Annotated in this window: 54 protein-coding genes (2 of these 54 running past the window's edge); 16 read left to right on the top strand and 38 right to left on the bottom strand. The window is 67.5% G+C overall.

Annotation, left to right across the window (positions count from 1 at the left end; all coding sequences use genetic code 11):
- From AKG07_RS02600 to dapA, 6 genes are all read right to left on the bottom strand, one after another.
- Positions 1-340 carry the 5' portion of a CinA family protein gene (locus AKG07_RS02600; protein WP_053095834.1) on the bottom strand. It extends 143 nt beyond the left edge of the window, so the window shows 340 of its 483 coding nt (coding positions 1-340); its start codon is at positions 338-340; its stop codon lies off the left edge, out of view.
- Entirely contained in the window at positions 337-912 is a 576-nt protein-coding gene (pgsA, locus tag AKG07_RS02595; RefSeq protein ID WP_053095833.1) for a CDP-diacylglycerol--glycerol-3-phosphate 3-phosphatidyltransferase, read from the bottom strand. The genes AKG07_RS02600 and pgsA overlap by 4 nt, the downstream gene beginning before the upstream one ends.
- Entirely contained in the window at positions 912-3,650 is a 2,739-nt protein-coding gene (locus AKG07_RS02590) for an FtsK/SpoIIIE family DNA translocase (RefSeq protein ID WP_053095832.1), read from the bottom strand. Before AKG07_RS02590 ends, pgsA begins: the two co-directional genes overlap by 1 nt.
- Positions 3,651-3,731: 81 nt before the next feature.
- A complete protein-coding gene (locus tag AKG07_RS02585; RefSeq protein ID WP_053095831.1) occupies positions 3,732-4,226 on the bottom strand; it encodes a GNAT family N-acetyltransferase in 495 nt (164 codons plus the stop codon).
- A gap of 73 nt (positions 4,227-4,299) precedes the next feature.
- Entirely contained in the window at positions 4,300-5,976 is a 1,677-nt protein-coding gene (locus tag AKG07_RS02580; RefSeq protein WP_053095830.1) for a ribonuclease J, read from the bottom strand.
- Positions 5,977-6,044: 68 nt separating this feature from the next.
- Entirely contained in the window at positions 6,045-7,022 is a 978-nt protein-coding gene (gene dapA, locus AKG07_RS02575) for a 4-hydroxy-tetrahydrodipicolinate synthase (protein WP_053095829.1), read from the bottom strand.
- Positions 7,023-7,134: 112 nt separating this feature from the next.
- On the opposite strand from dapA, the gene AKG07_RS02570 reads away from it, so the two are divergent.
- Complete coding sequence (locus AKG07_RS02570; protein WP_053095828.1) at positions 7,135-7,674, top strand: NUDIX domain-containing protein; 540 nt, start codon at positions 7,135-7,137, stop codon at positions 7,672-7,674.
- 60 nt (positions 7,675-7,734) lie between these two features.
- Here AKG07_RS02570 and AKG07_RS02565 read toward each other — a convergent pair whose 3' ends face one another.
- Genes AKG07_RS02565 through AKG07_RS02555 form a run of 3 tightly spaced genes read right to left on the bottom strand, consistent with a single transcriptional unit; the run spans position 7,735 to position 9,778 of the window.
- Entirely contained in the window at positions 7,735-8,496 is a 762-nt protein-coding gene (locus tag AKG07_RS02565; protein WP_053095827.1) for an SDR family NAD(P)-dependent oxidoreductase, read from the bottom strand.
- Complete coding sequence (locus AKG07_RS02560) at positions 8,496-8,972, bottom strand: dihydrofolate reductase (protein WP_053095826.1); 477 nt, start codon at positions 8,970-8,972, stop codon at positions 8,496-8,498. The genes AKG07_RS02565 and AKG07_RS02560 overlap by 1 nt, the downstream gene beginning before the upstream one ends.
- Positions 8,969-9,778: a thymidylate synthase gene (locus AKG07_RS02555; RefSeq protein WP_053095825.1), complete on the bottom strand. Its 810-nt coding sequence runs from the start codon at positions 9,776-9,778 to the stop codon at positions 8,969-8,971. Before AKG07_RS02555 ends, AKG07_RS02560 begins: the two co-directional genes overlap by 4 nt.
- 96 nt (positions 9,779-9,874) lie before the next feature.
- On the opposite strand from AKG07_RS02555, the gene AKG07_RS02550 reads away from it, so the two are divergent.
- The 3 genes from AKG07_RS02550 to AKG07_RS02540 all read left to right on the top strand — a co-directional run bounded on the left by AKG07_RS02550 (position 9,875) and on the right by AKG07_RS02540 (position 11,382).
- Positions 9,875-10,288: a thioredoxin family protein gene (locus AKG07_RS02550; RefSeq protein WP_053095824.1), complete on the top strand. Its 414-nt coding sequence runs from the start codon at positions 9,875-9,877 to the stop codon at positions 10,286-10,288.
- A gap of 16 nt (positions 10,289-10,304) precedes the next feature.
- Positions 10,305-10,871 carry a DUF4395 domain-containing protein gene (locus AKG07_RS02545; RefSeq protein ID WP_053095823.1) on the top strand — a complete coding sequence of 189 codons (567 nt, stop codon included), beginning with the start codon at positions 10,305-10,307 and terminating at the stop codon, positions 10,869-10,871.
- A gap of 85 nt (positions 10,872-10,956) precedes the next feature.
- On the top strand, positions 10,957-11,382 hold the full coding sequence (locus AKG07_RS02540; RefSeq protein ID WP_053095822.1) for an OsmC family peroxiredoxin: 426 nt from the start codon (positions 10,957-10,959) through the stop codon (positions 11,380-11,382).
- Positions 11,383-11,388: 6 nt separating this feature from the next.
- Here the strand turns inward: AKG07_RS02540 and AKG07_RS02535 are convergent, their stop codons facing one another.
- From AKG07_RS02535 to AKG07_RS02510, 6 genes are all read right to left on the bottom strand, one after another.
- Positions 11,389-11,823, bottom strand: coding sequence for a hypothetical protein (locus tag AKG07_RS02535; protein WP_082297789.1), 435 nt, complete (start codon positions 11,821-11,823; stop codon positions 11,389-11,391).
- Positions 11,823-12,563, bottom strand: a complete 741-nt coding sequence (dapB, locus tag AKG07_RS02530; RefSeq protein ID WP_053095820.1) for a 4-hydroxy-tetrahydrodipicolinate reductase — start codon at positions 12,561-12,563, stop codon at positions 11,823-11,825. The genes AKG07_RS02535 and dapB overlap by 1 nt, the downstream gene beginning before the upstream one ends.
- Positions 12,564-12,633: 70 nt before the next feature.
- Entirely contained in the window at positions 12,634-13,236 is a 603-nt protein-coding gene (locus AKG07_RS02525) for a histidine phosphatase family protein (RefSeq protein WP_053095819.1), read from the bottom strand.
- A gap of 80 nt (positions 13,237-13,316) precedes the next feature.
- Entirely contained in the window at positions 13,317-14,345 is a 1,029-nt protein-coding gene (locus AKG07_RS02520) for an aldo/keto reductase (RefSeq protein ID WP_053095818.1), read from the bottom strand.
- Positions 14,346-14,561: 216 nt separating this feature from the next.
- Positions 14,562-16,838 (bottom strand): polyribonucleotide nucleotidyltransferase, encoded by a 2,277-nt coding sequence (locus tag AKG07_RS02515; RefSeq protein ID WP_053095817.1) that lies wholly within the window; start codon positions 16,836-16,838, stop codon positions 14,562-14,564.
- A 292-nt stretch (positions 16,839-17,130) separates the two neighbouring features.
- Positions 17,131-19,056, bottom strand: coding sequence for a GDSL-type esterase/lipase family protein (locus tag AKG07_RS02510; RefSeq protein ID WP_233277309.1), 1,926 nt, complete (start codon positions 19,054-19,056; stop codon positions 17,131-17,133).
- Between the two features lie 154 nt (positions 19,057-19,210).
- On the opposite strand from AKG07_RS02510, the gene AKG07_RS02505 reads away from it, so the two are divergent.
- Positions 19,211-19,783, top strand: a complete 573-nt coding sequence (locus tag AKG07_RS02505; RefSeq protein WP_232224545.1) for a DedA family protein — start codon at positions 19,211-19,213, stop codon at positions 19,781-19,783.
- Positions 19,784-19,822: 39 nt separating this feature from the next.
- On the top strand, positions 19,823-19,999 hold the full coding sequence (locus AKG07_RS17605) for a DUF5302 domain-containing protein (RefSeq protein WP_091232420.1): 177 nt from the start codon (positions 19,823-19,825) through the stop codon (positions 19,997-19,999).
- Between the two features lie 60 nt (positions 20,000-20,059).
- Here the strand turns inward: AKG07_RS17605 and AKG07_RS02500 are convergent, their stop codons facing one another.
- Positions 20,060-21,499: a cation:dicarboxylate symporter family transporter gene (locus AKG07_RS02500; RefSeq protein WP_053099083.1), complete on the bottom strand. Its 1,440-nt coding sequence runs from the start codon at positions 21,497-21,499 to the stop codon at positions 20,060-20,062.
- 161 nt (positions 21,500-21,660) lie between these two features.
- Between AKG07_RS02500 and AKG07_RS02495 the strand changes: the two genes are divergently transcribed.
- Positions 21,661-22,932 carry a sensor histidine kinase gene (locus AKG07_RS02495; protein WP_053099082.1) on the top strand — a complete coding sequence of 424 codons (1,272 nt, stop codon included), beginning with the start codon at positions 21,661-21,663 and terminating at the stop codon, positions 22,930-22,932.
- Positions 22,929-23,627, top strand: coding sequence for a response regulator (locus tag AKG07_RS02490; protein ID WP_053095815.1), 699 nt, complete (start codon positions 22,929-22,931; stop codon positions 23,625-23,627). Before AKG07_RS02495 ends, AKG07_RS02490 begins: the two co-directional genes overlap by 4 nt.
- A gap of 84 nt (positions 23,628-23,711) precedes the next feature.
- Here AKG07_RS02490 and AKG07_RS02485 read toward each other — a convergent pair whose 3' ends face one another.
- From AKG07_RS02485 to AKG07_RS02475, 3 genes are all read right to left on the bottom strand, one after another.
- Positions 23,712-25,064 (bottom strand): FAD-binding oxidoreductase, encoded by a 1,353-nt coding sequence (locus AKG07_RS02485; protein ID WP_053095814.1) that lies wholly within the window; start codon positions 25,062-25,064, stop codon positions 23,712-23,714.
- 80 nt (positions 25,065-25,144) lie between these two features.
- Entirely contained in the window at positions 25,145-25,789 is a 645-nt protein-coding gene (locus AKG07_RS02480; RefSeq protein WP_053095813.1) for an FMN reductase, read from the bottom strand.
- 1 nt (position 25,790) lies between these two features.
- Entirely contained in the window at positions 25,791-27,014 is a 1,224-nt protein-coding gene (locus AKG07_RS02475; protein ID WP_053099081.1) for an LLM class flavin-dependent oxidoreductase, read from the bottom strand.
- 109 nt (positions 27,015-27,123) lie between these two features.
- On the opposite strand from AKG07_RS02475, the gene AKG07_RS02470 reads away from it, so the two are divergent.
- Together AKG07_RS02470 and AKG07_RS02465 are read left to right on the top strand one after the other, a co-directional pair.
- Entirely contained in the window at positions 27,124-28,281 is a 1,158-nt protein-coding gene (locus tag AKG07_RS02470; RefSeq protein ID WP_053095812.1) for an acyltransferase family protein, read from the top strand.
- Positions 28,278-29,141 carry a serine hydrolase domain-containing protein gene (locus AKG07_RS02465; RefSeq protein WP_082297788.1) on the top strand — a complete coding sequence of 288 codons (864 nt, stop codon included), beginning with the start codon at positions 28,278-28,280 and terminating at the stop codon, positions 29,139-29,141. The genes AKG07_RS02470 and AKG07_RS02465 overlap by 4 nt, the downstream gene beginning before the upstream one ends.
- 13 nt (positions 29,142-29,154) lie before the next feature.
- On the opposite strand, the gene efeB is transcribed toward AKG07_RS02465, so the two are convergent.
- Genes efeB through efeU form a run of 3 tightly spaced genes read right to left on the bottom strand, consistent with a single transcriptional unit; the run spans position 29,155 to position 32,670 of the window.
- Complete coding sequence (gene efeB / locus AKG07_RS02460) at positions 29,155-30,468, bottom strand: iron uptake transporter deferrochelatase/peroxidase subunit (RefSeq protein ID WP_053095810.1); 1,314 nt, start codon at positions 30,466-30,468, stop codon at positions 29,155-29,157.
- Positions 30,469-30,490: 22 nt separating this feature from the next.
- The gene (gene efeO, locus AKG07_RS02455) at positions 30,491-31,723 is read right to left on the bottom strand and encodes an iron uptake system protein EfeO (RefSeq protein ID WP_053095809.1); all 1,233 of its coding nucleotides are present in this window, start codon (positions 31,721-31,723) and stop codon (positions 30,491-30,493) included.
- Positions 31,720-32,670 (bottom strand): iron uptake transporter permease EfeU, encoded by a 951-nt coding sequence (efeU, locus tag AKG07_RS02450; RefSeq protein WP_082297787.1) that lies wholly within the window; start codon positions 32,668-32,670, stop codon positions 31,720-31,722. The genes efeO and efeU overlap by 4 nt, the downstream gene beginning before the upstream one ends.
- A gap of 155 nt (positions 32,671-32,825) precedes the next feature.
- Between efeU and AKG07_RS02445 the strand changes: the two genes are divergently transcribed.
- Positions 32,826-33,830 carry an isopenicillin N synthase family dioxygenase gene (locus AKG07_RS02445; RefSeq protein WP_053095807.1) on the top strand — a complete coding sequence of 335 codons (1,005 nt, stop codon included), beginning with the start codon at positions 32,826-32,828 and terminating at the stop codon, positions 33,828-33,830.
- 108 nt (positions 33,831-33,938) lie between these two features.
- On the opposite strand, the gene rpsO is transcribed toward AKG07_RS02445, so the two are convergent.
- Positions 33,939-34,208 (bottom strand): 30S ribosomal protein S15, encoded by a 270-nt coding sequence (rpsO, locus tag AKG07_RS02440; protein WP_017203073.1) that lies wholly within the window; start codon positions 34,206-34,208, stop codon positions 33,939-33,941.
- A gap of 185 nt (positions 34,209-34,393) precedes the next feature.
- Between rpsO and AKG07_RS02435 the strand changes: the two genes are divergently transcribed.
- Positions 34,394-35,686 (top strand): MFS transporter, encoded by a 1,293-nt coding sequence (locus AKG07_RS02435; RefSeq protein ID WP_053095806.1) that lies wholly within the window; start codon positions 34,394-34,396, stop codon positions 35,684-35,686.
- A 27-nt stretch (positions 35,687-35,713) separates the two neighbouring features.
- On the opposite strand, the gene AKG07_RS02430 is transcribed toward AKG07_RS02435, so the two are convergent.
- The 4 genes from AKG07_RS02430 to AKG07_RS02415 all read right to left on the bottom strand — a co-directional run bounded on the left by AKG07_RS02430 (position 35,714) and on the right by AKG07_RS02415 (position 39,065).
- A complete protein-coding gene (locus AKG07_RS02430) occupies positions 35,714-36,268 on the bottom strand; it encodes a YceI family protein (RefSeq protein ID WP_053095805.1) in 555 nt (184 codons plus the stop codon).
- Between the two features lie 181 nt (positions 36,269-36,449).
- Entirely contained in the window at positions 36,450-36,818 is a 369-nt protein-coding gene (locus tag AKG07_RS02425; RefSeq protein ID WP_053095804.1) for an FKBP-type peptidyl-prolyl cis-trans isomerase, read from the bottom strand.
- Between the two features lie 219 nt (positions 36,819-37,037).
- A complete protein-coding gene (locus tag AKG07_RS02420) occupies positions 37,038-37,733 on the bottom strand; it encodes an alpha/beta fold hydrolase (protein WP_053095803.1) in 696 nt (231 codons plus the stop codon).
- Between the two features lie 12 nt (positions 37,734-37,745).
- Complete coding sequence (locus AKG07_RS02415) at positions 37,746-39,065, bottom strand: PrsW family intramembrane metalloprotease (RefSeq protein ID WP_082297786.1); 1,320 nt, start codon at positions 39,063-39,065, stop codon at positions 37,746-37,748.
- A gap of 88 nt (positions 39,066-39,153) precedes the next feature.
- Here AKG07_RS02415 and AKG07_RS02410 point away from each other — a divergent pair, with 88 nt between their 5' ends.
- Positions 39,154-40,020 (top strand): fumarylacetoacetate hydrolase family protein, encoded by an 867-nt coding sequence (locus AKG07_RS02410; protein WP_053095802.1) that lies wholly within the window; start codon positions 39,154-39,156, stop codon positions 40,018-40,020.
- A gap of 72 nt (positions 40,021-40,092) precedes the next feature.
- Here AKG07_RS02410 and AKG07_RS02405 read toward each other — a convergent pair whose 3' ends face one another.
- Positions 40,093-41,553: an aspartate ammonia-lyase gene (locus AKG07_RS02405; RefSeq protein WP_053095801.1), complete on the bottom strand. Its 1,461-nt coding sequence runs from the start codon at positions 41,551-41,553 to the stop codon at positions 40,093-40,095.
- Between the two features lie 93 nt (positions 41,554-41,646).
- A complete protein-coding gene (locus AKG07_RS02400; RefSeq protein ID WP_053095800.1) occupies positions 41,647-42,561 on the bottom strand; it encodes a metallophosphoesterase in 915 nt (304 codons plus the stop codon).
- Positions 42,562-42,641: 80 nt separating this feature from the next.
- Between AKG07_RS02400 and AKG07_RS02395 the strand changes: the two genes are divergently transcribed.
- Positions 42,642-43,208, top strand: coding sequence for a TetR/AcrR family transcriptional regulator (locus tag AKG07_RS02395; protein WP_053095799.1), 567 nt, complete (start codon positions 42,642-42,644; stop codon positions 43,206-43,208).
- A gap of 25 nt (positions 43,209-43,233) precedes the next feature.
- Here AKG07_RS02395 and AKG07_RS02390 read toward each other — a convergent pair whose 3' ends face one another.
- Both AKG07_RS02390 and AKG07_RS02385 read right to left on the bottom strand, forming a co-directional pair.
- On the bottom strand, positions 43,234-43,569 hold the full coding sequence (locus tag AKG07_RS02390) for a peptidase (protein ID WP_053095798.1): 336 nt from the start codon (positions 43,567-43,569) through the stop codon (positions 43,234-43,236).
- Positions 43,566-44,945 carry an inorganic phosphate transporter gene (locus AKG07_RS02385; protein WP_053095797.1) on the bottom strand — a complete coding sequence of 460 codons (1,380 nt, stop codon included), beginning with the start codon at positions 44,943-44,945 and terminating at the stop codon, positions 43,566-43,568. Before AKG07_RS02385 ends, AKG07_RS02390 begins: the two co-directional genes overlap by 4 nt.
- A gap of 159 nt (positions 44,946-45,104) precedes the next feature.
- Here AKG07_RS02385 and AKG07_RS02380 point away from each other — a divergent pair, with 159 nt between their 5' ends.
- Positions 45,105-47,204, top strand: a complete 2,100-nt coding sequence (locus AKG07_RS02380) for a S9 family peptidase (RefSeq protein WP_053099079.1) — start codon at positions 45,105-45,107, stop codon at positions 47,202-47,204.
- Positions 47,205-47,277: 73 nt separating this feature from the next.
- On the opposite strand, the gene AKG07_RS02375 is transcribed toward AKG07_RS02380, so the two are convergent.
- From AKG07_RS02375 to truB, 6 genes are all read right to left on the bottom strand, one after another.
- Positions 47,278-48,306, bottom strand: coding sequence for an ATP-dependent 6-phosphofructokinase (locus AKG07_RS02375; protein WP_053095796.1), 1,029 nt, complete (start codon positions 48,304-48,306; stop codon positions 47,278-47,280).
- A gap of 222 nt (positions 48,307-48,528) precedes the next feature.
- Positions 48,529-50,673, bottom strand: coding sequence for a DEAD/DEAH box helicase (locus tag AKG07_RS02370; protein ID WP_053095795.1), 2,145 nt, complete (start codon positions 50,671-50,673; stop codon positions 48,529-48,531).
- A 209-nt stretch (positions 50,674-50,882) separates the two neighbouring features.
- Complete coding sequence (locus AKG07_RS02365; RefSeq protein ID WP_053095794.1) at positions 50,883-51,836, bottom strand: bifunctional riboflavin kinase/FAD synthetase; 954 nt, start codon at positions 51,834-51,836, stop codon at positions 50,883-50,885.
- Entirely contained in the window at positions 51,833-52,279 is a 447-nt protein-coding gene (locus tag AKG07_RS02360; RefSeq protein ID WP_233277308.1) for a hypothetical protein, read from the bottom strand. Before AKG07_RS02360 ends, AKG07_RS02365 begins: the two co-directional genes overlap by 4 nt.
- A gap of 53 nt (positions 52,280-52,332) precedes the next feature.
- A complete protein-coding gene (locus tag AKG07_RS02355) occupies positions 52,333-52,701 on the bottom strand; it encodes a hypothetical protein (RefSeq protein WP_053095792.1) in 369 nt (122 codons plus the stop codon).
- Positions 52,698-53,591, bottom strand: coding sequence for a tRNA pseudouridine(55) synthase TruB (gene truB / locus AKG07_RS02350; protein WP_053095791.1), 894 nt, complete (start codon positions 53,589-53,591; stop codon positions 52,698-52,700). Before truB ends, AKG07_RS02355 begins: the two co-directional genes overlap by 4 nt.
- Before the next feature lie 104 nt (positions 53,592-53,695).
- Here truB and AKG07_RS02345 point away from each other — a divergent pair, with 104 nt between their 5' ends.
- Positions 53,696-54,595, top strand: a complete 900-nt coding sequence (locus AKG07_RS02345) for an A/G-specific adenine glycosylase (RefSeq protein WP_053095790.1) — start codon at positions 53,696-53,698, stop codon at positions 54,593-54,595.
- A gap of 9 nt (positions 54,596-54,604) precedes the next feature.
- On the opposite strand, the gene AKG07_RS17985 is transcribed toward AKG07_RS02345, so the two are convergent.
- A protein-coding gene (locus tag AKG07_RS17985; RefSeq protein ID WP_053095789.1) for a helix-turn-helix transcriptional regulator crosses the window boundary here: on the bottom strand, positions 54,605-56,048 show its 3' portion. The gene runs 755 nt beyond the window's last position; 1,444 of the gene's 2,199 nt are visible here — the last part of the coding sequence; the start codon falls outside the window, past its right edge — the gene reads right to left on this strand; the stop codon is at positions 54,605-54,607.

The raw sequence follows: 56,048 nt of genomic DNA, 5'->3' as shown, positions 1-56,048 counted from the left end.
GCTGACCGTCAGGTGAGTCCGGCCCCGCGATACCCGTGGTCGAGACGCCGACGTCGGCAGGGGCCCCGTCGACGTTCAACGCACCGCGCACCCCCGCCGCCATCTGAAGAGCGACGTCGGGGTGGACAGGACCGTGCGCGTCGAGCAGCGCGTCGTCGACGCCCAGCAGCGTGTGCTTCACCGGAGTGGCGTACGCGACGATCGCTCCGCGGAGGGAGGCCGACGCCCCCGGCACGGAGACGAACTCGGCAGCGAGAGCACCGCCCGTCAACGACTCCGCGACACCGAGCGTCCAGCCACGCTCGACCAGCGCGGCGAGCACGGCCGACGCAGATGTCACGAGGGCTGCCGCGCGCCTCGTACCTGCGCGACGATGTAGTCGATTCCGCTCGCCACGGTGAGGATCAGCACGAGCACCATCAGGATGGCGGTCACGAGCAGCCACGGCTCCAGCCCGATCACGACGTGCAACGGAAGCAGCGCCCAGGACAGGGCCACCGCCTGCACTGCCGTCTTGATCTTGCCCATCCAGGCCGCAGCCACGACGTGCTCCTTCGCCACCATGAGACGGTGGATCGTGATGCCCCACTCCCGTATGAGGATGATGATCACCAGCCACCAGTTCAGCTCGCCGAGTATCGCGAGACCGATGAAACCGGCGCCGGTGAGCAGCTTGTCGGCGATCGGGTCCCAGAGCTTTCCGAAGTCGCTGACGATCTCGTAGCGGCGGGCCAGATAGCCATCGACCCAATCGGTCGAGATCGCGACGATGAAGAGAACGGCGGCGATCCAGCGGACAGCGATGTCGTCGAGTCCGAACGTGCCACCGATCAGCAGGAGGACGAAGAAGATCACCGCGAGCGGTATGCGCGCGACCGTGATCGCGTTGGGAAGCTGCCGTGGAATGGCCATCAGTCGCGTCCCGTCAGTCCCCAGGCGTCTTCGTCGCCATCGTCTTCAGCCTCGACCACAGGGAGTCCCTGGAACTGCGCCTCGACCGGGTCGTGCGGCGTTCCGGCAGCAGTCGCGGCCGAGGAGGGGGCAGGCGGCTTCGGCGGAGTGTCGTCGCCTCGCAGCTTCGCCATGACCTGGGGCAGCTGTTCGGCCGTCGCCAGCACATCGCGCGCTTTGGATCCTTCTGACGGGCCGACGATCTCTCGCGACTCGAGGAGGTCCATCAGGCGACCGGCCTTCGCGAATCCGACGCGGAGCTTGCGCTGCAGCATCGACGTTGACCCGAACTGCGACGACACGATGAGTTCGGCCGCGGCGAGAAGAAGCTCGAGATCGTCGCCGATGTCCTCGTCGACCTCCTTCTTCTTCGTGGGCTCCAGCGCTTCCTGGACGTCCGCGCGGTAGTCCGGACGGGCCTGACGCGTCACGTGCTTGACGACCGCGTCGATCTCCTTCTCATCGACCCACGCGCCCTGCAGTCGGAACGGCTTGGACGACCCCATGGGCGAGAACAGCGCATCGCCCTGTCCGATCAGCTTGTCGGCGCCGGGGCTGTCGAGGATCACGCGGCTGTCTGTGACGCTCGTGACGGCGAACGCGAGGCGCGAGGGGACATTCGCCTTGATCAGACCGGTCACGACATCGACGCTGGGTCGCTGCGTCGCGAGCACGAGGTGGATACCGGACGCGCGTGCGAGCTGGGTGATGCGGACGATCGAGTCCTCGACGTCGCGCGGGGCGACCATCATCAGGTCCGCCAGCTCGTCGACGACGACGAGGAGGTACGGGTACGGCTTGAGCACGCGTTCGCTTCCCACGGGAAGCTCCACCTCGCCGGCGCGGACGGCACGGTTGAAGTCGTCGATGTGACGGAACCCGAACGACGCGAGGTCGTCGTACCGCATGTCCATCTCCTTCACGACCCACTGAAGCGCTTCCGCCGCCTTCTTGGGGTTCGTGATGATGGGTGTGATCAGGTGCGGCACCCCGGCGTAGCTCGTCAGCTCCACGCGCTTGGGGTCGATCAGGACCATCCGCACATCCGTGGGTCGGGCGCGCATGAGCAGACTCGTGATCATCGAGTTGACGAAGCTCGACTTTCCGGAGCCGGTGGAACCGGCGACAAGCAGGTGAGGCATCTTCGCGAGGTTGGCGATGACGATGTTCCCACCGACGTCCTTTCCGACGCCGATCGTCATCGGGTGGGTGCTCTTGTGCGCTGCCGGAGACCTGAGCACATCGCCGAGCGCGACCATCTCTTTGTCGGCGTTCGGGATCTCGATTCCGATCGCGCTCTTTCCGGGGATCGGCGAGAGGATCCGCACATCGTTCGATGCGACCGCATACGCGAAGTTGTTGCTCAGCTGGAGGATCTTCTCGACCTTGACGCCGTGCCCCACCTCGACTTCGTACTGGGTGACCGTGGGGCCACGCGAGAAACCAGTGACCTTCGCGTCGACCTTGAACTGCGTCAGCACGCTCGTGATCTGCTCGATCACCTTGTCGGTCGCCTCGGAGCGCGCGACCGGTGGAGGCCCTTCGACCAGAAGACCTGGCGACGGCAGCACGTACGGGGCGACGGGGGCCTGGGGGCCTCGCTCCCCCGGCCCTGCCGTGCCGAAGCCGTCGAGACCCGGAAGCTCCGGCATCTCTCCTGTGTCGGACTCGTCGTCGAGCAGTGCGGTGGTCTGCTGCCCTGCCAAGGATTCCGTCACGGACCGCACGTCCGTCAGCACCTCCGTCGCCGCGTCGTACGGATCTTCCACGACGACGGCCTGATCGTAAGCCGGAGTCGGCTCGGAGGTCGTCAGCAGCGCGGTGATGTCGTCGGAGCCCAGCGTCCCCTCGTCGGGGTCTTCCTCACGGCCGGTCTTGTTCCGCCGCCACCAGGGAAGGACGTCGGGGTCGTCGACCTTGTCGGACTCGTCGATCGCCGCGGCTTCCTTCGCAGGCTTCTCGGTGCGCTCAGCGTCGAACATCCACGCGTAGAGGTCGCCCAGGCGCTGCCCGATACGGTTCGGCGGAGTCTTGGTCAGGATCAGGATGCTGAGTCCCGCCAGCAGGGCCAGGACGATATAGGCACCCACCGGAGTGAGATACGAGAGCGGCTCACCGATCATCCAGCCGAAGAGACCGCCCGCTTCGCTGAGCGCAGGCATGCCGTCCCGGGGCTGCGCACGAACGAGCAGTCCGGCGGAGTCGACTCGACCCGCTGCGATGTGGCAGAAGCCTGCCAGGGTGAGCACGAAGAGTCCGAAGCCGATGCCGATGCGCCCGTTGTCGTGGACGGACGAGGGATGGCGGAACAGCCACCCTGCCAGCAGCAGCAGCAGCACGGGCATGACGAAAGCCACGCGCCCGACCAGAAGCCCCACCGAGTAGGCGCTGATGTTCGACGCGACCTCGTTGCCGATGAAGAACCATTCGTTGACCGCTCCGGCGATCGCCAGAAGCACCAGCAGGAAGGGGAATCCGTCGCGCCGGTCATCCTTGTCGAGCGTCTCCGGGCCGAATGCCCGGAACAGACCACCGACGCCGTGGGCGAGCCCGTTCCACGCTCGTACCGCCACCGGAGGCTTGTCGATCTCGTCGATGTACTTCTTCGGCGCAGCCTGGGCCTTCGGCGCAGCCTGCCGCTTCGGGCGAGGCGTGGCGCTCTCGGACGCGCGCGCGGACTTCGTGGTACTCCTGGCCATGCTCTCACGTTACGGCCAGAGGCCGACATTCACCCGTAATGACGCGGCATTCCGACCGGTTCCCGGGCCCGCGAAGGGAGATCAGGACGTGCGATGGACCATCGTGTCGCGGAGATCCCCCGCGTCGGTGACCACGAAACCCTCCGACCGATACAGGCCGTGCGCGAAGTTGTCCCGTTCGACGCTGAGGCTGATCCGAGGGTGCCCCTGCTCGCGCGCGTGGGTGACGAGGCGTCGAAGCAGGGTCCGTCCGACTCCGTGCGCCCGCCAGATCGGCTGCACTCCGATGATGAGCTCGGGCACCGCGGTTCCGACGAAACCGAAGCCTGCGTCGTCCGGCGCGAGCATCCGATACCACGCCGCACCGATGGGTCGCAGATCGGAGTCGAGCGCGATGAAACCGGCATCCGCCGGCCGCATCCACCCCGCGATGTAGCGCCGGTGCTCGACGGCGCTGAGAATCTCATGCCGAGCGCGTGCCCCGCCGGAGCGCCAGTTCGCCGCCTCGACGACCATGTCGCCGAGGAAGCTCCCGTCCGCCTGGTCGGCGGGTCGAATCGAGAAGACGTCCGGCATGGAGTGAGCCTAGGCCGTTCGCGTTACAGCCGAGTGTCGGTCGACTGGGAACCCGCGAACCACCGGGCTCCGATCACGCTTCGATGACCAGCGGGACGATCATCGGACGACGACGGAGCTTCTGGTTGACCCAGCGCCCGATGGTCCGACGGATGACCTGCGAGAGCGCATGCGTGTCGCGCACGCCGTTGCCGGAGGCCTCCTTGAGGGCGGCGATGATCTTCGGGGTGACGTCATCGAAGACGGAATCGTCTTCGGCGATGCCGCGCGCGTGGATCTCCGGACCGGAGATGATGCGACCTGTGGCGGCATCGACCACGACGATCACGGAGACGAAGCCCTCTTCAGCCAGGATCCGACGATCCTTGAGGTCTGCGTCCGTGATCGCGCCGACGGTCGAGCCGTCGACGTACACGAAACCGAGATCGAGCTGGCCGACCACTCGGGCGTCGCCGCCCTTCAGGTCGATGACCGTGCCGTTCGAGGCGATGATCGTGCGCTCGGCCTCGATGCCCGTGTCCTGCGCCAGCTTGGCGTTGGCGATCAGATGGCGGTACTCGCCGTGCACGGGCAGCACGTTCTTGGGTCGCAGGATGTTGTAGCAGTAGATGAGCTCACCCGCTGCAGCATGGCCCGAGACGTGCACCTTGGCGTTCGCCTTGTGCACCACGTTCGCGCCGAGCTTGGTCAGACCGTCGATCACGCGGTACACGGCATTCTCGTTGCCGGGGATGAGGCTCGAGGCCAGGATGACGGTGTCACCCGGTCCGGGCTCGATCGCGTGGTCGAGGTTGGCCATGCGACTCAGAACGGCCATGGGCTCGCCCTGCGAGCCGGTGGACATGTAGACGATCTTGTCGTCCGGAAGGTCGCGGGCCTTCTTGTAGTCGATGAGAAGACCGCTCGGCACCTTCAGGTATCCGAGGTCCTCGGCGATCGTCATGTTGCGCAGCATGCTGCGTCCGAGCAGCGCGACCCGTCGGCCGTGCGCATGCGCGGCGTCGAGAACCTGCTGCACGCGGTGCACGTGACTCGAGAAGCTCGCGACGATGACCCGGCGAGGCGCCTTGCCGATGACCTGATCGAGCACGGGGCCGATCGAGCGCTCCGTGGGAGTGAACCCGGGCACGTCGGCGTTCGTCGAGTCGACGAGGAACAGGTCGACCCCTTCCTCGCCGAGGCGGGCGAACGCGCGGAGGTCGGTGATGCGTCCGTCGAGCGGAAGCTGGTCCATCTTGAAGTCGCCGGTCGCCAGCACGAGGCCCGCGGGAGTGCGGATCGCCACGGCGAGTGCGTCCGGGATCGAGTGGTTGACCGCGACGAACTCGAGGTCGAACGGTCCGACCTGCTCCCGCTGGCCCTCCTTCACCGTCAGGGTGTAGGCCTTGATGCGGTGCTCCTTGAGCTTCGCCTCGACCAGCGCGAGCGTGAGGCCCGATCCGATCACGGGGATGTCGCTCTTCAGGCGCAGCAGGTAGGGAACGGCACCGATGTGGTCCTCGTGCCCGTGGGTGAGGACGACTCCGACGATGTCGTCGAGGCGGCTCTTGATCGGCTCGAAGTCCGGCAGGATCAGGTCGACTCCGGGCTGGTGCTCCTCCGGGAAGAGCACTCCGCAGTCGACGATCAGGATCTTGCCGTCGAACTCGAAGATGGTCATGTTGCGACCGATCTCACCGAGTCCGCCGAGCGGAGTGACCCGCAGCGTCCCCTCGTCGAGAGCTGCGGGTTCTGCGAGCGGGATGGACATGCTGTCTCCTCAGTCGGACACTCCACGCGTCCGTTCGTTCATGGTGACGCGCCTCGGCGCGTGCGTTCTCAGCGGGTCGTGCCGTGCACCTTCGGCAGGGCGCCGCCCGCGGCCGCGTTGCGGTCGGGGCGGAAGTTGGAGAAGTCTGCTCCCGGAACGTCCCTCACGAGATCGAGCTCGTCCTCGATGAGCGCGGCCTCCCACTCTTCGGGACCCACCAGGGGCAGACGCACGCGGGGGCTGGAGATCCGGCCCAGGCCGTGCAGGATGTACTTCGCGGCGACGGTTCCCGGGACATGCGTCATGACCGCGCGCACGAGCGGCTCGAGCCTCTTGTGCTCTGCCGTGGCCGTCGTCAGATCGCCTCGGTTGACGGCGTCGATGATGGTGCGGTACGGAGCCGCCGCGACGTTGGCGGTCACGCCGATCAGGCCGGTCGCGCCGATGGCGAGATGCGGCAGAACATTCGCGTCGTCTCCCGAAAAGTACATGAGGTCGGTCTGGTTCAGGACGCGGCTCACCTCGGAGAAGTCGCCCTTGGCGTCCTTCACGGCGAGGATGTTCGGGTGCTTGGCGAGGCGCAGGATGGTCTCGTACTTGATCGGCACGCCGGTGCGACCGGGGATGTCGTAGAGGATCACCGGCAGGTCGGTGGCGTCGGCCACCAGGCGGAAATGCGTGAGGATCCCGGCCTGGGTCGGCTTGTTGTAGTACGGCGTGACGATCATGATGGCGTCTGCGCCGGCCTTCTCGCTCGCCTTGTAGAGCTCGATCGCGTGCGCGGTCTCGTTGGATCCACCGCCGGTGATGATCTTGGCGCGTCCGGCCGAGACCGACTTTCCGACCTCGACGAGCTTGAGCTTCTCAGGGTCCGTCAGGGTCGAGGTCTCGCCGGTCGTTCCCGTCACGACGATTCCGTCAGCACCGGCGGTGATGACGTCATCGATGTGCTTCTCGACGGCGGGCCAATCGACTTCGCCGTCGGCCGTCATCGGAGTGACGAGCGCGACGAGAACCTGTCCGAAGGGGTTGCCCGAGTGCGTCATGCCCCCAGCGTATCGGTTCGAATGCCGCTCACCCAGACGAGGGACGGCGGATGACATCTCCCCGGACGATCGCGACCATCATCTTGATTGGGATCCACATAGGCTCGACTCCATGGCATGGGTCACACGCGAATCGTCGACGGTGTACGAGAACCGGTGGATCGAGGTTCGGGAGGACCAGGTCACGGGGCCCGGGGGCGATGGCATCTACGGCGTGGTGACCATGCGGCATCCGGCAGTCTTCGTCGTCGCACTCGATGACGAGGACCGCGTCTGCCTCATCACTCTCGAGCGCTACACGACCGGAGTCTCGATCGAGATTCCTGCCGGAGGAAGCGACGGCGAAGAACCGCTCGCGGCAGCGCAGCGCGAGCTGCTCGAGGAGACGGGCTTCGTCGCCGAGGACTGGACGGAACTCGGAACGATGAACGCCCTGAACGGGATCGCCCACGCCCCCGAGCACGTGTTCCTCGCTCGGGGTCTGACTCCGTCCGACGACTCCACTCGCACGCAGGCGGAGGAGGGCATCGACGCCGTCACCTGGGTACCGTTCTCCGACGTCCTCGGCATGATCTCCGATGGCCGCATCACCGATGGAGAGACCATGGCGGCGATCGGATACGCCGGTATCCGTCTGGGCAGATTCCGCTGATCTCCTAGCGCCCTCATTCGCGCACGGCGCGCCCGCAGCGGGACGCGGTCGACGTTCAGATCAGACGCGGCCGCGACGTGCGATGCCGGAGGTCAGCGCGCTCGGAAGCAGGGACGCGACAGCGACGATCGCCTTGTAACGCAGCGACGGGATCGAGACGGCCCTTCCGCGCGCCGCGTCACGGAGCGCCTCGCGGACCACATTCCGCGCGTCGAGCCACATGAAGCCGGGAACGCCCTCGTGCCCCGGTTCGAGTCCCATCCGCTCGTGGAAGGTCGTGTGCGTGAAACCCGGGCAGACGGCGGTGACCGTCACTCCGTCGGGTGCGTACTCGACATTCGCCCAGCGGCTGAATCCGATCAACCAGCTCTTGCACGCGGAATACGTGGAGCGCGAGATGAACCCTGCGACGGACGCGACGTTGATGATCCGGCCCCCACGGCCGCGCATCGTCTGAAGCGCCGCGTGCATGAGCCGCATCGACGCCTCGACGTGAACGCGCAGATGGCGCACCTCGTCGTCGATGTCGTTGTCGGCGAACTGCAGCGGGAGGCCGAAGCCTGCATTGTTGATGAGAAGGTCGACCGGATCGGAGGCATCACGGAGACGGTCGGCCACGCGCTCGACATCCTCGTCGATCGACAGGTCGGCGGGAAGCACCTCGACCGCGACACCGTGCTCGCTGCGCAACTCGGCCGCCACGACCTCGAGATCGCCGGCGGAACGTGCGACGAGGATCAGATCGGCTCGGCGCCGGGCCAACTGGCGCGCGAACTCTGCGCCGAGGCCGGCGCTCGCTCCGGTGATCAGTGCGGTGGGCATCAGCGCTCGTATCCCAGGAAGCGGAACCGGATGCCGGAGCGCGACGTCTGCCACTCCCCCTCGTTCACGAGCCGCCACCCGGCTTTGGACGGCGCATACGCGTCGCCGGAGACCTCGATGTCGAGCTCGGTGACTTCGAGGCGGTCGGCGTCGGCGATCACCAGGCGGAAGATCTCGGCGCCGCCGATGATCCATACCTTCTCGTGGCCCCGCACCGCGTCCGTGACGGTCGCGGCACGACGGGCGCCGTCCGCGGACCAGTCCTGCTGGCGGGTGATGACGATGTTCTCTCGCCCTGGAAGCGGGCGGAAGCGCTCAGGGAGCGAGTCCCACGTCTTGCGACCCATGATCACGGGAGCGCCGAGGGTGACTTCCTTGAAGTGAGCGAGATCCTCGGGGACGTTCCAGGGCATGCCGCCCTCTGCTCCGATGACGCCGCCGTGCGCCTCTGCCCAGATCAGCCCGACCCAGGTCATACCGCGACCGCCGCCCTGATCGAAGCGTGGTGCTGGTAATCCTCGACCACGAAGTCCTCGTAGTCGTAGTCGAGGATCGACTCGGGCTTCCGGGCGAACCTCAGCGTCGGGTATGGATACGGTTCGCGCGTGAGCTGTTCGTTCACCTGGTCGAGGTGATTGTCGTAGATGTGGCAGTCACCCCCGGTCCAGACGAAGTCACCCGGCTCGAGTCCCACCTGCTGGGCGACCATCAACGTCAGCAGGGCGTAGGACGCGATGTTGAACGGGACGCCGAGGAACAGGTCGGCGCTGCGCTGATAGAGCTGGCAGGAGAGCTTGCCGTCCGCCACGTAGAACTGGAACAGGGCGTGACAGGGAGCAAGCGCCATGTCGGGGATGTCCGCCGGGTTCCAGGCAGACACGATGAGTCGCCGGGAGTCGGGCGTCTGCCGGATCTGCTCGATCACCTGAGCGAGCTGATCGATGCTCTCACCCTCCGGCGTCGGCCAGCTGCGCCACTGCACTCCGTAGACCGGACCCAGATCGCCGTCGGCATCCGCCCATTCGTCCCAGATGGTGACGCCATGCTCCTGCAGCCACTTCACATTCGAGTCGCCCCTGAGGAACCAGAGGAGCTCGTAGGCGATCGACTTGAAGTGCACCCGCTTCGTGGTGATGAGCGGGAAGCCCTCGGAGAGATCGAAGCGGATCTGCCGCCCGAAGACGCTGGTGGTGCCGGTTCCTGTTCGATCGGACTTGTGAGTGCCGGACTCCAGCACGTCTCGGAGAAGGTCTTCGTACGGCGTCGGGACGGCTGCGCTCATGTGTGCCAGACTACCCGCCCTGGGGGCTGTCGAGTCGGATCGTCACGATGCGACATATCGGCCCGGGCGGTGCCGGATCGCCCGTATTCTCGACGCATGTCACCCGCCGTCGCCCTTCTCCTCGCCGCAGCGCTGCTCGTGCTCGCCGGCACGATCGGTGTCGTGCTGAGACTTCTCGACGGACGGCGTCGCGGAGGCGGCCATCTGCGCTTCGATCCGAACGACGCGGGCGTGTCGCGCCTGGGCGCGAGAGCGACAGTCGTGCAGTTCAGCACCGAGATGTGCACCCGCTGCCCCCAGGTACGACGCATGCTCAGCAGCTACGTCGCAGAATCGGAGGGCCTGGACCACGTGGAGGTCGACCTGACGCATCGACCGGATCTGTCGGCTCGATACAAGGTCATGCAGACACCGACGACCTTCATCGTCGACGGATCAGGAGCCGTCCGCGCACGCTTCCATGGCGTGCCCCATCGACACGCGCTGAACGACGCGCTGGCAACCGTATGACGAGGACGGAAAGCACATGACGACACCGGCCGGCATCGATCCCCGCGGCCCGCGATTCGCAGCGACGGTCACGACAGTGCTGCTGCTCGTCGCGACATATCTGGCGCTGGTCGGCATCTCGACCGCACGGACCTTCGGCTGGTTCGCCTATCAGCCGCTCGACTCGGCCGACATCGGCTCGGCCACGTGGGCCGTGACGTCGGCGACCCTTGCACAGCGCGCGCTGGACCCGGGGTTCCTCCTCACGATCGTGATCGCCCTGCTGTTCCTGTGGGGCGTCCTGTCACCCGCGACTGCACCATGGGGCGTCGTGTTCCGCAGGGTCATCCGTCCGAGACTGGCCGCTCCGACCGAGCTCGAGGATCCGCGTCCACCGCGGTTCGCCCAGGGTGTCGGTCTCGTCGTCGTCACGATCGGTCTCGTGCTGCACCTCGCCGGGGTCCCGTGGGCGCTGCCCATCGCGACCGCCGCCGCTTTCATCGCCGCCTTCCTCAATGCGGCGTTCTCCTTCTGCCTCGGATGCCAGATCTATCTGCTGCTGCAGCGAGCAGGCATCCTCGGTCGCGCGGCGTCGACCGCCTGAGCGCTGTTCCGCCGCACGCCCACGCTCGATAGGCTGGCCGCACACGCGACCCGCATCGAGCAGCGCGCGATACAACGGAGGAATCATGCCCGTCACCAGCGAAGCCACCACCACCTGGACCGGATCCCTCACCGAGGGCTCGGGCACAGTCGCGTTCTCCTCGTCGAAGCTCGGGACCTCCCCGATCAACTGGAAGGCCCGCAGCGAGGGCAGCGACACCACCACCACGCCTGAAGAGCTGATCGCCGCAGCCCACGCGTCGTGTTTCAGCATGGCGCTGTCTCACGCGCTGTCCGAGAACGGCACTCCGCCGGAGCGCGTCAACACGAGCGCGTCCGTCACCTTCAAGCCCGGTGTCGGAATCAGCGGAAGCCACCTCAACGTGAACGCGGTCGTCCCCGGGCTCAGCCCTGAGGAGTTCCAGTCGATCGCTGCCGAGGCGAAGGTCGGCTGCCCCGTATCGCAGGCGCTCGCCGGCATCGAGATCACGCTCGAGGCCACGCTCGCCTGACGTCGGTCATCCGCGAGCGATGCGAATCGCCTCGCGGATGCTGGCGCGAGCGTCCTTGCGGCGGCCAGCGGCATCCTGGACGACGCCGAGTCGGTAGCGCGCGCGCCAGTCCGTCGGCACCGCATCCGCCTCCCCCGCGTATCTCGCGATGAGCGGGTCTGCGTCGGCACGAGCGATTCGGCCACTCGGCGTCAGCTCGGACTCCGCCGCGGGCATACCGCCCTCGGCATCGAGCTCACGCCCGAGCCGGTCGGCAGCGAACCCGAACTGCATCTCTCGGACGAGCGCCCATGCCCCGATCGGGGCGAGAACGATCAGCGCGATGCCCATGCCGATGGACACCGGTGTGCCGACAGCGAAGAACATCACGGCCAACCAGATGGCGACGGCGAGGTAGACCAGCAGTGCGGCGGCCATCAGGCCGACGCCGATCCGCGACATCACGAGCGGATGCCGATGTCGATCATGCTCTCGAGCCCGACGAAGACGCCGATCGCCTGGGCCGCGAACGGCACCGCGAGACGGATGCCCGGGGCGTAGGCGAGTGCGGGGTCGACCGTGTCATGCGTGAACGTGAGGGACTCACCGGGGCCGGACAGGACGACCTCCTGCTTGGCGATGACGCCGGGACGCCGGAGCGAGTGGATCGGCACGCTGCCGACCTGCTGTCCGCGCGCTCGCTGGTCGGCGTGCGGTGCGCTGACGGGGCCCTGTTCGGCGCGTGCGGCGGCGATGAGCTCGGCCGTGCGCACCGCAGTGCCGCTCGGCGAATCCACCTTCGCCTCATGGTGTGCCTCGACGATCTCCGCCGATCCGAAGAACGGCGCGGCTGCTGCGGCCAGAGCCGAACCGAGCACCGATCCCAGCGAGAAGTTCGGGATGAAGACAGCCCCGGTTCCGGCGTTCTCCACCAGAGGACGCACGAGTGCGATCCGCTCGGTGGACCATCCCGACGTGGCGACGAGAATGTTGATCTCACGCTCGACCGCAGCGCGCACGACGTCGACACTGACCTGAGGCGTGGTGGCGTCGATCACCAGATCCGCACCGTCGAGTTCGGCGAGGTCGCTACGAGACGTCAGCACGCGCGTCACCTCGAAGCCCTCGAGCTCGTCGATCACCGCACCGATGATCGATCCGAGCTTCCCGGTTCCGCCGACGAGTGCTACCTGGGTGGTCATGCGTTCAGTCTATTTCGCGACGTCGATCCGCCCGGCGCGGCGGGCCGGAACTCAGGGAATCAACGGGGAATCAGACGGGCATCGCATCGGGGATGCCGGTGCGCAGCTCGACCGGGAGGTGCCCGGTGTCGTTGTGAGTGAGGAGCGTCCAGGGCCGGCCCTGTTTCTGGGCGATCACCGTGAGGCCGCAGTGCGCCTGGTTCAAGGTCATCCATCGCCACTCGGGGGCACCGAGGACCTCACGCACGAACCACGAGATCACGAAGTTGTGCGTGATGAGAACCTCGTGCACGTCACCCGGTTTGCGCACCAGGAACTCGTTGACCGCGTCGAACATCTGAGCACGCCCGGCATCGAGCTCCGCCTCGGTCACCGAGCCGAAGAACGGTTCGTAGGCGGCCGGGGTCTCGTCGGTCATCCCCGTGGGCACGCAGTCGAACAGCAGTGCGGTCGGCTCTGGATCGACCGACGGGAGCCGCTCGGCGATCGCACGGGCCGTCTCGTTGGCGCGCAGGAGCGGAGAGTGCCAGACGGCGTCGAGCGGGAGTCCCGAGAGCCGATCTGCGATGAGTTCGGCCTGACGCTGGCCACGCGGCGACAGGGGTCCGTCGGCGAGACCGTGCTCGGCGTCCTGATGTTCACCATGTCTGACCAGATATATGTAATGCGTCACAAACTCGCTCGCTTCATCGACAGCGTCCGCCGGGATTCACTCCACCCTATGCCAGGTCTGTGACAGAGGCGTTACGACGCTCAGTTGCCGGCGCGAGTGAGCTCGGTGACCTGTGCGCGCGACAGCGTGACGCCGGCGCCCTGCATCAGCTCGTCGACGTGCTCGGTCGCGAAGGTGTTGACGATGGGCGCCGCAATGGTCCGCTGCGCGAGCAGCCACGCGATGGACACGGCGGCCACGGGAACCTCGAGTTCGGTCGCGACCTGGTCGAGAGCCCGCAGGATCTTCGTGCCACGCCTGTTGAGATGCCCCCGCAGCTGCTCCCCGCGTACGCCCCGCGAGGTCAGTGCCTTGCTGCGGTGGCGACCGGAGAGGAAACCGTGCTCGAGAGCGTGCGACGGCGTGACCGCGAGGCTCTGCGCACCCGCCACCAGACGCAGGTCCCCTTCGAACGGCTGACGGCGGACGAGGTTGTACGGCGAATCGATGACCTCGATGCGTGGGTACCCGGCCGAGGCGAGGATGCGCGCCTCCACGAGCCGCTCGGGTGCGAAGCCGAATGCGCCGAGTGCGCCGATCTTGCCCGCGTCGACCATCCACTCGACCGTCGCGAGGGTGTCCTCGAGATTCGTCGTGCGGTCGAGCGTCGCGTCGAGGTACAGCACGTCGATGCGCTCGACGCCGAGCCGCGTGAGCGACCCCTCGACAGCGCGGACGAGGTTCACCGAACCGAGACCCGGATTGTCTGCGTGAGCACCGATCCGCACACTCAGCAGGGCGCGGTCGCGTCGCCCTCTGGACTGCAGCCATTGGCCGATGATGTGCTCGCTGCGACCGCCGGAGAATCCGTCGGCGGTGTGGATGGCGTTGCCACCGAATTCCACGTAGCGATCGAGGATCCCATGGCTCGTCTCGAGGTCGACGTTCCAGCCGAACTCCGCCGCACCGAGCATGAGCGGAAAGGTCTCGAGTCCGGTCTCTCCGAGAGGGACGCGGATGGTCTCCCCTATTCCGGGTCCGACGATCGGGATGGGAGCGGACGGGTGCTCTGCGGCGCCCTGCTGCGCGCGATCGGCCGGCGCTCCTGCGCCTACACTGAACAACCGCATATCCTCACCCCCGCGTCAATCGGTGCGTACCGACCTGCGTCACTGCCTGAAATGCACCCCCCGGTGCGTACTTCGAGAGTAGGCGAGATCTGCGAACTCCCCGACCAATACGGGGAACGGCGCAAGAACTTCCCATAACGGTTTGATCACATCGGATACGACGAAGCCCGGACCGTCCGTGAGGACAGCCCGGGCCTCGTGTCGAAGCGCTGGCGATTACTCGGCAGCAGCCTCGTCAGCAGGAGCTGCGTCCGCTGCGGGGGCGTCGTCGAGCACGGGCTCGAGCGACAGCTTGCCGCGGTCGTCGATCTTCGTGATCTTCACGAGGATCTTCTGCCCGACGGACAGGACGTCGTCGACGTTCTCGACGCGCTTGCCACCGGCGAGCTTGCGCACCTCGGTGACGTGCAGCAGGCCGTCCTTGCCGGGCAGCAGCGAGACGAACGCACCGAACGTCGCGATCTTCACGACGGTTCCGAGGAACTGCTCTCCCACCTCCGGGTTGGTCGGGTTCGCGATCGCGTTGACCTGAGCACGGGCAGCCTCGGCCGAGGGGCCGTCGGTCGCGCCGATGTAGACGGTGCCGTCCTCCTCGATGGAGATCTGCGCGCCGGTCTCGTCCTGGATCGCGTTGATCGTCTTGCCCTTCGGGCCGATCAGCTCACCGATCTTGTCGACCGGGATCTGCACGCTGATGACGCGCGGCGCGGTCGGCGCCATCTCGTCGGGAGCGTCGATCGCGGCGTTCAGCACGTTGAGGATGGTCAGACGGGCGTCGCGAGCCTGGGTCAGCGCGCCGGCGAGCACCGACGACGGGATGCCGTCGAGCTTCGTGTCGAGCTGGATGGCCGTGACGAACTCGCTGGTACCGGCGACCTTGAAGTCCATGTCGCCCAGTGCGTCCTCTGCGCCGAGGATGTCGGTGAGGGCCGCGTAGCGCGTCTCTCCGTCGACCTCATCGGAGACGAGTCCCATCGCGATGCCGGCGACGGCTGCGCGCAGAGGCACACCCGCGTTCAGCAGCGACAGGGTCGACGCGCAGACGGAACCCATCGACGTCGAGCCGTTGGAGCTCAGCGCCTCGGAGACCTGACGGATCGCGTAGGGGAACTCCTCGCGGCTGGGCAGCACCGGCACGAGCGCGCGCTCGGCGAGGAAGCCGTGCCCGATCTCGCGACGCTTCGGCGAACCGACCCGGCCGGTCTCACCGGTCGAGTAGGGCGGGAAGTTGTAGTGGTGCATGTAGCGCTTGCTCGTGGTCGGCGACAGCGAGTCGATCTGCTGCTCCATCTTGAGCATGTTCAGCGTGGTGATTCCCATGATCTGGGTCTCGCCGCGCTGGAAGATCGCGGAGCCGTGAACGCGCGGGATGACCTGGACCTCGGCGTCGAGCGGACGGATGTCGGCCAGGCCGCGGCCGTCCATGCGCACGCTCTCGGTGAGGATGCGGCCGCGGACGATCTTCTTCGTGACGGACTTGTACGCTGCGGAGAACTCGATCGGGGCTCCAGCGGGCAGGTTGCCTGCTTCGACCGCTTCGATGAGCTGCGCCCTGACGCGGTCCTTGACCTCGTCGTCCTTGCCCTGACGCTCCTGCTTGTCGGCGATCTGGTAGACGTTCACCAGGTCGTCGTAGGAGCGCTCGGCCACGAAGTCGTAGACCTCGCTGGAGTACGGCGGGAAGACCGGGTACACACCCGGCTCCTTCGACGCGCTGGCGGCGAGCTCGGCCTGAGCCTTGACGAGCTGAGCGATGAAGGGCTTCGATGCCTCGAGGCCCTGCGCGACGACAGCCTCGTCGGGCTTGGTGGCGCCGGCCTTGATGAGGTTCCAGCTGCCCTCGGTGGCCTCAGCCTCGACCATCATGATCGCGACATCTTCGGTGCCGTCGGACTTGGTGACGACGCGACCGGCGACGATCAGGTCGAACACGGCCTCGCTGACCTGCTCAGCCGTCGGGAACGCGACCCACTGGTCCGCGTGCTCGCCGTGGCCGGGGATGAACGCGAGGCGCACACCGGCGACGGGACCCGAGAACGGGAGACCCGAGATCTGCGTCGACGCGGAAGCCGCGTTGATCGCGAGGGCGTCATAGAACTCGCCCGGGGCGATCGACAGGACGGTGATGACGATCTGGACCTCGTTGCGCAGGCCGTCGACGAACGACGGACGCAGCGGACGGTCGATCAGACGGCAGACGAGGATCGCCTCGGTCGAGGGACGTCCCTCACGACGGAAGAACGAGCCGGGGATCTTGCCTGCTGCGTACGAACGCTCTTCGACGTCGACCGTCAGCGGGAAGAAGTCGAAGCCCTCGCGCGGGTGCTTGCCTGCGCTGGTGGCCGAGAGGAGCATGGTCTCGCCGTCGAGGTACGCGGCGACTGCGCCCTGAGCCTGCTGCGCGAGGCGGCCGGTCTCGAAGCGGATGGTGCGGGTGCCGAAGCGGCCGTTGTCGAGAACGGCCTCGGTGGCGGTGATTTCAGGACCTTCCAAGAGGTCTCTCCTTCTTTGTTTAGACTCGCGAGTCCGTGTGACGCGCGAGCGCATTCATGAAGGAGCGGATTCAGCCGGATACGGGCGCGCGGGCATCCCCGCGAATCTCACCTGCGCTGGCCACCAGTAGAAAGCCACCCGACGTCGCGCCGAGGAACCCACCACAGGGGACCAGCTCTCCGCCGATCGCTCCATGAGTCGATATGAAATTGTGCGGTCGACACACGTCGACCTCCTCCAGCCTATCAGCGCGCCCTTGGATGTCCTCCGTTTCCGTCCGCGGCGGGTTCGTTCAGTGGACCTTGACGTCCTGCGGAGCGCTCGATCGTCCGAGATAGACGTAGTCGTCGTGCTTCGCGACCCGGCCGTCGCCGGCCGCCCGACCGTGCAGTCGTCGCCACACCCAGGGCAGCGCATGGCGGCGCCACCACAGTCCCGCGCCGATCTGCTCGTTCTCATGCAGCGCGGCATCGAGCACCCCCAGTGCGTCGGCGTGCGGCACCGAGAGGACCTCGCCCGCGCGATATGCGAGGAATCTGTGACCACGACTGCTGAGGTGGACGAGGTCCTCCCCCCAGTTCGGGCGATCCGGAAGCGACGGGTACAGGTCGCTGTCGATCAGGATCGCGCCCGTCCGCGCCGCGATGCCGGACAGTGCCGTGGCAAATGCCGCGAACCTCCTGGTGTAGATCCCGGCCGCTCTCCGTCGGGGCAGGAACGGCGTGACGAGCAGCACGTCGGCCCCGATGTCGCGGAGCCGGGTGACCGCGCCCTCGAGCTCCGCGGCGAGCGCGGGCACGTCGACCGTCGACTTAACCAGATCGTTGGCGCCGATCAGGATGGACACGAGGTCCGGCTGCAGTTCGAGCGCTCGATCGAGCTGGGTGCCGCACACATCACGCACACGCTTCGACCGGACGGCGAGGTTCGCATACCGGAGACCTCCGCGTGCGGCGAGCAGCAGGGCGAGCCGGTCGGCCCATCCACGGAGCGCACCATCCGGTGCCGGATCGCACAGGCCTTCCGTGAGCGAGTCCCCCAGCGCCACGTAACGCCGCCAGGTGCGCGCTTGCACCGGGGCGGTGGGCTCCGGCCGCGTCAGGCGGCGAGCGCGCGCTCCCTCATCGATCATCCTGAGCTCTCGGGCCTCCTCGTAATGCCCCATCAGCTGAGAACAGACGTTCTCCCAGCTGCGACCCTGCACGGCCTCGCGTCCTGCTGCGCCGAACGCCCGGCGTTTGCGGCCGTCGCCGGTGAGGTCGACCACGCGCATCCGCAGGTCGCCGAGATCGCCGGGACGGTAGAGCCATCCGTCGATTCCCATCCGGACGAGGCCGAGGGGGCCGCCGCGACCGGTGGCGACGACGGGCACCCCGCTGGCGTGGGCCTCCTGGAGGGTCTGTCCGAAGGTCTCGCTCTCTCCCGGGTGGACGAACACGTCGAAGGATGCCATGGCTGCTGCGAGCGCGTCGCCTTCGAGGTGCCCGAGGAAGCACGCACCGGGCATCAGGGACTCGAGTCGAGGCCTGCTCGGTCCGTCCCCCACGATCACGAGGCGCGCACCGGGGATCGTCTGCAGCACTGCCAGGTCTTCCACCTGCTTCTCGGGTGCGAGCCTGCCCACGTAGCCGATCACGACCTCGCTCGCCCACTCCGCGCGCAGTGTCGCGCTCCGGCGGGCCGGCTGGAACCGCTCGGCATCCACGCCTCTCCCCCACAGACGGATGCGATCCACACCGAGCTCCGCGAGCTGCTGCGCCGAGTCGGGCGACGGCGCGAGCGTGATGGTCGCGCGCCGATGGAGCCGCGCGATGTGCGATTCGGCGACACCGGTCGCCACAGGGATGCGATACCTCTGCGTGTATGCCGCGACATCGGTCTGGTACGCGGCGACGGCGGCGACGCCGATGTGCTCTGCGGCGAGCGCGCCTCGCCATCCGAGGGCGAAGGGCGAAGCCAGGTGGATGACATCGGGGCGGAAGCGTCGCAGCGATGCCGCGACCTGACGTGCAGGCGGGGTTCCCACGCGCACACTGCGGTACCCCGGCAGCGCGAGGCTGGGGACCGCTTCCACAGCGGCTCCGTGCACCTCCCCGGGGATGCCGGTCCCATCGGGCGCGATCACATGCGCATCATGGCCAGCACGTTCGAGGTGACTGAGGATCTGCAGGACGGATCCGGTGACACCGTTCATGTGCGGAAGGAAGGACTCTGTCACGATCGCGACTCTCACGTCCTCAGGATGCAGCCCTCGACTCCCACCCGAGGCGCGAATCGGGTCGGAGCACCAGAAGTTCACCGGATGCTGGACGGCTCTTCACCGGCTATCCCGGCGTTGGTTCCCGTTCACCTCCGACGACCACGGTGGGAACGTGTCCACTGAACTGCTCGACGGCCCCTGGGCTCTGGTGGTCATGAGCCTGCTCGTGCTGGGCGACTCGTTCTTCGTGGTGGTCCCGGGAGAGATCGCGGTGACCGCGCTCGGCGCCGTCGCATCGACGACCGGCGATCCTCCCCTGTGGTGTGTGATCCTGTGGGCGGGCATCGCCGCGGTCGCCGGAGACGTCACCTGCTATCTCGTGGGTCGCAGCGTGGGCATCGACAGGTGGCGCTGGATGCGCACGCCCCGAGTGCGCCGAGCGCTCACCTGGGCGCGGCTGCGTCTGGAAGGCGGAACCGCCACCGTGCTCTTCACCGCGCGCTTCGTCCCTTTCGCTCGATTGGCGATCAACCTCATGGCAGGGGCCTCGCGGATCCCGCCGGCTCGGTATCTGCCGCTCGTGACGATCGCCGCGTTCGGGTGGTCCGCCTACCAGGCATCCGTGGGCGCCATCGTCGCCGTGCTGCTTCCGGGAGGCCCTCTAGTCGCTGTCCTCGTGTCCGTCATCGTCGCCGTCGGGCTCGGCGCCGCGATCGATGTCGTGTCGCGCCGAGCACGGAACTGATCCACCCATGCCTCAGATGCGTGCCCTAGGCTGGCGAGCATGAGCACCGAAGAAGGCGCCTCCTCCAGCGAGGAGATGAAGCGCAAGTTCAAGGAAGCGCTCGAGAAGAAGAACGCGCACCACCGGCAGGGCGAGGCCCACCTGGATGGCGACTCCGCCGTCCACGGCGCGCCCGCCCCGCAGACGCGGCGCGAGTTCCGACGCAAGAGCGGTTGACCACACGGATGCGGGAGCCGACTGCCGTCGACTCCCGCATCCCTCTTCTCAGCAGGCAGCTCAGCTTCGCGCCGCGCGCGCCCGTGCCCGCTCCTCCTTCGCCGCCATCTCGTCGAGCGCGGATTCCTTGAGGCCCTGGATGTCCACGGCCGTGCTCTCGTCCGCCATGCCGTGGTCATCCACGCCGTCGAGCGAGGACTCCTCGAACGGCAGCGCGCCGCTCAGCACCTGCTGCACGCGTTCGCGATCGATCTGGCGCGTCCAGGTGCCGATGAGCAGCGTCGCCACCGCGTTGCCGGTGAAGTTCGTCAGGGCCCGTCCCTCCGACATGAACCGGTCGATGCCCACGATCACGCCGACGCCGTCGACCAGGTCGGGACGGTAAGCCTGCAGCCCGCCGGCGAGAGTGGCGAGTCCGGCTCCGGTGACACCGGCGGCCCCCTTGCTGGCGATGATCATGAAGACGAGCAAGCCGATCTGCTCACCGATCGTCATCGGCTGCCCCATGCCGGTCGCGATGAAGAGCGACGCCATCGTGAGGTAGATCGCCGTGCCGTCGAGGTTGAACGAGTACCCGGTGGGGACCGTGATGCCGACGACGGGCTTGGATACCCCGATGTGCTCCATCTTCGCGATCAGACGCGGAAGGGCGGACTCAGATGACGAGGTGCCGACGATCAGCAGGTACTCGCGGGCGAGGTACTTCACCAGGCTGAAGATGTTGACCCGGGTGACGGCGAAGAGCAGGGTTCCGAGCACGACCACGATGAACAGGATGCAGGTGATGTAGAACGCGACCATCAGCACGCCGAGGCTCCAGATCGCGGCGATGCCCGTCTTGCCGACGACCGCGGCGATGGCTCCGAACGCGCCGAGCGGTGCAAGCCACAAGATCATGCCCAGGATGCGGAAGACCAGCTTCTGGAGGTTCTTGACCGCATCCATGATCGGGGCGCCCTTTTCGCCGAGTCCCTGGAGCGCGAACCCGACGAGCAGCGCGATGAACAGAACCTGCAGCACGCTCTCGCCCGTGAAGGCGGAGAAGAACGTCGTCGGGATGATGCCCAGGATGAACTCCGTGGTGGTCTTCGCCTCGGTCGCTGTCGCGTCATAGCTGGAGTTCGCCATATCGAGGCCCGCACCGGGGTGGATGATGTTGCCGACCACCAGGCCGATCGCCAGCGCGAACGTCGACATGACCATGAAGTAGAGCAGCGCGAGTCCGCCGATCTTGCCGACGGTCGCTGCCTTGGCGATCGAGCCGACGCCCACCACGATCGTGCAGAAGATGATCGGCGCGATCATCATCTTGATGAGAGAGACGAAGCCCTTGCCGATCGGTTCGAGGCTCTGTCCGACCTCGGGCCAGATGAGGCCGACCGCGGCTCCGAGCACGACGGCGATGATCACCGACACGTACAGCCACGTGTGCCTGTCCCATGCCTGCTTGCCGCGCCGCCAATGGAATCCGGGAAGCGAGAACCCTGTCGTGATGGCCATGTTTTCCTCCTTGATCATGAACGTCTTCGTCTCATGCCCTCGGGCGCCCTCGCCTTCGGTAAGCTCACCGTCGCGGACATCACTCGGCAAAGCCATTTGTGGTCGTATTGGTCATTACCGATATGCCGGACTCCGCGATCACCGTCGATCGGAAGGACGCGATGAGACCTGCCCGCAGCATCGCCTCACGGGTGTTCGCCGTGCTCCTCGTCGCCGCGCTCGTCGTGGGAGCTCTGGTCGCCGTCTTCCTCGTGATCGATGCGCAACGCGCCACGCATGCCGAGGCCGAGCGCGTCACGGCGGCGACAGCAGTGACTCTCGCCGTGTCACCGCTCGTGATCGACACCCTCGAGGCCGGCGATGCCGCAACGGCCACGCAGACCCTCGAGCCCTATGCGCTCGATGTGATCTCGGACGCGGATCTCGACTTCGTGACGATCATGACGCCTGACGGCACCCGCGTGACCCACCCTGACATCGAGCAGATCGGGGCGAGATACCTCGGCACCATCCCCGACACGCCTCGAACCTTCACCGAGGTGTTCACCGGCACTCTCGGGCCCTCGGTGCGAACCATCGTTCCGGTACTCGCCTCCGATGGCGAACCGGTGGGCTGGGTCTCGGCCGGCGTGACGACCGAGACCATCTCCGACACCCTGATCCGTCGTCTCCCCCTGTCACTCGGCATCACCGTCGGCCTCATCGCTCTCGGTGCGCTCGGCGCGTGGATCGCTCGCCGGTTCACGCGCGGTATCGCAGGAGACCTGCCGCCGGGTCAGGTGAGGGACGCCGTGTCGTCATACGAATCCCTGCGCACTCTGGGCGACGCGCTGCGCGCTCAGACGCACGAGCACGGCAATCGCATGCACACGGCGGTCGCGCTTCTCGAGCTCGGCCGTAGCGAGGAGGCGATCGACATCCTGACCGAGACCTCGCGCCAGAGTCAGTCGCTCGTCGATCAGGTCACCGCACGACAGGCCGGCGATCCCGCCGTCGGTGCCCTGCTTCTCGGCAAGGCGTCGCAGGCCAGGGAGCGCGGGATCGACTGGCGGGTGAGCATCGACCCGGACACTCCCGCCTCCCCGCTCTCCCCTGTCGACAGCGTCGCCGTGCTCGGCAACCTGATCGACAACGCCATGGATGCCGCCGCCGCCGGCGCCGAGCGCTGGGTGGGGGTCTCGCTGCGCCCCTCGAAGAACGGCGGAATCGTCCTCGAGGTCTCCGACGGCGGTGACGGCATACCCTCCGACCTGCGCGAGCGCGTCTTCACCCAGGGCTTCTCGACCAAGCCTGCAAACAACCACGGGCGCGGAGTCGGGCTCGCTCTCGTCCGCGCGGTGGCGGCCGGGGTGGGCGGCACTGTGGAGCTCTCCGCTCATCCGACCACGTTCACCGTCACCCTCCCGCCGACGAGAGGACGCAGGAGCCCATGATCCGCACGCTGATCGTCGATGACGACGCTCTGACACTCGAGCTCCACCGCTCGTACCTCGAGAGGATCGACGGCTTCATCGTGGGCGGCGAGTGCACCGGCGCCAGGGCCGCATTGACCGCCGTGCTCGATCAGCCGCACGACGAGCCGTTCGACCTGGTCCTTCTCGACATCACGATGCCCGACGGCTCCGGCATCGATGTGCTCCGAGGGCTGCGTTCCCGACACGCTGCCGTCGATGTGATCGCGATCACCGGCGTGCGCGATGCGGACACCGTCCGGCAGATGGCAGCTCTCGGCGTCTACCAGTACCTCGTCAAGCCGTTCCCCTTCGCGGTGTTCCACGAGCGTCTCACCGCGTATCGCATCCATCGGGAGCAGGCACGGTCGACGGCCGGAGAGGCGACCCAGGCGGAGATCGATGCGCTTCTCGGGCGCACGACGGGGACGATCCCGATTCCCAAAGGGCTGTCGACCGCGACGCTGCAGAAGGTGACGACAGAGCTGCGCTCCTCCAGCGCCGCGGTCTCGGCGAGCGAGGCCGCCGCGCGACTCGGGATGTCACGCGTGTCCGTGCGGAGGTACCTGGAGCATCTCACCGATTCGGGCATCATCACGCGCAGCGCTCGCTACGGCGCACGTGGACGCCCGGAGACGGAGTACCGCTGGACGAGACGCGTCGACGGAGACGAATGATGCCGGCGCGGCACCCCCGCCCATCCCGATCGTTCGAACGACGCGGATCCTTTCCGCTGGATGCGGCCCGGTCTCAGCCCGGTGTCAGCGCGGGAGCCGCCCCTCGTGGATCAGCGAGTCGGGGTCGGCGGCGGCCCTGATGGTGCGAAGACGATCGATCGCCGTCGGGTCACCGCAGCGCTCGAGGGTCTCATCCGGACCCAGGAACGTCGGGATCGTGCACGGGGCGATCGCGTGCGCCAGCACCTCACGGAAGCCCGCCATGCTCGCCTCCCCCGGTTCGCTCGGCACCCCGGGGAAGACGGGCACCAGGGCGTGGAGCAGCCAGCCGACGCCCTGAAGTGTCGCGAATCCGGCGCGTCGAGGATCGTTCAGCGCGCCACCGAGCATCCGGATGTCGATGCCCATGATCGGCCACTGATCCGGCAGCTCGCGGAACCGCAAGAGATCGTCGATCGTCGCGTCGTCGAGCGACGAGAGCGCAGCAGACACGCCTTTGCCCGGCGTCGGTTCGCTGGGTTCGCCGCTCGACGCCGCGACGGTCTTCGGCGATGTGGCCCCCGACATCTCACGACGGACCGTGCCTGCTCGCCGCACCCGCTCGAACAGCTCATCGGCGGATCCGACCGTGGACAGCGCCCGCACGCTGAGGAAGCTGCGTCCGCGGATCTCCTCGGGAAGCTGCGGAGCGTCGGGCATACGCATCGAATTCACGAACACGTTGAGCGATGCCGGGGCCTCTGCGGACAGATCGCGGACGGCCCGCAGCACCGACCCGGCGTCTGCGGCGTCGAAAGTGAGTTCGGTTCCCCACAGCGACGGCGCGGGAACCAGGTCGATCTCGAGGGCCGTCACGATTCCGACGACGCCGCCCGCTCCGCGAAGCGCCCACATCATCTCCGGGTCGCTCTCGTCGTCGACCCGATCATGGGTCCCGTCGCTCCGCAGCACCCACGCGGCCCTGAGGTTGTCCGACCCGAGTCCTGCTGTGCGACTGAACCAGGAATGGCCGCCGCCCAGGGTGTACCCCGCGACGGCGACGACCGGGCTCGTGCCGGCAGGAGCCACCCAGCCCGTTCCTTCGAGCGCCTCGACGACGGCGCCCCAGCGGACTCCGCTGCCGACGCGGACCACCCCCGAACCGAGGTCGATCGACAGCTCGTCGAAGGCCGCCATTCGGACGATGACGGCGTCGGCCAGGTCTCCGCCGGCGCCGTGCCCGGTGGGCTGGACCGCGAGCGTCACGCCCGCGTCGCCAGCGGCGTCGAGAAGAGCGCGCAGATCGCGCAGATCGGCCGGTGCGGCCACGCCCGCCGGATGCTGTTCGATCGCCAGGTTCCACGGACGACGCGCCGCGTCGAAGGATTCGTCGCCCGGGAGGACGAGAGCGCCGCGCAGGGCATGCCGCGCGGATTCGAGGACAGAGCGAAGGGCCATGAGGTCACCGTACGACTCCCTTCGGACATCGTCTACGGCCTCATGGCCCTGCGCTCATTCCCGGTCGTGCCGGGGATGGATCACTCGCCGGCGAGACCGCCGAGCATGTGGCCGAACGAACGGCCCTCTCCGAGATACGTCGCCGGGTCGTACGGGTCGGCGGCCGCAGCCACCTCGCGCTTCGCGATCGCCTCAGCCAGCTCGCGAGCGCCCTTCTCGACGCGCTTGGCCAGAGGCGCGACGTCGTCGCCGCCCCCGCCCCAGTCGCTCGACGCCGCGAACACACCGGTCGAGACGGCGTCGGCATGCAGGTAGGCGAAGAGCGGACGGATGGCGTAGTCGATGGCGAGCGAGTGCCGAGCCGTGCCGGCGTTCGCTCCGATCAGCACCGGCTTGCCCGTGAGCGCGTCGGGATCGAGCACGTCGATGAACGACTTGAAGAGCCCGTTGTAGCTCGTCGAGAAGATCGGCGTGACGGCGATGAGCGCGTCCGCCGACACCACTGTGTTGATCGCGGTCTCGAGCGCGGGCGGTGCGAATCCGGTGAGCAGGTTGTTCGTGATGTCGTGGGCGTAGTCGCGCAGCTCGATCACGTCGACGCTCGCCTCGATGTCGTGCCCCGCGAGGGCCTTCACGGTCTCGGCCGCGAGGCGATCCGCGAGCATGCGCGTGGAAGACGGGTTCGAGAGCCCGGCAGACACGACGGCGATACGACGAGTGGTCATCTCAGGCCCCCTTCCGGCTGAGTCCGAACGCGGCTCCCGCCGGAGCGGGAGAGTCCTGATAGGGCGAATCCCCCGTCAGGTTGTCACCGCGGTTCGCACCCGGACGAGCCTGACGCGTCGGTCCGTCGCCGAACTCGGCCCTCACCCGTGCGGCATGGGTCGGAGCATCCGGCACGCCGGCCGGACGATCCTTCGCCAGCTCCTTGCGCAGCACGGGCACGACCTCGGAACCGAGGATGTCCAGCTGCTCGAGGACGGTCTTCAGCGGAAGGCCCGCGTGGTCGATCAGGAACAGCTGACGCTGGTAGTCGCCGTAGTGCTCGCGCATGGCGGCATAGCGGTCGATGACCTGCTGAGGCGAGCCCACCGTCAGCGGGGTCATCTCGGTGAAGTCCTCCATGCTCGGTCCGTGACCGTACACAGGGGCATTGTCGAAGTAGGGGCGGAACTGATTCACGGCATCCTGCGACTTCGCCGCCATGAACACCTGGCCACCGAGGCCGACGATCGCCTGTTCGGGTGTCCCGTGTCCGTAGTGCGCGTAGCGCTGGCGGTACAGCTCGATCAGGCGCTGGTAGTGCTCCTTGGGCCAGAAGATGTTGTTCGCGAAGAAGCCGTCGCCGTAGTACGCGGCCTGCTCGGCGATCTCCGGGGTGCGGATCGATCCGTGCCACACGAACGGCGCGACTCCGTCGAGCGGACGAGGCGTCGAGGTGAAGCCCTGCAGCGGGGTGCGGAACTTGCCCTCCCAGTTCACGACGTCCTCACGCCACAGCTTGTGCAGCAGGGCGTAGTTCTCGATCGCGAGCGGAAGCCCCTGACGGATGTCCTGACCGAACCAGGGGTACACCGGACCCGTGTTGCCGCGGCCGAGCATGAGGTCCATGCGTCCGTCCGAGACGTGCTGCAGCATCGCGTATTCCTCGGCGATGCGCACCGGGTCGTTGGTCGTGATCAGGGTGGTCGACGTCGAGACGATCAGACGCTCGGTCTGAGCCGCGAGGGCGGCGAGGAACGTCGTGGGGCTCGAGGACCAGAACGGAGGGTTGTGGTGCTCGCCGATCGCGAAGACGTCGAGGCCGACCTCCTCGCTGTGCTTGGCGATCGCGAGGGTCCCCTTGATCCGCTCCTGCTCACTCGGCGTCTCGCCGGTGGTCGGGTCGCGGGTGATGTCGCTGACCGACATGATGCCGAACTGCACCGGGACGCCTGCCTGCTCACTCATGATTGCTCCGTCTTCTCCGAATCGGGTGCCCTGCATCCGGTTCTATTCATTTGAATGTATCTGAGTCAACGCGATGCGAGCAACTTTATTCCCCGAGTAGCCTCAGAGCATGCACAGCGACGGATCCGCCCTGACGAGCCCCGCCACCGGCCCCGTCCAGAAGCCCCGCAAGCGCGTGCCATTTTGGGACAACGCGCGATATGCGTGCATCGTCCTCGTGGTGCTCGGCCACGCGATCCAGCGCCTCACCTACGACTCCGACATCGCGCTCGCGGCGTATCTCGCCCTCTACGCCTTCCACATGCCGGCGTTCGCGATCATCTCGGGCTACTTCTCGAAGTCCGGTTCCCCGACGCGTGTGCAGATGGCCAGGGTGATCACCGACATCCTGCTGCCCTACGTGATCTTCGAGTTCCTGTGGACCCTCACGAAATGGCTGGTCGAGGGTCAGGCCGACCCGAACTTCACCAAACCGTCCTGGACCCTCTGGTTCCTCCTGGCGCTCGGCATCTTCCGCCTCGTCCTCCCCTACCTCGCGCTGCTGCGGTGGCCGCTGCTGTGGACCGTCATCATCTCGATCGGCGTGGGCTATCTGCCCAACGTCGACAGCACGTTCTCGCTCTCGCGGACCCTGGGCCTTCTGCCCTTCTTCGCACTCGGCTGGTGGCTGCGCGAACGCGACGTCGTCACTCGCTTCCGCCTCCTCGAGATCCGCCCGTGGTGGATCCGCGTCGTCAGCGTCGTACTCCTCGCCGCGGCAGGGTTCTCGGCCTGGCGGTGGATCGATGTCTGGAAGGAGCTCGATCTGCGCCACTGGCTGTTCTACGAGGACGCGTACGCGGACCTCGGCGGAGAGCAGTGGTGGGCCGGCGGTGTGCGCGTCGCACTCATGCTGATGGCAGTGATCCTGAGCGCCGCCTTCTTCGCTCTGATCCCCCGCGGAACCTACTGGTGGACGAAGTTCGGCCAGTACACGATGTACGTGTTCCTGCTCCACTCGTTCGTGCTGTACCCCTTCCGCGAGACCGGGGTGCTGCGCGACCTCGACCCGACGTGGCTGTGGCTGCCGCTCGTGACGCTGCTGTCGGTGGTGCTGGCTCTCGCGCTCGCCACCAAGCCCGTGCGCTGGCTCTTCCGCCCGCTGGTGGAGCCCCGCCCGTCCTGGCTCTTCCGAGACCCCGAGCTGGCTCGACGCGAGGGCCACCGCAGCGACCCGACCGGCTCTCGTCGGCCCCGTCAGGGCGCAGCGGCTAGCCTGAAGGAGTGACGAGAGCCGAGATGATCCGCGACCGCCTCGTGGACCATGCGGACTCGTCGGGGTTCGGGGCTCACGGGCTCCACGTGCTCGTGGGTGACGACGTCGCCGAGCACCGGTGGACTGCCGACGTCCGCGAGGAGATCCACTCGGTTGCGAAGGGCGTGTGCGTCCTCGCGGCCGGAATCGCTGCCGCCGACGATCTCATCTCGCTCGATGCCCCGATCGCAGAGTACGTGCCGGACCTCACCTTCGGAGACGGCGTCGAGCACCTCACGCTGCGACGACTGCTCTCGATGTCGAGCGGAGTCGATCTCGCCTGGTCGGAGACCATGATGACGGACTGGCCCGATCTCGCACGAGAGTTCCTCTCGCGCCCGTCTCGCGGTCACGTCTTCCAGTACTCCAACGCCAGCACGTACGCGGCGATGATGATCCTGGCCACGCGGACCGGTGACGTCGTCGAGTATCTGCGCCCCCGGCTGCTCGCGCCTCTGGGCTTCGACGACCTCGAGTGGGAGCGGTGCCCGCAGGGACGCATCGTCGCGGGAGGCGGCATCGCACTGCGCACGGAGGAGATGGCGCGCCTCGGTCGGCTGATCCGCGACCGTGGCGAATGGCAGGGCCGACGACTCGTGCCGACCGAGATCATCGACGCGATGCACTCCGACTGGGTGGTCGCCGGTGAGAATGCCGGTTACGAGCGCTATGCGCTCGCGGGGTGGGACGGCCCGGGCCAGGTGTGGCGCCTGCACGGGGCATACGGACAGCTGCTGATATTCGGTGAGGATGCCGTCGTCACGATCACAGCCGACGACCATTTCGGCGCGGATGCCTACGCGACGTTCGTCGCGGAGACGCTGCGCTCCTGACCCTCGACCGGCATCAGGCGAAGAGGTCGGCGCCGACGAACGAGCCCGGCTTCGAGCCTCCGGGGACCGCCCAGATCCCTGACCCGACATGCGTGACGTACTCGTTCATCCGATCCGTCGACAGCCGGCGCTGCAGCGAGACGAACTGTGCGGGATCCCGCTGGTACGACAGGAAGAAGAGCCCCGCGTCCAGCCGTCCGAGATCGTTGTTGCCGTTGACGTAGTTGAATCCTCGCCGCAGGATCCGGATGCCGTCGTTCTGGTCCGGATGCGCGAGACGCACGTGCGCGTTCTGATCGATGGCCGACGTACCGAAATCCGGCGCCGCGAACTCGTCGCCGCCGGAGAGCGGAGCGCCCTCGCCCTTGTCGCGCCCGATGATGGTGTTCTGCTCGGAGAGCCGCACGCGGTCCCAGGTCTCGATCCGCATCGCGATCTTGCGCGCCACGAGGTACGACCCGCCGACCATCCACTCGGGCCTGTCATCGGGGCCGAGCCACACGTTCTCGTCGAGGGCGACGGAGTCATCGGCGAGGATGTTCGCGGTCCCGTCCTTGAAGCCGAACAGGTTGCGGGGCGTCGCCTGCGCCGACGTCGTGCGGGACGTCTTGCCGAACCCGAGCTGGGACCAGCGCAGCTTGGCACGACCGAAGGCGATGCGGCTCAGGTTGCGGATCGCGTGCACGGCGACCTGGGGGTCGTCGGCGCACGCCTGGATGCAGAGATCGCCGTGCGAGGTCTGCGGGTCGAGATCGTCGCCGAGGAAGGCGGGAAGCCTCTCGAGCCGCTCGGGACGCAGGGAGGCGATGCCGTACCGGTCGCCCTCGTCGTTCTCGAACAGGGTCGGGCCGAAGCCGAACGTGATCGTGAGGCCGGCTGCCGTCAGCCCGAGAGCCTCGCCCGTGTCATCCGGCGGCACCTCCGCATCGCCCCCGACAGCGCCGGTGGCACTCACCTCGAGCCCCTGCGTCATCCGCGAGGCGGCATAAGTCCAATCCTGCAGCAGCGAGACCAGGTCTTCGCGGTCGGTGCGAGGCATCATGTCGAAGGAGGCGAAATGCAGATGCTCCTGCACGGGCGTCGTGATTCCCGCCTGATGGGCGCCGAAGAAGTCGTACGCACGCTGGGCGTCCGCTTCTGCTCTCGCGCGTCCGAGCGCGACTCCCCCCGACAGTCCGGCGCCGACTCCGACGGCGAGGGACGCGACGCCGCCGCCGAGTGCCAGTCCGAGGAGTCCGCGCCGGCTGAGACCCGTGGCCGAGGATGCCGCGGCCGCCGACTCCGGGAGGGAGTCGGCAGCTGCAGCGTCCTTCGCGCTGTCGTTCATGTGCGAGACCGTGTCCGTCGGATCAGTCGAGGACGGTGCCGGTGAGCTGCGAGAGCGGCTCTGCGAGGGCGTTGATGAGATCGGTGAACTCGCGCTTGTCCGCATCGGTGAGCTCGGCGTAGCCGACGAAGCCGTCGGAGAGCGAGCCGTGCGCCGCGAGGGATTCCTCGAGAGCGGAGTATCCGCCTTCGATCTCGGTCACGAGCTCCGCGCCTTCATCCCCCTGTGCCGTGGCGAAATCCTGAACGAGCGAGAACGCCATCTTCGACCCCTCGACGTTCGCGGCGAAGTCGTACAGGTCGGTGCCGGACCACCAGTCCTCCTCGCCGGAGATCTTGCCCGTCGCCACTTCGTCGAGCAGCGCGATCGCGCCGTTCGAGATGCCGCCGATCCCCTGGTCGTCGAGAGCCGCGGTGAAGTCGTCCGAGTGCACGTAGTCGTAGAGCTCCTGCACGTCGGCGATCAGCTGGTCGCCGTACTCGGCGCGCTCCTCCGTCGTCGACGGTGCCCAGTCCTGCCATGCGGGCGTCTCGCCGTCGGCGTTGAGGGCGTCCTGCGCCGGCACCCAGAGGTCCTTCTCGATGCGGTGGAAGCCCGTCCAGTCGAGGCCCTCCGCCACAGCGTCGACCTCGCGGTAGTCGATGCGGGGGTCGAGCGTCCCGAGCGCTTCGGCGACGGGCTCGATGCGCTCGTAGAACGCGCGCGTCTGGGGGAACAGCGCTCGCGCGGCCTCATCATCGCCGGACTCATAGGCGGTGACGAACTCGTCGACCGACGTAACCAGCTGACCGACCTGGTCCTTGACGAAGGCGGCGTAGAGGTCGACGGCCTGCTGCTTCTGATCGGCATCCTCGCCGTCGACCGCGACCCGGTCGCCGGTCACGGTGAACGCGGACTTGCCGACCCCCTCGCCGATCATGCCCGGCTTGCACAGCGTGAAGTACTCCCCCGGCTGAGCCACCACCGTGAGGGTCCGCGACGCTGAGGGCGCGATGTTCTCGACCTCGCCGACGATGCGGAGGCCGTCTTCTGCGAGCAGATAGAACTCCGAGGTCTGCGCGCTGTCGTTCTTCACATCGAACGTGAGTGTGCCGCTCTTGGCGGTCGCAGCCGAGACGGCGCACGCCGAGTCGGTCGACGAGACGTCGAAGGATGCACCCGCGGCGACATCGCTCTTGGCGACGCACCCGCTGAGGACGAGTGCTGCCGCGCCTGCTGCGGCGACGGCACCGAGGATTCGGCGAGAGGTGGTCATGCTGCTCCTTGCTGGGTGAGAGTGGATGCCGACGTGTCCCGGCCAGGGGACGTCTGCACATGTGGGGAGGCGGACCGGCGTGACCGGAGCCCCCGGATGAAGAAGAGCCCGACGACGACGATGTACACGGTCCAAGCCGTGACCTGGAGCCACGTCATCCGTGGCATGAAGCCGACGGTCGCCTGCAGGATGGTCGCCCAGGCACTGTCGGGCGCGATCACGTTCGTGACATCGAAGGCCCAGCCGAAGGGGAATGCCACCCAGCCGAGAGCGACCGCCCCGGTGGCCGCGTCGATCGGTGCCGCCGCGGTGAACGGTCCCGGCAACGCGCCGGCCTCCTGGAGGTCCATGATCGCGTAGGCGAGCACCCCGGCTGCGACGATGACGAGGAACCCACTGGTCCAGGTGAAGAACCGGCGAAGGTCGAGCCGGACGGCGCCGCGGGCGAGCGCCCAGCCGATCACCACGGCGGCGAGAAGCCCGAGCACCGCGCCGAGCAGCGCCGACGGAGCATCGCCGAAGGACTGCACCATCGACCACAGCAGAAGAGTCGTCTCGATCCCCTCGCGTGCCACCGAAACGAAGCCGATCGCGATCAGCGCCCAGACGCCGCCCTGTGTGAGCGCGCGGTCGAGTCCGCCCTCGAGGGTCGCCTTCATCGTGCGCCCGGCCTTCTGCATCCAGAAGATCATCCAGGTCACCATGCCCACCGCGAGCAGCGACAGCAGTCCGCCGATCAGCTCCTGAGCCTCGAAGGTCAGCGAGTACGCACCGAAGGTCAGGACGGCCCCGATGCCGAGTGCGAGGGCGATTGCCAGGCCGACCCCCGCCCAGAGCCTGGGCAACGCGTCACCGCGACCGAGCCTGCGCAGGTAGGCGACGAGGATGCCGACGACAATCGCGGCTTCGAGGCCTTCACGAAGACCGATGAGAAAAGTGGCGAGCACGGAGGGAACTCTCTGGGAAAGACTGAGGTAAGGCATCCCTTACTTCAGAGACATTAGCACCCCTTCCGCTCGGGCCTCGCACGCACGCGATCGCCTCTCGGTAATTCGGCGCAACACTGAACCGCACTCGCCCAGACCCGATCTACGCTCGGTGAATGGCTGATCTCTCGCTTCCCATCCTCGACCTGTCCCAGCTCGATGCCGGTCCCGAAGCCGCTGCTCGGTTCCGCGACGACCTTCGCGCGGCCACGCACGACGTGGGCTTCTTCTATCTCACCGGCACAGGCGTCTCCCCCGAGCTGGAGGCGAGGTTGCACCGCGCGGCGCTCGATTTCTTCGCGCTGCCCGACGACGAGAAGCTCGCGATCGAGAACGTCAAGAGTCCTCATTTCCGCGGGTACACGCGGGTCGGCGGCGAGCGGACGCAGGGCAAGGTCGATTGGCGCGAGCAGATCGACATCGGCCCCGAGCGCGAGCCTGTCGAGGGCGGTCCGGCCTTCAATCGACTCGTCGGCCCGAACCTGTGGCCCGCCGCACAGCCCGAGCTCAAAGCGGTGATCACCGAGTGGCACGACACGCTGACAGAGGTCGCCCGCAAGCTCCTGCGCGCCTGGGCCGTCACGCTCGGGGCGGACGAGTCGTACTTCGACGAGCCCTTCCGTGATCCGTCGACGCTGATCAAGATCGTCCGCTACCCCGGCACCCACGAACCCGAGCCGCAGCAGGGCGTCGGAGCGCACAAGGACTCCGGAGTGCTGACCCTGCTCTGGGTCGAGCCCGGCAAGGGCGGCCTGCAGGTCGAACGAGACGGCGAGTGGGTGTCAGCCCCGTCCGTCCCGGGCGCGTTCGTCGTCAACATCGGCGAGCTGCTGGAGTACGCGACCGGCGGCTACCTCAAGGCGACCAACCACCGCGTCATCTCCCCTCGGGCACCCGAAGAGCGCATCTCCATCCCGTTCTTCTTCAACCCCGCGCTCGATCAGCAGCTGCCGCTTCTCGAGCTTCCCGCAGATCTCGCCGCGGCGGCGACCGGCATCACGGAGGACCCGAGCAACCCCATCCATGCCACCTATGGCGAGAACGCCATGAAGTCGCGACTGCGTGCGCACCCCGACGTGGCTGCGATCCACCACCCCGACCTGGTCGGCACGAACGCCTGACCCGGGGAGGCGCCGCACGCCTCCCCCCGAACATGACGAAGGCCGCCCCACACCTGGGGCGGCCTTCTCAAGAATGTTCTGCGCGATTGTACGCTGGCTCGCTCCGCGTTATCGGCGGAGACCCAGGCGTGCGATCAGCGAGCGGTAACGCTCGATGTCGACGCTCTGGAGGTAGCCGAGCAGACGACGGCGCTGACCCACGAGCAGGAACAGGCCACGACGCGAGTGGTGGTCGTGCTTGTGCTCCTTCAGGTGCTCCGTGAGGTCCTTGATGCGCTGCGTCAGCATCGCGGCCTGCACCTCGGGGGATCCGGTGTCACCGGGGTGCGTCGCGTACTCTTCGATGATCGCCTTCTTGACGTCTGCTTCCAGTGCCATAGATTCGATCCCCTCTCTGCTTGTTGCGCGGTGCCCGACGCCTGATGCGTGAGCTCTCTTTATCCGCGGCCGATCAAACGGCAACCTGAAGAGTCTACCAGGACTCGATGCCGCTGGGTGACCGTGCCCACGCCCGCCCGACGGCACCTCGGATACTCTCGAATCATGCATGACGGATACGCGGCGTGAGCGCTGCACGCAGCCATCTGATCGATCTCAGCCCCCTGCGGGCCAGCCCTGCATTCGCACGCATGTGGATCGGCTCGGTGCTCGCGGGGATCGGCGGGCAGCTGACGATCGTCACGGTGATGCTGCACGTCTTCGCGCTCACCGGAAGCACCTTCGCGGTATCGATGATCGCGGTCGCCGGACTCGTCCCCATGATCCTCGCCGGCCTCTACGGCGGGATGCTCGCGGACGCGTTCGACCGCCGCCGCGTGGCGTTGGTCGCGGCCACGGTGACCTTCGCCTCGACCGCGTTGCTCGCCGCGCTCACCTGGACCGGTGCGGAGACGATCTGGTGGCTCTATGTGCTGAGCATCGTCAACTCCGCCGCGAACTCGGTCGGCATGGCCACCCGGACCGCGATCGTGCCACGGCTCATCCCCCGCGACAAGCTGGCCGCCGCGTCCGCGCTCAACGGAGTGGCGTTCGGCCTCACCGTGATGGCCGGCCCCGCGATAGCCGGCATACTCGTCGCGCTGACAGGCTACGGGTGGACTTACACACTCGACGTCATCCTGATGCTGTCGATGTTCCTCGGCCTGTGGAGTCTCCCTCCGCTGCGGCCGGAAGGGGACATCGTGCGGCCGGGGTTCGCATCACTCGTGGACGGGTGGAGGTTCCTGCGCCGCGCGAACAACATCCGAATGCAATACGTGGTCGACATCATCGCCATGACATTCGGGCAGCCCCTCGTGCTCTTCCCCGCACTCGGCACCCTTCTGCTGGGCGGCGGAGCGGTGACCACCGGCATCCTCACCGCAGCCGTCGCCGCGGGCACATTCGCATCGAGCCTCTTCTCCGGTCGGGTCGTGCAGTACCGCTGGCACGGACGCGGCATCGAGCGCGCGGTCGAGGCCTATGGCGCGTCCATCCTGCTCTTCGGCGTGGTCCTGGTCATCGGAGCCGTCTCTGCCGGGGCGACCGAGGCGACGCCGGACGTCGGGCTGATCATCGCCTCGTGCATCGCGCTCGCGCTCTCCGGCGCATCCGACAACATCAGCTCGATCTATCGCAACACGATGATGCAGGCGGCCGTGCCCGACACCATGCGCGGTCGACTGCAGGGGGTCTTCATCATCGTGGTCGCCGGCGGCCCCCGGATCGGCGCCCTCTACGCGGGCACGCTCGCGACCTTCACGACCCTGTGGTTCCCGCCGCTGCTGGGCGGATTGCTGGTGATCACCCTGGTCGCCCTGCTCGCACGGCGCAGCCCGGGATTCCGCGGCTACGACGCAGAGAACCCCGAGCCCTGAGGGCCCGGGGTTCTCGAGATCAGGTGATCAGTCCTGCTGCAGAGCGCCCTGCAGGTCGAGGCTGATCGTGACGTCCTTGCCCACGAGCACGCCGCCGGTCTCGAGCGCGGCGTTCCACGTCAGGCCGAAGTCCTCGCGGTTGATGACCGTCTTGGCCGATGCGCCGGCCTTGTAGTTGCCCCACGGGTCGGAGCCGAAGCCACCGAAGTCGAGCTCGAAGCTGACGGGCTTGGTGATGCCGCGGATCGTCAGGTCGCCGTCGACGAAGAGCTCGCCGTCCTCGGCGCGCGCACCCGTCGACACGAACTCCATCGTGGGGAAGTTCTCGGTGTCGAAGAAGTCGCCGGAGCGCAGGTGCGTGTCGCGCCCCTCGTCCTTGGTGTCGATCGAGGTGACGTCGACGCTCGCCTCGACGCGGGCCTCGAGCGGGTTCTCGGGAGCGATCAGCGTCGCGCTCTTGACGCCGAACGTGCCGCGCACCTTCGAGATCATCATGTGGCGCACGCTGAACGTGACCTCGCTGTGCGACGGGTCGAGCACCCAGGTGCCGGGACGGTAGCCGGGAATGTCGATGCTGGTCATGGTTTCTCCTCTGGAGACATCAGCCGCATGTGTGCGGCAACGGATGAGGGGCCGTGTTCACGGCGTCACGCGTAACAACTTACATGCACATGCATGTATTCCCCTGAATGCGGATATTTCCTCGGGCGACGAAAAGGCGCCGAGCCCGCAGTGGGCCCGGCGCCTTCCGGCGTCAATCGGGTCAGCCGACGGCGACGAGATCGATGATGAAGATGAGGGTCTTGCCCGAGAGGAAGTGGCCTCCTCCGACCGGGCCGTATGCGAGGTGCGGCGGGATGACGAGCTCGCGCCGTCCGCCTTCCTTCATGCCCGGGATGCCGTCCTGCCACCCCTGGATCAGGCCGCGAAGCGGGAACTGGATGGTCTCGCCGCGACCCCACGACGAGTCGAACTCCTCGCCCGATTCGAACTCGACACCGGCGTAGTGCACGGTGACCGTGTCGCCGGGCTTGGCCTCGGCTCCGTCTCCCTCGATGATGTCGCGGATCACGAGCTCCGCGGGGGCGGGTCCGGTGGGGGCGTCGAACTCAGGCTTTGTGCGATCAGTCATGTCCTCCATCAAACCCGAGTCGCACGGCGCGGGTCAACGCGATCGCTCCGCTGAGGGCGAAACGGCGATGCCGCCCGTCGACTGCCCCAAAGCCCTTGACACCCGCGCACACCGGGTGCACCCTGTTTACAGATCAACTCAGCGCCCGGTAGACATGCAGGCATCGCCGCAGCACCGGGCGCTGAGTCTTGGTACGGAACCCGCTTGACGGCTCGAGCATCATGACGCTTGCTGCTCCTGCGCGTAGGCGATCAGCATCGATGCGAGCCCTTCGGGACGGCTGAGGGCGACACAGTGACTCCCCTCGATCTCGTCGGCGACGATGCCCAGGCGCTTCCGGGCGATGTCGCGAAGGAATGCGGGCGGGAAGAATCTGTCCTCCGTGCAGACGACGAACCGAGTGGGAACAGAGGGCCAGGCCGTGAGCGGCCACGGGACGGCCATTGATGCGACCGACGGATGTGCTCTCTCCCGACCGATCGCCTCGTCGGCGAGCGCTCGCGGCACGTCGTGATAGAAGCCGATGTGCGGATCGTCGTTGCCGGTGAGGCCTCCGTCGCGGGCTGCCTGCGCCGCCACGGCATCCTCGAATCCGGTGTTGGACCACCACTCGTCCGGACGCTCCCCCGGGTCGGGAATCATCGCCGCCAGCATCACGAGCACGTCCGCCGCCAATCTCTCAGCGACGATCGGTGCGGTGAATCCCCCGAACGAATGGCCGACCACGACACCGCCCCGTCTCGCGTCTGCCGCGGCCACGACGGCATCCGCGTAGTCGGTGAGAGTGAGGGACTCGTCATCGCCCGGCAGGTCGGGTGCGATCACCTCATGTCCGCGCTCCCGCAGGACGGCGGCGAGCCGATGCCATGACCACCCCGTGTCTCCTGCTCCGTGCACGAGGATGAAGAGGGCCATGATCAGCGGGTCTCAGTAGGCCAGCAGAGCAGCCCGAGTGGCGCGGGTTCGGGCGAGCAGCGCCTGCTCGTCCGCCGGTGCCATAGGGTCGCGCCCCGTTATCGCGCGCTGACGGACGGATGCCAGCATGGTGGCGTCCTTGATGAACTCGCGCATCAGCGGACGCCGATCGCCCCGAAGCTGCGACGCCCATGCCAGGCCGGTCTTGCGCCCGGCGGGAGTCGCGAGCATCGTGACCTCCTCGGGGGTGAACCACCCGGCGGCCGCGTAATCGCCCAGACGCGCCTTCGTGAGGCGAGACTCCTCGCGCCTCAACGCGATGATCCCCACGATGAACCCCACGAACAGCGGCACCTGGAGGACGAAGTAGAGGAGGAAGAAGTTCGCGAAGGACGATCCGTTCCACAGGCCGTGGAGCACCATCGCCCCCAGCATCCCGAGCAGACCGAACCCGAGTGCGGCCCCTGTCGACGCGTGCCGTCGAGCGGCCAGGCCGATGGCGAGACCCGTCAGCGATGTGAACATCGCGTGGGCGAAGGGCGACATGATCGCCCGAAGGATGAACGTCACCGTCAGCTGCTCGCCGCCGCCCTCGATGAGGCTGATCGCGAAGTACTGGATGTTCTCGGTGAACGCGAAGCCGGCACCGACCAGCGCCCCGTAGACGACCCCGTCGACCGGACCGTCGAACGAGCGACGCGCGATGAGGAAGATCAGGAAGACTCCGAAACCCTTCCAGAACTCCTCGACGATCGGCGCCTGGATGACGGCGCCCGCCACTTCTCCCCGGAACCCCAGCAGCGCGGTCAACCCGAGGTCGACGAGGAGCGTGAGTCCCACGGCGGCGATCGCACCCCAGGCGATCGCGAAGAACACCAGCGACTTGGGCTCGGGTTCCCACCGGTCGATCATACGGACGACGAAGAACACGATGGCGAGCGGGACGAGCGCGAGGACGAGGCCGATGATCGATGCGAGCGGACCCAGGAACAGACCGAAGTAGGCGATGAGCCCGAGCATCAGCAGACCGAGGAAGCCGAACAGCGCGAACAGCGCGACGCGTCCGCCTCGGCGTGGCGCCGGCAGGGCAGGAAGACCGGGGGCAGGCGAGGGTGCGGCCGGAGCGGGAGGCGAATACGGGGTCGGCTGCGCGAGGACCGAGGCGTACTGAGGACGCTGGGAGAACTGCGGCGGGGCGTAGTTCGACTGCGCGTACTGCTGCGCCGAATACTGCGGGGGCTGCGCAGCATACTGCTGGGGATACGTCGGCGGCTGCTGCTGCGCGGGCGGCGGCGTGTACGGCGATGGCTGGGACGGTCCTCCGGAACTCATAGCCAAAGCATATGGCGAACAACCAACTTCGCCCGGGTCTGGCGACTTCCTCCAGGCAATCGAGCCGAGCAGCGGATAGCGTAGGAGCATGCGGTTCGCTCATCTGCGTCGTGCCGACTCTCCCGCTGCGCATCTCGCAGTGGTGGAGGGTGCCGATGCCATCCTCGTCTCCGATCTCCTTCCCGACCCCCCTGCGACGCTTCAGCAGCTGATCGAAGGGGGCGAGCAGACGCTCACCGCTCTTCGCTCGGCCCTCGACGGCGATGCCCCGCGGCACCCGCTCGACGGGTGGAGCTTCGCCTCAGCGGTCATCGCTCCCCCGGCGGTCCTCGCGGTCGGCCTCAACTACGCGGCTCACTCGAGCGAGCTCGGTCTGAAGACCGACGCCGCTCCGACCGTGTTCACCCTGTGGCCGAACTCGCTGACAGGCCACGAGCAGACGACATCGTGGCCGCGTTCGCTGAGCGAGGCTGTGGACTACGAGGCGGAGCTCGGTGTGCTGATCGGCACCCCGGCGAAGGATGTCGCAGAGGCCGACGCGCTCTCGCACGTCTGGGGCTACACCGTCGTGAACGACATCACCGCGCGGAACGTCCAGTTCTCTGAAGCGCAGTGGTCACGGTGCAAGTCGTTCGACGGCTTCACCCCGACCGGTCCCTTCGCCGTCACGGCCGACGAGGTCGCCGACCCGCAGGACCTGCACATCTGGGCGATCGTCGACGGCCAGACCGTCCAGGACGCGAGCACGGATCAGATGGTGCGGTCGGTCGCGAAGCTCATCGCGCATCTCTCGCAGTCCCTGACGCTGCTTCCCGGCACTCTGATCTCCACCGGGAGCCCCGGCGGTGCCGGATACTCTCGAGACCCCCAGATCTTCCTCCGGGATCGTTCGACGGTGACCGTCGGCATCGACGGCATCGGCGAGCTCACCACCCACTGTCGCGTGCTGGACTGATCACCCCCTCACTCTGTGACACGCGGAAGGGCCCCGGCGAGGTGTCGCCGGGGCCCTTCCGTGTGCTCGGAGTCAGATCTCGATGAGGTCCTCGGACCCGATCACCGGGATCGCGGCCGTGATGGCCTCGAGTCCCGACAGACGCGCGGGCGACAACTGCTTGATGACCTCTTCGCGAGACATCAGTCCGGCTTCGACGACCAGGTCGGCGACGTTCCTGTTCGTCAGCAGCGCGGTCTTGGCCAGTGCGGCCGCGGCGGCGTATCCGATGAAGGGCGTGAGTGCTGTGATGACGCCGACCGAGGCGCCGACCATGGCGCCGAGGCGGTCTCGGTTCGCCGTGATGCCATCGACGCAGTTGACGCGCAGCGTCCACATCGCCTGACGCATCCAGGTGATGGACTGGAAGATCGAGTGGGCGATCACGGGCTCGAACGCGTTGAGCTGGAGCTGCCCGGCCTCGGCCGCCATCGTCACCGTCATGTCGGCGCCGGCGACCGCGAACGCCACCTGATTGACGACCTCCGGGATCACCGGGTTCACCTTGCCCGGCATGATGCTGGAACCGGCCTGCATCGCCGGCAGGTTGATCTCGCCGAAGCCCGCCTGCGGACCCGACGACAGCAGTCGCAGGTCGTTGCAGATCTTCGACAGCTTCATGGCGTTGCGCTTCAGGGTCGACGAGAACGACATGAACGAGCCGGTGTCGCTGGTCGCCTCGACGAGGTCGCCGGCCGTCACCAGGTCGAGTCCGGTGATCTCGCGCAGATGCTTCAGCACAGCGGGTGCGTAGTCGACGTGCGTGGTGATGCCGGTGCCGATGGCGGTCGCACCCATGTTGATCTCGAACATCAGCGAGGCGTTCTCGGTGAGGCGCGTGTGATCGTAGCCGAGGGTCGAAGCGAAGCCGTGGAACTCCTGACCCAGAGTCATGGGCACGGCGTCCTGCAGCTGCGTGCGTCCGACCTTGAGCACATCGTGGAACTCGTGCGACTTGTGCAGGAACGAGATGCGCAGCAGATCGAGCTCTTCGAGCAGCGAGCGGAGTGTCAGAGAGAGACCGATCTTGACCGCCGTCGGGTAGACGTCGTTGGTCGACTGACTGCGGTTCGTGTGATCGATCGGCGAGAGGAACGCGTAGTCGCCCTTCTCGCGTCCGGCGAGCTCGAGGGCGATGTTGGTGATGACCTCGTTGGCGTTCATGTTCGTCGACGTGCCGGCACCGCCCTGGATCACACCGACGGTGAACTGATCGTGGAACTCTCCGTCGATGACACGCTGGGCGGCCCGATCGATCAGGTCCGCACGCTCGGGGTCGAGGACGCCGATCTCGCGGTTCGCTCTGGCGCTGGCCTGCTTGACCATCGCGAGTGCGACGACGAGGTCCGGATAGACCGAGATCGGACGCTTGGTGATCGGGAAGTTCGCATCGGCGCGGGCGGTGTGGATCCCCCAGTACGCGTCGGCGGGAATCTCCATGCTCCCGAGCGAATCGGTCTCGGTGCGGGTGGGGGCAGGCGCGGCAGAAGCCATGTCACATCCTTGTGGGTAGTGGCGAGTGTGTGGTGCGGGGGATGCATCCAGTCTACGCCTGCGTGCATGCACGGCCAGGGATACGACGGCGGGTCAGCGTTTGCGAGAGAAAGCCTCGAGACGCTCTGCCGGGCTGAGACGGGCCATTCTCTCCAGCCACGCCATCGAGAAGTGATCGCCGGTCGGCGCGTCGGTCACGGGCACCACGGTGTGGGTGATCGTCTCGGGTCGTACATGCACGATCTGGAACGCCTGCGCCGCATCCATGCCGTTCACATCGGCGGCCGGACGAGCGACATTCATCGTGTAGCAGGTCGCCGAGGACACGCTGACAGGCACGCCCGCGAAGGTGCCGTGCGACGAGTAATGCAGGTGGCCGGCGAGGATACCGCGCACGTCCGTGTCACGAATGACCTCCGCGAGTTCGTCCTGGTGCCGCAGCTCGAGTATGTCGAAGAGCGGAAGGTGGCTCGGGAGCGGCGGGTGGTGCATCGCGAGCAGCGTGCCGTGCGGCGCCGGTTGCTTCAGGATCTCCGCCAGCCATGAGAGCTGGCCGGGGTCCAGGTCGCCGTGATGCCATCCGGGCACACTCGTGTCGAGGGCGATCAGGCGCAGACCGTCGAGGTCCCATTCGCCCGTCACGGGCTCCTCCGTCGCGGGCAGGTCGAGCAGCCCCTCGCGCAGCGCCGGCCGCTCGTCGTGGTTGCCGGCAACCCAGACGACGGTCGTCCCCAGCTCCTGCGCCACGGGCTGGACGGCGCGGCGGAGACGGCGATACGCATCCGGCTCCCCCAGGTCGGCCAGGTCGCCGGTGATGACGATCGCCGACGGGTGCGGGTGCACGGCCCTGATCGCCTCAAGGGTGCGAGCGAAGTTCGACTCGACGTCGTATCGTCCGCCGAGCCGCGCTCCACCCGCGAGGAAGTGCGGGTCGCTCACATGGATGATGACGTGCGAGGCTGGATCATGGCGACCGAAGACGAAGCCGCTGTCGGAAGGCGCTGACATGGTCTCAGCCTAGGCCGCGGCGCGACACCGGACGGGCGACGACTCCACGGCAGCTGTAGTAGTCGCGATAGAGTGCTCGGATGGCGAAGAACGAGACACGGCGACGGATCATCGCGGATGCAGGGCTGACCGTTCTGGCGACCGATGGCTCTCGCGGTCTCACCCACCGAGCCGTGGACATCGTCGCGGGCGTGCCGGTGGGCACCACCTCGAACTACTTCCGCAGCCGAGAGGCGCTCATCGCGGGCCTCGTCGATCGGATCGGCGAGCGTCTCGCCCCCAGCGACGACGACCTCGCACGGCGGTCATCGGAGGAGCCGAGCAGGGAGCTCTTCGCCGAGTACATCCGCGACATCGTGCGTCGCCTCACCGATGACCGCGACGTCACGCTCGCACTGTTCGAGCTGCGGCTCGAGAGCAGCCGCCGCCCCGATGTCGGCGCCCTTCTCGGCGCGTGGCAGCGAGCGGGGTTCGACGCGGACGTCGCTTTCAACGCGGGAGCGGGTCTTCCGGGCGGTCGCCGAGAGATCGCGCTCTTCCACTATGCGATCGACGGCCTGCTGCTCGATCGGCTCACGACCCCGATCGATCCGGACACCACCACCGACGAGATCGTCGACGACCTCGTCGCGGGTCTCCTCCGCTGACGCCCTCCTGGGCAGGACTCCTCGGTCAGTGCCCGACGACGATGATCAGGATGCCTGCCACGACGGCAGCCGCGCAGAGCGCGAAGCATCCGTACGCGCCGAACAGTGCGATCCGTCGCTGCCCCTCGGTGAGCGGACTCTTCTTCGCCGCCTTGGCCGCCTGCTTGGCAGCCCGCTTGAGCTCCTTCTCGGAGATCACGGTGATGGCGTCGGTGAACTCCGCCGGGCTCACGACCGGCGCATGTCCGCTGCGAACAAGGAGCCGAAGACCTAACGCATAGAACGTCACGACCGCGCAGGCTCCGATCAGAGCCGCAAGGAACACCTGGACGAATGCGCCCCAGTCGATGCCGACACTCACTTCGACTCCTCGCTCTTCGCCGTCTCCGGACTGTCGACCCCGGGGCCGTCGACCCGCGTCGAGGCTCCCGTCTTCGGGGCCTTCTTCGCGGCCTTGGCCGCTGCCTTCGCCTTGGCGTCCGCCTTGGCCTGAGCCTTGACCTTCTCGCGCGCCTCCGCACGAGCCTTGGCCTCGGCCTTGGCCTCGATGATCCGCTGCTGTCGACGCGTGGGCGGGGGCGTGTCGGGGTGCTCGATCGCGAGCCCCGACTCGGCCACATCGCTCATGGCGTTCGCGGAGGTCACTGCATCCTTGCGGGAGCGAAGGAACAGGCCGATGATCACGGCCAGCGCAAGGACCGCGTCGATCGCGATGCCCCAGAGGCCGAGCCAGGTGATGAGCAGGGCCGCGAGGGCACCGACTGCACCTGCAGCCGGAAGTGTGAGGAGCCAGCCGATGGCGATTCGACCGGCGGTCCGCCAGCGGACCGTGGAGCCGCGGCGGCCGAGGCCGGAGCCGATGACCGAGCCCGAAGCGACCTGCGTCGTCGAGAGCGCGAAGCCGAAAGCGCTGGAGGCGAGGATCGTCGCTGCCGTCGAACTCTCGGCCGAGAAGCCCTGCGCGGGCTTGACCTCGGTCAGCCCCTTGCCCAGCGTGCGGATGATGCGCCACCCGCCGAGATAGGTGCCGAGGGCGATCGTCACCGCACAGGCGATGATGACCCAGAGGTACGGATCGGCCTGCTCGCTGCTCTGCCACCCGACAGTGATCAGCGCGAGGGTGATCACGCCCATCGTCTTCTGAGCGTCGTTCGTGCCGTGCGCGAGTGCGACCAGTGACGACGTGAAGATCTGTCCCCAGCGGAAGCCGTCGCGCCCGTCGGGCTTGCCGTCGTAGCGTCGCGTGATCGAGTACGCGAGCTTGGTCGCCGCGAAGGCGATGATGCCGGCCGTCAGCGGGGCGATGAGCGCCGGGAGGATGATCTTCGAGAGCACCATCCCGAAGTCGATGCCGTTGACTCCGACGCCGACCAGGGTGGCTCCGATGAGGCCGCCGAACAGCGCGTGGGACGAGCTCGAGGGCAGACCCAGCAGCCAGGTCAGCATGTTCCAGGTGATCGCGCCGATGAGACCGGCGAAGATCATCGGCAGGAACACGTCGCCTTGGATCGTGTCCTCGCGGATGATCCCGTGCGACACGGTCTTGGAGACCTCCGTCGACAGGAATGCTCCGACGAGGTTGAGGACTGCTGCGAGAAGGACAGCGGTCTTGGGCTTCAGCGCGCCTGTCGCGATGGGCGTGGCCATCGCGTTGGCGGTGTCGTGAAACCCGTTGGTGAAGTCGAAGAAGAGTGCCAGCAGGATAACCAGCACGACGATGAGGGCTGCGGTTTCCACCGTTCGCTTTCGGTCGTTGAGGAAGAAAGGAGAGGTGTCGACGGGATCGACGTGACGAACGAAGAGTTCACCGTGGGTTTTACTTCCGTTAACCGGCCCCGGTAGATCCTCCCACCCTCCCGGGTGCCGGTCAACTTGACCTGGGATAGCGTGGGAGGCGTGACTGATGCCCCGATCGCAGACCGCCGCTCGACCCTTCGCACGCACCACGGTGACACCTTCGATGATCCATACGAATGGCTTCGGGAGAAGGAATCCGGCGAGGTCATCGCACACCTCGAAGCCGAGAACGCGCACACTGAGGCCGAGCTCTCCCATCTGACCGACCTCCGCGAGACTCTGTTCCAGGAGATCAAGGGCCGTGTGCAGGAGACGGATCTGTCCGTGCCCACGCGGCGCGGGGCCTGGTGGTATTACAGCCGCACCGAAGAGGGCGCGCAGTACGGCATCCACTGCCGTACTGCCGCTGCCGAGGACGACTGGACTCCCCCGGTGCTGGAGCCGGGCGTGGCGGTGCCGGGCGAGATCGTGCTGCTCGACGGCAACGTCGAGGCCGAGGGGCATGAGTTCTTCTCCCTCGGAGCATTCGACACCTCGGACGACGCGACGAAGCTGCTCTGGGCGACGGACTTCGAGGGCGACGAGCTCTACACGGTGCACGTGCGCGACCTCGTGACCGGCGAGACGCTCCCCGACGAGATCCCCGACACGGGTGGCGCGTTCTTCACACCGGATGGCACCGGGATCCTCTACACGACACGCGACGAGGCATGGCGGCCCGACACTCTCTGGCTGCATCGTCTCGGCACTCCCGTCTCGGACGACGTGAAGCTCTTCCACGAGCCCGATGAGAAGTACTGGCTCGGCGCCGGCATCACCCGCAGCCGCAAGTACCTGGTGATCGCCGTCGGATCGAGCATCACCAGCGAGGAGTACCTCGTCGATCTCGCCGGAGACCTCACCGCAGCTCCTCGAATCGTCTGGCCGCGCCGCGAAGGCGTCGAGTACTCGCTCGAGCACGCCGTGGTGGACGGCGAGGACCGCCTCTACATCCTGCACAACGATGAGGCCCTGGACTTCGAGCTCGTCTCCGTGCCCGCCTCCGACCCACAGAGTGAGCGCCGCATCGTCCTCGCGCACGAGCCGGGTCGTCGACTGCTCGGGATGGACGCGTTCCGCGACTTCGCGACGGTGGAGTACCGCCGTGAAGGCCTGGAACGGGTCGGCATCCTGGACTACACGACGGACTCGGTCGACGACATCGCCTTCGACGAGCCCCTGTACTCGGCAGGCGTCAGCGGCAATCCGGAATGGCACTCGCCGTTCCTCCGGCTCGGCTACACGTCGTTCGTGACGCCGGGAACCGTCTACGAGATGGATCTCGCCACCCGCGAGCTGCATCTGCGCAAGCAGGTCGCCGTTCTCGGCGGGTATGAACCCCGGGAGTACGGCCAGAAGCGCGACTGGGCCACGGCGTCGGACGGTACCCGCGTGCCGATCTCCCTCGTGTGGAAGCGATCGTTCGGAGAGCCTGGCGCCGACCCGCGCCCCGTGCATCTCTACGGCTATGGCTCGTACGAGCACTCGATCGACCCCGGCTTCTCGGTCGCGCGGCTCTCGGAACTCGACCGCGGCATCGTCTTCGCCGTCGCTCATGTCCGCGGCGGTGGCGAGATGGGTCGGCAGTGGTACGAGGACGGCAAGCTGCTGAACAAGCGCAACACCTTCACCGACTTCGTCGCGTGCGCCGAGCACCTCGTGGAGCAGGGAGTCACGTCGCCCGAGCGCCTGGTCGCCGAGGGAGGAAGCGCGGGAGGACTCCTCATGGGCGCGGTGACGAACCTCGCTCCCGAGCTGTTCGCCGGCGTGCTCGCGGCAGTGCCGTTCGTCGACGCGCTCACCACGATCCTCGACCCCTCCCTCCCCCTGACGGTGATCGAGTGGGATGAATGGGGCGACCCGCTGCACGGAGCCGAGGTGTACGAGTACATGAAGTCGTACTCGCCGTATGAGAACGTCCGCGACGGCGTGCGCTACCCGCGCATCCTGGCCGTGACCTCGCTCAATGACACACGCGTCCTCTACGTCGAGCCTGCGAAGTGGATCGCTGCCCTGCGCGTCGCCGGTGCGACCGACGCCCTGCTCAAGTGCGAGATGGTCGCCGGTCACGGCGGTGTCAGCGGACGCTACAACTCGTGGAAGGAGCGGGCGTTCGAGCTCGCCTGGATCCTCGACACGGTCGGCCTCGCATCGCGCTGACCTCTCGAAGAACGCAGAGAACGGGCCGATCCGCAGGGATCGGCCCGTTCTCTGTGGTGCACGCGATCGAGACTCAGCCGAAGAGCGCTGCTGCCTCGTCGTAGCGGCTGCGCGGAACGGTGTTCAGCTCGCCCAGAGCCTCGGCGAACGGCACGCGCACGATGTCCGTGCCCTGCATCGCGACCATCTGGCCCCATGCCTTGTCGATGATCGCGTCGGCCGCGTGGAGTCCGAGGCGCGTCGCGAGCACGCGGTCGAAGGCCGACGGCGATCCGCCGCGCTGGATGTGGCCGAGGATCGTCGCGCGGGTCTCGATGCCCGTGATGCGCTCGATCGCCGGAGCGAGCTGGTCGCCGATGCCGCCGAGTCGAGGACGGTTGAATGCGTCCAGGCCCTTGTCGCTGTAGGCCTCATCCATACCGAGCAGCTTGAACCCCTCGGAGACGACGACGAGCGGTGCGCGACCGCGATCGTGCGCGCTCGAGACGAGCTCGGTGATGTCGTCGATCGACATGGGGACTTCGGGGATGCAGATGGCGTGAGCGCCCGCTGCCATGCCCGCGTGAAGGGCGATCCAACCGACGTGGCGCCCCATGACCTCGGCGACCATGCAGCGCTGGTGGGAGTCGCCCGTGGTGCGCAGACGATCCATCGCGTCCGTGGCGATGTTGACCGCCGTGTCGAACCCGAACGAGTAGTCCGTGGCGCGCAGGTCGTTGTCGATCGTCTTCGGCACGCCGATGACGTTGATGCCGTCCTTGGCGAGGCGGTCGGCTGCTGCGAGGGTCCCCTCGCCGCCGATCGCGATGATGCCGTCGATCTTGTGTCCGTACAGCGTCTTGGCGATGTTCTCGGCGCCGCCGCGCTCACCCTCGTACGGGTTCGTGCGACTGGTGCCCAGGATCGTGCCGCCGACCTTCGACAGGCCCTTCACCTCGTGTCTGGTGAGCGGGAAGAAGTCCCCGTCGACCACGCCGCGCCAGCCGTCGCGGATGCCGACGAACTCGAGGTCGTAGGTGGTGGTGCCCTTGAGCACGATGCCGCGGATGACCGCGTTGAGTCCGGGGCAGTCGCCGCCGCTCGTCAGAATGCCGATCTTCATGCTTGCCTCAGACGGGTTCAGGGAAGGGGGAACAGGCGACGTTGCCTGCGATCGACACTAGCGCTCCGGGCGGACCGGGCGCCATTCGAGACGATGAAAACCGAGGATCTTGCCGCCGTTGCGCGACGATTCGCCAGAAATGCGCGATACGTCCGCCCGACATGAGAAATCGGCGCCAAGAAACAGAGTTCTTAACGCCGATTTCTGTCGACTCGAGAAGGCTCAGACGACGCCGAGCGTCTCCCGCAGAAGATGCATGAGAGCGCCCAGCTGCACAGGCTCGGCCGCCGCCTCGTCGAGGGCCTCGCCGTCCAGGGCACGGGCCGCGAGGCCCTGCTTCTGATCGATGAGCTCCGCGATCTTGGCGTCGATCGTGTGCGCGGCGATGATCCGCCACGCCGTCACCGGCTCGTCCTGACCGATACGGTGCACGCGGTCGATCGCCTGAGTCTGCTCCGCGGCCGTCCAGGACAGTTCCGCCAGGACCACGTTGGATGCGGCCTGCAGGTTCAGGCCGACACCGGCAGCGGTCAGCGAACACACCGCGATGCCGACCTCGGGGTCGCTGTTGAAGTCGTCGATCGACTGCTGCCGCACGGTCGAGGTCTGGTCGCCGCGGATCGAGACCGAACGGATGCCGGCCGACGCGAAGTGCGCCTCCGCCTGGTCCATCACGTCGATGTGCTTCGCGAAGAACACGACCTTGCCCACCGATCGCTGCAGCTGGGCCGCGTAGTCGGCTGCCAGGTGCGCCTTCGCCTGTCCGATGCGCCGCACCATCGTGAAGACGTTGTCTCCCCCGGTGCCAGCGGCCTTCGACTCCTCGAGCTCGTTCTGGGCGACCAGACGCACGATGTCGTCGTCGATCTCGCCGGGTGCCAGTCCGCGATCCCCTCGCGCCTCGATGATCCGCCGGTAGCGGGCGGCGAGCCGCTCGCCCAACTCTCGCTCGGCCTGACGGATGCCGCGGCCGAACTCGTCGTCCAGCTGCACGGGAAGGTCGGCGATGAGCTTGTCGGGAAGGTCGGCGGCGACGTCCTTCTTCTTGCGCCGCACGATACCCATCGAGATCACGGCTTCGCGAGCCTCGGGGTAGAACGCCTTGTCTGCGGGGGTGAAGCCGGTCGCGTCGAGCTTCTCCATCAACTCCGGCCCGGGCTTCTCACCCGTCGTCCACCCGAGGAAGCGCCAGATCGCGTCGAAGTCCTCGACGTCGTTGATCAGTGGGGTTCCCGTGAGCGCGAGCATCAGCGGGTTGCCGCCGGGGGTGCGCTCGCGAACGCGATTCGCGAGCGACAGCACGTTCTGCGACCGCTGGGAGCTGAGGTTCTTGATGAAGTGGGCCTCGTCGACGACCATGCCCCTGAGGCCGATGGATGCGAGCCACGACATGTGGCGATCGAGGATCTCGTAGTTCACGATGAACACATCCGCGAAGGCGTCGATGTCATCGCCATCGCCCTGGATCACCGTGGCCCTGCGCTGAGGGGTCCAGCGCTCGACCTCTCGCGCCCAGTTCATCTTGACCACGTTGGGCACGACCACGAGCAGCGGGTAGGCCCCGGCCACGGACGCCGCGAGCACCGACTGCGCCGTCTTGCCCAGACCGGGCTCGTCGGCGAGGAGGAAGCTCCTGTGCCCCTCTCGCACCGCTTCGAGGAAGCGGGACTGATGCACCATGACCTCGAGGCCCTTGGGCGAGAGGTGGTCGTACTCGGGCGCCGGAGGCAGGTCCATACTGGCTGCTCCTCCCCCGGCTCCGGTCTCGAAAGCCTTGTAGAGCGGGCCCATGAGCTCCCAGCCGTCGAGACGTCGACGCGGAGTCGTGGTGGCGCGCGGGGTGAGATCGGGCGCGAGGAACGGGTTCGCCAGCTGACGCGCCTCGACAGAGGGCGGGGTCACCTGCCGCTCGGCGATCGCCGCAGACACCACGGGTGCCTGAACGGGCGCGATGTCGGCGATGATCAGCTCTTCCGGAGCCAGCTCGGCCCCCGACTCGAGCAGCCAGTCGCGTCGCATGCGCTTCGCCACCGGCGAGGTCGCCTGATCGGCTTCGAGAAGTTGGATCAGCGACGTGTCGCGCGCCGCCGTCTTCGCCAGGATCGTGGCGACGCCGTCGAGTCGCTTGAGAAGCTCTGCGCGGGCGGCATCGGCGATGTCGGCATCCGCCTTGACCCTGGCGCGCTCTTCACGCACCAGGAAGGCGATGACCTGGAACTTGACCCGGTTGGTGGGTCCGAGCTTTCCTCGCTGCGACTTCGCCTCGATCTCACGCACCTTGCGGGCGAGGATCGGGATGAGGGGTGCCTCATCGTCGCGACGGGACGTCTTCTTGCGCCGTGTTGCGGCGGTTGCCGTGGTCGGCATGCTCCTCCTGAGCGTGAAGGCCGGAACACCCTGAGGATGCATCGGCCGTTCTCGGTGTCCGCGTGTGGCGTGAGCCAGGACCGTACGAACAGTATTTCCGGCGGTCGTCGACGAGCGAAGGACGCGCGAGGATCAGGGACCACCGAGGCCCATTCTATGCCATGCCGCCTGAGCCACGCAGATCAGGACACGCAGAGTTCAGGGCGAGTTCAGCGGGCGTCGCGCGACAGGACGGTCTCGGCATCCGTCACGTCAGCGGCCATCTGGGATTTCAGCTTCTCGATCCCCTCGAACGCGACCATTCCGCGCAGACGCTCGACGAACTCGACGGTGACGTCGTGACCGTACAGATCGAGATCGGTCTCTCCGATCACGTGCGCCTCGACCTGACGTTCGAGCACGTCGTCGAAGGTGGGGTTGGTGCCGACCGAGATGGCAGCCCGGTGGCGGAGGCCGGTCTCGTGGTCGACGAGCCAGCCCGCGTAGACTCCGTCGGCCGGCACGAACGAGTCGACGGACGCCGAGAGGTTCGCCGTGGGGAAGCCGAGCTCGCGTCCGCGCTTGAGTCCGTGCACCACCTCCCCGCGCACGTCGACGTTGCGGTCGAGCACACGCGCGGCGGCGGTGACATCTCCGGCCATCAGCAGTTCCCTGATCCAGGTGGACGAGACCCGACGGTCGGAGCCGTCGAGGAAGACGTCGTCGACCACCTCTACGGTGAAGCCGTACTTCGGTCCGAGCTGTCGGAGGAGATCGGGGTTGCCCGCTCCGCCGCGGCCGAACCGGAAGTCCTCACCCACGAGAACGGTGGACACGTGCAGGGCACTGGTCAGGATGCCGGCGACGAAGTCCTCCGCGCTGCGCGCTGCGAGCTCCTCGTCGAAAGTCAGAAGCAGCGTGGCGTCGAGCTCGAGCTCGCTCAGCAGCTCGATCTTCCGCTCGACCGTGACCACGTTCTCCGGGCAGCGGTCGGGCCGCAGCACGGCGAGCGGATTGCGGTCGAACGTGACGGCTACGGCGCGGATCCCCGACTCGGCAGCGATCTCCTTGAGGCGCCCGATCACCGCTCTGTGCCCCGCGTGGACGCCGTCGAACTTGCCGATCGCCACGGCGGAGGGACCGAAACCGGGGGGAACCTCGCTCGGGTCTCGGAAGACGATCATGCGCTCGCCTCGACACGGAGAGCGGACGCGACCGCACGGGCCGGCCTATGCGTGCGCAGCCACCAGATACCGAAGATCGGCAGCACGAGCGGGATGAACAGATACCCGCGCCCGAACATCGACCAGACCGTGTCGTGCGGAAAAAGCTCGGGGAAGAAGATGCTGAGCGAGCCGACCACGAGGACGCCAGCGAGCTCGAAGACGATCGCCACCCAGGCCACCGCGTACCAGCCGCGTCGATTCGCGAGAACGAGTGCCAACGTCGCCAGGATGTACACGACGGCAGCGAGCGCCGAGAGCGAGTACGCGAGAGGGGCTTCACCGAACTGGCGGAAGATCTGCACGAAGCTTCGCCCGGTCGCCGCCAGCGCCATCACGGCGTAGACGATCACGAGGACACGACCGATGCCGGTCATGCGGGAGGTGGGAACGGTGGTGCTCATAGCGTCCTCCATTCTAGATCCGGGCGGGAAGCCCCGGATGCCTCGCCGACCGGTCAGGCCACCTGGATGGTCCAGATCACGTGCATGCGCCAGATCATGATCGCGACGGCCAGCGCCGCCACCCCGAGGATCACCGTGCTCCAACGGCTCCTCTCCATCAGTGCCCACAGCACGGCACCGATGGGGAGCAGCACCGCGGAGACGAGATAGACCCAGTACTCGAGCAGGTCGCCCGTCGGCGGGTTCCCCACCAGCGGCGCCACGATGGCGACGATCACCTGCACGACGAGGAGCAGCTCGACGAGCGCGAGCGCACCGACGGAGTAGTCGCTCGGACGTCGTCCGGCCAGGCCGAGTGACACGCAGAACAGTCCGGCCAGGGTCGCGACCGCCACCTGGGCGATCGTCAGCCAGAGGATCATCGAGCCGCCTCCGGCATGTTCATGGCGCTCTTGAGATCGGCACCGCGCCTCTCGACGACGCCGACCAGGACGCCGTCCTCGTCGATCGCAGCCGCGAGGGAGCCGGTCAGCCGATCCGCCTGGCCGACCAGCCGCTTGCCGTGACGCAGATCTCTCGCTTCCTCTGCCGACACCGGCATCACGTCCAGGACCCTCGCGGCCGCGGCGGCCGGAGTCAGCAGCGCTGTCTCGACGACGCCGTCGACCGTCACGGCATCCGCGACGTCGAAGTCGCCGACTCGCGAGCGCCGAAGGGCCGTGAGATGCCCACCGACCCCGAGCGCTGCCCCGAGGTCACGAGCGAGGGAACGGATGTACGTGCCGGAGGAGCAGTCGACGACGACGTCGAGATCCAGGAACCCGTCACCGGAACGCTCCGCCAGAACCTCGAACCGCGACACTGTGACGTCACGAGCGGCCAACACGACCTCTTCGCCGGCCCGCACACGATCGTACGCACGACGTCCGTCGACCTTGATCGCGGATACCGAGCTCGGGACCTGAGAGATCGCGCCGGTGAGCGCGTCGATCCCCGCCGCGACCCGATCGGGGGTGACCGAGTCCCAGGACCCCGCCGTTGCTCGGGTCAGGATCTCGCCGTCCGCATCGTCCGTGCCCGTCGTCTGTCCCAGTCGGATCGTCGCCTCGTAGGTCTTGTCCGCTCCGACGATGTAAGTGAGCAGTCGCGTCGCGCCCTCGACGCCGATCACGAGCAGACCCGTGGCCATGGGGTCGAGGGTTCCGGCGTGCCCGACCTTGCGAGTGCCGAGCGCACGTCGAGTGCGTGCGACGACGTCATGGCTGGTCAGTCCAGCTGGTTTGTCGACGAGGAGGATGCCGGGCGAGACCATCTCTCAAGCCTACGGTGCGCTCGAACGCCCCTCTGCCCGTCGCGACCCATGTCGACGCCGTCCGCCGCGCTTCGGCGGGATCGGGGTTCGCCTAGGCTGACGAGGTGCCTTCGACTTCGCATCCACCCGCCGAGGTGTCCGAGCCTCTCGCGGACTGGTACCGGGGTGCCGCACGCGACCTGCCGTGGCGGCGCACGGAATTCCGCAAGGATTTCGGCGCGTGGGGAACGCTGGTCAGCGAGTTCATGCTGCAGCAGACGCCCGTGAACAGAGTGATACCGCACCTCGAGGCGTGGCTCGCCCGGTGGCCGACGCCCGCGGCCATGGCCGCCGCTTCACCCGCCGAGGTCGTGCAGCAGTGGGCCAACCTCGGCTACCCGCGCCGCGCACTCTGGCTGCATCGCGCGGCCATCGAGATCTCTGAGCGACACGGCGGCGTCGTCCCCAACGACATCGATGCCCTCCTCAAGCTCTCGGGCATCGGCGACTACACGGCCAGGGCTGTCGCTGTCTTCGCCTACGGCGACCGGCACCCCGTCGTCGACACGAACACTCGACGTGTGATGGCGCGCGCCATCCTCGGCCGAGCACAGCCGGGACCGCCCTCGCGTCGCGACCTGGCGCTGATGGACTCGCTGCTGCCCGCCGATGTCGCCGAGTCCGCCGTGTTCAACGCGGCCGCGATGGAGCTGGGCGCGACGGTGTGCACGGCACGCTCGCCGCGCTGCGACGTCTGCCCGCTGAGCGACACATGCGCGTGGCTGGCCGCAGGGCGACCCGAGACCGGTGACACCCGCAGACGCCAAGCCGCCTTCGAGGGTTCTGACCGCCAGGCACGAGGAGCCGTGCTCCGGGTGCTGCGAACCGCCGCGCCCACCCCGGTGCTGATCGACTCCGTGCTGGCCGACTGGCCCGATCCGCTTCAGCGCGACCGTGCGATCGTCTCGCTCATCGCCGACGGCCTCGCCGAGGCCGATGGCGAACTGCTGTCGCTTCCCCGCTGAGTCCGCCCGTCAGACGAACTGCCCGATGCGGTGAGCGAGCACCGTGAGCTCGACTCGGGTCCTCACCTCGAGCTTCACGAAGACCCGACCGAGGTGCACCTCCACGGTGCGCACCGAAACGTGGAGCGCATCCGCGATGTCGCGGTTAGAAGCTCCGCCGACCGCCAGCATCGCCACCTCGAACTCTCGAGCGGTGAGCATCGACTCCCACACTCGCCGGCACGAGGAGAGCGGGTCACCGCTGGCGGCAGCTCCGTCGGAGGCCTCCACCTGCTCCAGACGCACCGAGACCGCTCTCGCCCATGCCGTCGCACCGGAGACCTCGAGCAGGTTCCGTGCCATCGAGAGGTGCTCCCGTCCGAGACCCACGTCTCCCTTGATCAGCGACCTCGTGCCGATCATCGCCTCGACCCGTCCGCGCGAGAAAGGCGAGGTCAAGGTCCGTGCGGCGGCGACCACGACCGGCCGCGCAAGGCGCCACTCGTCGTCCGAGCAGCTGGTGATCTGCACGCGCAGCCGTTGCGCCAGAGCGATCTCCGGCGGTTCGATCCGCTGCGGGCTCCATGATCCGCCATGCGTGACCACGATCGCCTCCTCCAGCCCCGGCACCGACAGGGTCGGCTGAGGAGCGCCGCGATCCCTCCAGAGCCGCATGCACGCCGCGGCTTCGGCCGAGTGTCCCGACAGGAATGATTCGATCCCCCTGTCCACCAGCTGATCGATGCGCAGAGGGGCCGGGAGGGCGGCGGTGAGAGCCTTGGCGAACGGCCCCAGATGTCCGAGAACCGCGAGATCGAGGCGTCGTGCGATCACGACGCCGAGCCCGGCGAAAGGCAGCGCCACAGGCAGCTCGACGGCCGCACGAAGCATCCGGTCGCGCGCGGCGCCGATGTCTCCACGCCACATCAGGAGCAGCACCTCGGCGACCGCGCGGTACGCCGCGACGAGTGGACTGAGCTCGAAGCCGGCCACGAACGGGTCGACCTCGACGCCGACCGGCGAGTCACCTGCGGCGAGCAGGCTCAGCCCCCGGTCGACGTCCCCGTCGACCGCCGCTTGCAGAGCCCTCAACAGGCCGCCGGTGAGGGGCCCGGCCCCGCGAACGTCGTCCTTCTCGCGGTCGCCGATGACGAGCCAGGCCAGTGCGACGACCGGATCTCGGAGTTCGCGATCGGCTTCGACGCGCGCGCTCGCGTGACGGAGAGCGTCGAGCCACGAGCGCATCGTGCGACGGTCACCGCGTTCGGCGCACAACATCGCCGCGAAGGCAGCAGCTCGCGCCCAGGAGTACCAGTGCTCCGCGTCATCGCGATCCGGTCGGATCACGCTCATGTCGACCTCGGGAACTGACCCGCGCAGATGCGTCTCGGCGACGAGCAGCCCGCCGAGCCCCTGGAGCCGATAGAGCTCGTCGCCACCGGGGAAGAGACTTCCGAGCCGTCGCGCCGCCTCG

It is taken from the genome of Microbacterium sp. CGR1 (assembly GCF_001266755.1).
Taxonomy (GTDB): Bacteria; Actinomycetota; Actinomycetes; order Actinomycetales; family Microbacteriaceae; genus Microbacterium.
The sequence above is the reverse complement of the archived record's forward strand: the minus strand, read 5'-3'. Positions and strand labels throughout refer to the sequence as shown.

What these genes read in the sequence shown, in the direction of transcription:
- AKG07_RS02375 (WP_053095796.1), bottom strand. Translation starts at nt 48,306, where the DNA reads ATGAAGATCGGCATTCTGACGAGCGGCGGCGACTGCCCCGGACTCAAC.
- AKG07_RS02365 (WP_053095794.1), bottom strand. Translation starts at nt 51,836, where the DNA reads ATGATCGTCTTCCGAGACCCGAGCGAGGTTCCCCCCGGTTTCGGTCCC.
- efeO (WP_053095809.1), bottom strand. Translation starts at nt 31,723, where the DNA reads ATGACCACCTCTCGCCGAATCCTCGGTGCCGTCGCCGCAGCAGGCGCG.
- AKG07_RS02520 (WP_053095818.1), bottom strand. Translation starts at nt 14,345, where the DNA reads ATGCGGTTGTTCAGTGTAGGCGCAGGAGCGCCGGCCGATCGCGCGCAG.
- AKG07_RS02555 (WP_053095825.1), bottom strand. Translation starts at nt 9,778, where the DNA reads ATGAGCGCAGCCGTCCCGACGCCGTACGAAGACCTTCTCCGAGACGTG.
- AKG07_RS02590 (WP_053095832.1), bottom strand. Translation starts at nt 3,650, where the DNA reads ATGGCCAGGAGTACCACGAAGTCCGCGCGCGCGTCCGAGAGCGCCACG.
- AKG07_RS02550 (WP_053095824.1), top strand. Translation starts at nt 9,875, where the DNA reads ATGTCACCCGCCGTCGCCCTTCTCCTCGCCGCAGCGCTGCTCGTGCTC.
- AKG07_RS02585 (WP_053095831.1), bottom strand. Translation starts at nt 4,226, where the DNA reads ATGCCGGACGTCTTCTCGATTCGACCCGCCGACCAGGCGGACGGGAGC.
- dapA (WP_053095829.1), bottom strand. Translation starts at nt 7,022, where the DNA reads ATGACGCACTCGGGCAACCCCTTCGGACAGGTTCTCGTCGCGCTCGTC.
- AKG07_RS02370 (WP_053095795.1), bottom strand. Translation starts at nt 50,673, where the DNA reads ATGCCGACCACGGCAACCGCCGCAACACGGCGCAAGAAGACGTCCCGT.
- AKG07_RS02565 (WP_053095827.1), bottom strand. Translation starts at nt 8,496, where the DNA reads ATGCCCACCGCACTGATCACCGGAGCGAGCGCCGGCCTCGGCGCAGAG.
- AKG07_RS02535 (WP_082297789.1), bottom strand. Translation starts at nt 11,823, where the DNA reads ATGTCGCGGATCGGCGTCGGCCTGATGGCCGCCGCACTGCTGGTCTAC.
- AKG07_RS02360 (WP_233277308.1), bottom strand. Translation starts at nt 52,279, where the DNA reads ATGAGCACCACCGTTCCCACCTCCCGCATGACCGGCATCGGTCGTGTC.
- AKG07_RS02425 (WP_053095804.1), bottom strand. Translation starts at nt 36,818, where the DNA reads ATGACTGATCGCACAAAGCCTGAGTTCGACGCCCCCACCGGACCCGCC.
- AKG07_RS02485 (WP_053095814.1), bottom strand. Translation starts at nt 25,064, where the DNA reads ATGGCCCTTCGCTCTGTCCTCGAATCCGCGCGGCATGCCCTGCGCGGC.
- AKG07_RS02420 (WP_053095803.1), bottom strand. Translation starts at nt 37,733, where the DNA reads ATGGCCCTCTTCATCCTCGTGCACGGAGCAGGAGACACGGGGTGGTCA.
- efeB (WP_053095810.1), bottom strand. Translation starts at nt 30,468, where the DNA reads ATGAACGACAGCGCGAAGGACGCTGCAGCTGCCGACTCCCTCCCGGAG.
- AKG07_RS02415 (WP_082297786.1), bottom strand. Translation starts at nt 39,065, where the DNA reads ATGAGTTCCGGAGGACCGTCCCAGCCATCGCCGTACACGCCGCCGCCC.
- AKG07_RS02355 (WP_053095792.1), bottom strand. Translation starts at nt 52,701, where the DNA reads ATGATCCTCTGGCTGACGATCGCCCAGGTGGCGGTCGCGACCCTGGCC.
- AKG07_RS02480 (WP_053095813.1), bottom strand. Translation starts at nt 25,789, where the DNA reads ATGACCACTCGTCGTATCGCCGTCGTGTCTGCCGGGCTCTCGAACCCG.
- AKG07_RS17605 (WP_091232420.1), top strand. Translation starts at nt 19,823, where the DNA reads ATGAGCACCGAAGAAGGCGCCTCCTCCAGCGAGGAGATGAAGCGCAAG.
- AKG07_RS02430 (WP_053095805.1), bottom strand. Translation starts at nt 36,268, where the DNA reads ATGACCAGCATCGACATTCCCGGCTACCGTCCCGGCACCTGGGTGCTC.
- AKG07_RS02560 (WP_053095826.1), bottom strand. Translation starts at nt 8,972, where the DNA reads ATGACCTGGGTCGGGCTGATCTGGGCAGAGGCGCACGGCGGCGTCATC.
- dapB (WP_053095820.1), bottom strand. Translation starts at nt 12,563, where the DNA reads ATGACCACCCAGGTAGCACTCGTCGGCGGAACCGGGAAGCTCGGATCG.
- AKG07_RS02495 (WP_053099082.1), top strand. Translation starts at nt 21,661, where the DNA reads ATGAGACCTGCCCGCAGCATCGCCTCACGGGTGTTCGCCGTGCTCCTC.
- AKG07_RS02395 (WP_053095799.1), top strand. Translation starts at nt 42,642, where the DNA reads ATGGCGAAGAACGAGACACGGCGACGGATCATCGCGGATGCAGGGCTG.
- AKG07_RS02475 (WP_053099081.1), bottom strand. Translation starts at nt 27,014, where the DNA reads ATGAGTGAGCAGGCAGGCGTCCCGGTGCAGTTCGGCATCATGTCGGTC.
- AKG07_RS02500 (WP_053099083.1), bottom strand. Translation starts at nt 21,499, where the DNA reads ATGGCCATCACGACAGGGTTCTCGCTTCCCGGATTCCATTGGCGGCGC.
- pgsA (WP_053095833.1), bottom strand. Translation starts at nt 912, where the DNA reads ATGGCCATTCCACGGCAGCTTCCCAACGCGATCACGGTCGCGCGCATA.
- AKG07_RS02580 (WP_053095830.1), bottom strand. Translation starts at nt 5,976, where the DNA reads ATGTCCATCCCGCTCGCAGAACCCGCAGCTCTCGACGAGGGGACGCTG.
- rpsO (WP_017203073.1), bottom strand. Translation starts at nt 34,208, where the DNA reads ATGGCACTGGAAGCAGACGTCAAGAAGGCGATCATCGAAGAGTACGCG.
- AKG07_RS02570 (WP_053095828.1), top strand. Translation starts at nt 7,135, where the DNA reads ATGGCATGGGTCACACGCGAATCGTCGACGGTGTACGAGAACCGGTGG.
- truB (WP_053095791.1), bottom strand. Translation starts at nt 53,591, where the DNA reads ATGGTCTCGCCCGGCATCCTCCTCGTCGACAAACCAGCTGGACTGACC.
- AKG07_RS02545 (WP_053095823.1), top strand. Translation starts at nt 10,305, where the DNA reads ATGACGACACCGGCCGGCATCGATCCCCGCGGCCCGCGATTCGCAGCG.
- AKG07_RS02405 (WP_053095801.1), bottom strand. Translation starts at nt 41,553, where the DNA reads ATGGCTTCTGCCGCGCCTGCCCCCACCCGCACCGAGACCGATTCGCTC.
- AKG07_RS02410 (WP_053095802.1), top strand. Translation starts at nt 39,154, where the DNA reads ATGCGGTTCGCTCATCTGCGTCGTGCCGACTCTCCCGCTGCGCATCTC.
- AKG07_RS02400 (WP_053095800.1), bottom strand. Translation starts at nt 42,561, where the DNA reads ATGTCAGCGCCTTCCGACAGCGGCTTCGTCTTCGGTCGCCATGATCCA.
- AKG07_RS02470 (WP_053095812.1), top strand. Translation starts at nt 27,124, where the DNA reads ATGCACAGCGACGGATCCGCCCTGACGAGCCCCGCCACCGGCCCCGTC.
- AKG07_RS02490 (WP_053095815.1), top strand. Translation starts at nt 22,929, where the DNA reads ATGATCCGCACGCTGATCGTCGATGACGACGCTCTGACACTCGAGCTC.
- AKG07_RS02445 (WP_053095807.1), top strand. Translation starts at nt 32,826, where the DNA reads ATGGCTGATCTCTCGCTTCCCATCCTCGACCTGTCCCAGCTCGATGCC.
- AKG07_RS02540 (WP_053095822.1), top strand. Translation starts at nt 10,957, where the DNA reads ATGCCCGTCACCAGCGAAGCCACCACCACCTGGACCGGATCCCTCACC.